We start from the raw sequence: 57,671 nt of genomic DNA on the forward strand, positions 1-57,671 counted from the left end.
TGTATCATTTGTGGCAAATACGCTTACTTAACCTCGCCTTTACAGATCTTTTCTGTCGTAATACTGTCATCGTTAACACTGTTCGTTTCGCCGTTAAAACTGTTTTTTTCCAGAAGCTCAGCGACGGTTCCGTCTTTTTTAAGTTTTTTCAACGCCTTATTGTATGCTTTCAGCAGTTCTTCATCATCCTCGTTAAATGCTGCCGCCCCATAACTTGGCACTCCCTCGACATCCGGCTGCTCGAAATCCTCGACAAATTCAAGTTTGTCATTATTAGCGGATTCCAGTGCCATTTTGATGGTCATCTCTGTCCCAGTCGTCACGTCCGCTCTGCCGGATTCCACAGCGGCGAAAGTTGCAGGAATATCCGGTGCACTTTGAATCTGCTTAGGGTCAACGCCTTCAGATTTCATGAAGCCATGCTCCGTGGCCCCTTCCATGATTGAAACCTTGATATCTTTATTTTTGGCTACATCCTGATAGCTTTTCAGATTTTTCGGGTTCCCTTTTTGGACGATGAACCCTTCTCCGTACTGCATTTCAGGCTCACCGAATGCGACGTTCTCGCAGCGTTCTGGTGTGATCGCCATCCCAGCGGTTATCACATCAAACTGGCCGGCATTCAGTCCGGAAACAAGCTGACTGAAATCAGACAGTTTGCCGTCAACTTTGTCGATGCCCAGCTCTTTGAATACTGCCGTGGCGATGTCAACTGCAGCTCCTTTAAGCTTGCCGTTTTCTTCATACGCGTACGGTTTTTCATTGGCGAAGCCTACAGTCACTTTCCCGTCATCTTTCAGTTTGTCCAACGTGCTTTCACTGGAACCACAGGCTGCTAGGCTTGCAAGGGCAATTCCTAATATTGTTGCGAGAAAAAATTTCTTCACTAATAAACCTCCCCTATATAATCAGGCATCCATGTATCTTTTTGGATGATTGATGCAGACATATTTCTATATTACCGATACAGGAAAATTCATTCAAACCGGATATTTCAGTTTTAACCAAAAATAAACGGCATTTGGACATGTGAGAGCAATCAATCTGACGAATGCGGATATATCCTAACGTATCATGCCATTTCCTAAAGAATCCCCAATATTTCTTCGGAAATTGCATCAGGAATAGATGACAGAGTGTGCTAATCTGGCATGTATGGATGAAAGTGCACAAAAACGAAGTTGCATTTCCAAAGATAGGCAAGAAGGAATAAATTCTTTCCAGGAGCGGGATATATTGAAGATTTCTCGGTGGACATTTCCATGCTCGATAGGTACGATGTACGTAATGACAATATTCAGCCAAGGGGGATTTCGTATGCATATCGCAGTGATTGGCGCTGGGGCATTAGGTGCGTATTACGGCGGCAGATTTCAGGAAGCCGGTGCGAAGGTGACTTTTCTGGTTAGAGAAAAGCGAGCAGCGCAAATCAAAGAAAAGGGATTGCAGTTAAAGAGCAAACTTGGGGATTATGAAATAAAAAATCCGGCAATCACTACGAGGGCAGAAGATATTGTTGATCCGGATGTCGTTTTGTTAAGCGTGAAAGGTTACCATTTGCCTGGTACCATGAAAAGCCTGCAAACGCTGGCGAATAATGGCGCGTATATTTTGCCTGTTCTCAATGGGTTGGAGCATATCGGCATGCTGCAGGAAGCTGTAGGAAAAGATAAGGTGCTAGGCGGTCTTTGCTTCATCATCGCAACACTTAATGAAAATGGGCATGTCGTTCACAGCAGCAAATTCCACCGTCTGCTATATGGTGCACTGGAGCCAACACAGACGAATATTTGCCAACGCCTGGATGAACTGACAAAGCATGCGAATATGGAAAGCCTGCATTGTGACGATATCATGCTGGAGCTTTGGAAAAAGTATATGTTTATTACTGCTTTTTCCGGTATTACAACTGCTGTTAACCTGCCAATTGGACCAATTCGCGAAAACAAGGAAACATTTCGTGTTGCAGAAATCATTTTGGACGAAATGAAACAGCTCGCCAATCAAAGCGGTTCAGAAGTAACGAAAAAGGATGTAGAGGATGCCAAGAATGGTCTGTTAGCATTGGATGCGGAAGCAACTTCTTCCATGCATCAAGACCGTCGAAAGGGGCTAACATTGGAGGTCGATCATCTGCAGGGAGGAGCGCTGCGGTTGGCCAAGGCAAGAGGAGTGGAAATCCCTTATACTGACGCTGTACATGGGATGATCAAGCCATTCGAGAATGCTTAGTAAATCATCGCTTCAGTGCTTAGCCAAAATGAAACCATCTGATTTCCGTAAATGATTGCTGTTTTTGTATGAAAAAACCTTGAATGCCTTGCTATTTTTACAAGTTTTAGTTTTAATAGGGTTATAGGTTTTATATGTAAGGGAGACTGTACACACATGGTGGCCTATATTATTGGCATGGTAGCAATTATGCTGGTGGTCTTGGCAATGACCTTATATGCTATTACAAAAGGGTATGCGTACAAGCACACAATTGACCCGAAGCCGGAAGATGCCGAAAACGGCACAAACCATCAGCAAACAGATAAACTTGATGCTTAATTTACAAGCCGATGATGTTTCGCGGCTTGTTTTTTTTGACAGGACAGTCAGTCAATGCGGCGGAAAAAAGTATTTATTGTGTGCCGGGATGATGGCAAGGCAGTATGGATGAAAAAATTATTGAAAGGGGCATGAATATATGAAGTTCTCAACTATCGGTACTAGCTGGATTACGGAAATGTTTATTGAAGCTGCAAAGCATATTCCAGGCATGGAGCTTGAATCGGTCTATTCTCGAAGGCAGGAGACGGCTACGGCATTTGCTGAAGTAAATGGCGCGAAAAAAGCTTATACTAATTTGAAGGATATGCTAAAAGATGATGCTGATTTAGTTTACATTGCATCCCCAAATGTGTTGCATGTCGATCATGTGCTGGCGTGCTTGGAGCATGGAAAGCATGTATTTTGCGAGAAGCCGCTTGCATTTACAAAGAAACAGATGGAGCAAATCATAGCAAAAGCAACAGAAAAACAAACGTTTGTTTTTGAAGGGTACAGACACTTGTTTTCTCCAAACTACCATATCTTGAAAGAAAATTTACAAAAAGTCGGTCAGGTTCGCAGTGTGTTGCTTCAATATGTTCAATATTCCTCCCGTTATGATGCTTTCAGAGCAGGTGATATTCCAAATGTATTTTCTAAGGAATTCGCAGGAGGGGCGTTAATGGACCTAGGGGTGTATCCATTGAGCATGGCAATCGACTTGTTCGGGGAACCTAAAGATATTGCTTATTTTCCGGTATTTCTCCATAACGGTATAGATGGAAGCGGGACTCTGACTTTAACATATCCAGACTTTGTGGTCACCATCTTGACCTCCAAAATAGCCCAAGCAACCATTCCATCAGAAATACATGGAGAAGATGGTACATTGACAATGGATCACATTGCGCCTATCGAAAAGCTGACCTTGAACAAAAAGGAAGCAAAAGAACCGGAAGAATTAGCAGTAGAGCAAAAAGAACTGGATATGATCTACGAAATCGAGAAATTTAAAGATATGATAGAAACAAGCGACATGACGCTTTGCCGGAAGTATCTGCAAAGAAGCTTGCATGTAGCTAAATGGACAGAAAAGGCCAGACTGGCAAATGGGATTGTTTTCCCGGATTAAGCATGATTCTTTACACGTGACGATACTTACTGTCCCAAAAATTAAATTCATATTTACAGGCAGGTGATGCTGATATGGTGCTTTTCATCCATATCATCATATGGATCTTGATTGTTGGTTTGTTTATAGGAAGTTTTGCGGGACTTGTTTTCCCGATTATCCCATCAAGTTTGCTTTTGTGGGTGGCCTTCCTGCTTTATCATTTTGGCATTGATCATCAGGCGCTCGGAATGTTTTTCTGGATTATCATGGGTATATTCACCCTCATTTTATTTGTCTCTGATATGATGGCTAACAGCTATTTCGTGGAAAAATCCGGCGGCGGAAAATGGGCGAAGCGGCTAGCTGCTATGGGCGTTATCGTAGGCTCGTTCGTAGTGCCGCCATTTGGTATCATCATCGTCCCGTTCGTGGCTGTTTTGGTTATTGAAATGCTTCAGCAGCAAACGTTTGGTACGGCAGCCAAAATAGCGACTGGCTCATTGATCGGTTTTCTTGGTGGAACGGTTGCAAAAGTGATTCTGCAATTTGTGATGATTGTAGTATTTTTAATCATGATATAGAGAAAGGGTGTTTCGAGTGCACTATCCAGCTAGAGCAATGACAATCGCCGGATCGGCTTCAGGGGGAAGTGCCGGGATCCAGGCAGATTTAAAGACCTTTCAGGAATTGGATGTGTACGGGATGAGTGTTGTGACGGCGATTGTCGGCCGCCATCCCGGGACAGGGAGAAATGTACATCCGATGACGATCGAGTCGATTGAGGCCCAGTTTGCGACTGCAATGCAGCAAGTTGGAGCGGATGCGTTGAAAACAGGGATGTTGTTTTCTGCGGAGGTGATCGAGACGACTGCGATGCTTCTTGGGCAGTCGGATATAGAACGAATTGTCGTTGACCCCGTCATGGTCGGGAAATTGGACTCTAAGTTATTGGCTGATGATGCTATCACAGCATTGCAGGAAAAATTAATTCCGATGGCGACGATCATCACTCCGAATATGCCGGAAGCTTCCGTTATGCTCCATGGAAGGAAAATAGAAACAGTGAATGATTTAAAACAGGCAGCATTCGATTTGCATGCACTTGGCAGTAAATATGTTCTTGTAAAAGGCGGCAGATTGTCAGGACCTGCGGTAGACGTGTTGTATGATGGAGAGATGTTCACATATCTGAAAGCACCGCGCATTGATACGGTCAATACAAGCGGAGCAGGCTGCAGCTATTCGGCAGCGATTGCAGCTTGTCTGGCAAAAGGAAAATCAGTCGAAAAAGCGGTACACTTAGCGAAAAGCTTTGTAACGACAGCAATCACCTACGGATTCTCTTATAATGACATGGTAGGTCCTACCTATCATGCGGCACAACGTAAATTTGGGGGAGCGCATGACATCAAAGTATGGCAGGAGAAATGATGCGTTTTGCAGGTCATCGGTTTTAAAGCAAGGAAGGAATAATAGACCTTGCCCTATACAAGACCAGACTCGGTATGCAGGAAATGGAATGAATACCGAGTCTAAAAAGTCTGGCTGAAGGAAAGAAGTGGATCAGGGAGGAATGGGGAATGGGGAAGCAGGCATTATTGAATATTGATTATACGTATGATTTTGTGGCGCCGGATGGCAAATTGACATGTGGAGAGCCGGGACAGGCATTAGAAGATCGTATAGCGGAATTGACAAAAGAATTTATTGACAGAGGTGCGTTTGTTGTGTTTGCCATAGACGCCCATCATGAAGGGGAAAGGTTGCACCCAGAGACAGAGTTGTTTCCCCCGCATAATATTGTTGGGACGCCGGGTCGTAAACTGTATGGTAAATTGGAAGCGGTTTATCGGGAGAACAAGGAGAAAGAAAATGTGTATTATTTCGATAAAACACGCTACAGCGCCTTTACAGGAACGAATTTGGAATTGAAATTACGGGAAAGAGGTATTGAGGAGCTCCATCTTGTCGGGGTGTGCACGGATATTTGCATTTTGCATACCGCGGTCGAAGCATATAATAAAGGGTTCAACATTGTCGTACATCAGGATGCTGTTGCTAGTTTTAACCAAGCTGGTCACGAATGGGCCTTAGGACATTTTAAACATATACTTGGGGCTGAAATGATATAAATGACAGATATGATAAACAAGCCGATTTCAGGCGGTGGATAATGCCATTTTTGTTATATTGATGTTGCAAAAAAAACGTACCTCTATTGCATTGTGTAAAAAAGCTTGGAATGCAGCTATCAGCTATCAATAGAATTCTTTAGTTTCTATTGATATGGTATATACTGTCTTGTTCCAAGCCTTTTTAAAATGCCGGGTATTAGGTTGTGACAATACTACTTAACCAGTGTTACAAAATGATGCAAAATCTTCGCTGTCAATCCCCAAATGGTCCGATCTTCATATTGGTAGAAGAGTTCTTCTATATGTCGAACCTGCCAGTTATAATCTTTCCCGCCAACGATTAAATCGTAGGGGAAATCCTCCTCTGGAAGCGCCTGCAGTTTGACAAGGTGCTTTAAAGGTTCATTGTTCAGGAAAAATTGCAATGGTACCGTAAAGGTTTCACCGACTTCAGATGGATTCGGTGCTATTCTTTCCGGATGCTTGATCACACCGGCAAAGGGATAGATAACCCGTCCGAAATCAGAAACGATATAGTCCAGTGGCTGGAGATTTTCGATATCCAGCCAACTGATACCAAGCTCCTCTGTGGTTTCTCGTATTGCACAATATTGAGCTGATTCATCGGTTTGATCCATTCGGCCGCCAGGCAAGCATATGTCTCCGGGCTGGCTTCTCAATGACATCGATCTAACTTCAAATAATATATGGGTCTCACCATCTATATCCAAAAGCGGTAAAAGAATAGCAGATTTCTTAAATGCATCATAGCCCATCATGGCAGGTTTGCGGTTACTGATCTTATCTAGTATTTGCGCGGCTTTCAAATAATCCCCTCCATATGATTCTATAATCTAGTATATCGGTTTTCAGGTGGAAAAGACCAAGGAAAACTTTTGTGATTTGTAGCGTATTGGTACATCATATAATATAAAAAAAGATGTGTATTGCTGCGAAGCAAAAGCAGCATGGAAAGCGGAAGGTTGTAATGGAAGTGACCATTGAAAAAACATGTTCTTTGATCTCATGAATATTTATAGGGTATAGGTAATATGTAAAAGTGATTTTTAGATAGTTAAAAAGTTCTGGAAAGATATTGCCAGGAATAGGTTAATAAATTGGGGGAAGGGTGTGACTGCCATGCTTATCAAACCTAAGAAACTGCTCCAAGGAGACCGTGTAGCGACAATAAGCCCTTCTTGGGGAGGGGCAGGGGAGCCGCAAATCAGATGGCGTTATGAACAGGGTGTAAAACGATTGGAAGAAATTTTTGGACTGGAAGTTGTTCCGATGCCAAACAGCTTAAAGGGTGAGGAGTATCTTTACCAGAATCCTAAAGCCCGGGCTGAAGACTTGATGATGGCCTTCAGGGATGAACGTATAAAAGGAATTATCGCCAATATTGGCGGGGAGGACAGCATCCGCTTGCTGCCGCATATTGATTTTGATGTGATCCGTGAAAATCCGAAAGTCTTCATGGGATATTCCGATGTGACTGTTTCCCACCTATTTTGTCACAAAGCAGGTATATCTTCGTTTTATGGTCCAGCTATTTTAACAGATTTTGCAGAGAATGTGGCGATGGATCCGTATACGATTGATATGGTAAAGCGGACACTTTTTTCCAACAAAGTGATTGGAGATATTCAGTCCGCAGCGAATTGGACAAGTGAACGTTTGGAGTGGTTGGAAGAAAACAGGTACAAACGGCGGACGATGCAGCCAAATGGCGGTTATGAAGTACTGCAGGGGTCAGGGGTTGTGAAGGGAAGCTTGATTGGTGGTTGTATGTCTGTGCTTGAATTTGTGAAAGGAACGGTACTGTGGCCCGATGAAAAGTATTGGGAAGGCTGCATTATTTTCTTTGAAACATCGGAAGAAAAGCCGCATCCCGATTCTATTAGGTATTGGCTGAGAAATTATGCTGCGCAAGGAATTTTACAAAAAGCGAGCGGCATGATTTTTGGTAAGCCACAGGATGAGGCTTATTATGATGAATATAAGCATGAAATACAGCAAGTGATGAAAGAATATGGAGTGGAGGATTTGCCAGTTCTTTACAACATGAATTTTGGCCATACCGAGCCGAAATTCATTTTGCCCTATGGTGCGTTGGCTGAAATTGATTGTGATAAGAAATCTTTTGCGATTTTGGAAAGCGGTACAGAATGAGGGAAAAATCAGGATTTTAGATGCTGTGACAAATAGCTTGTGATATGTGAAAGCCTACTTTCTATGTGTAAAAGAAACATAAAATAAGTTTAAATCCTCACACGCTTGACTTTTCATATACTTACGTCATATAGTTGAGTTAATAATTGAAACGATGAAAAGGATTAGTACCGTTCTGCAGTCTTTTACAGAGAGGAAAGGGTAGGTGCAACTTTCCAAAGACAGGGATGGGAACCTGCCTTCGAGTTCGCTTTTTGTTGATTTCTCCTTTTAGGCTGGATCAACAAAAAGCGCGGGTCTGTCCGTTATCAAATGAAGTGTGTCAACGCAGTTTTCGCATTGGCAAACAAGGGTGGTACCACCAATCCTCGGTCCCTTATACGGATGGAGGTTTTTTTGTGTTCGCGGATTGAAGGACAGAACCTGGTACTTGGAGGGAAATCCCTATCAAAATAAAAGAGGTGTTCAGATTGGGTAAGAAGAATAAGGATTTCGTGGAGAAAATCACAGCCATGGAGGATGATTTTGCGCAGTGGTATACAGATGTGGTGAAGCAGGCACAAATGGTTGATTATGGTGCTGTACGCGGAACCATGATCATCAAGCCGTATGGTTTTGCAATTTGGGAAAATATCAAGAATGAATTGGATAGACGTTTTAAAGAAACAGGCCATCAAAATGTATATTTCCCTTTGTTCATTCCAGAAAGCCTGCTGCAAAAAGAAAAAGATCATATTGAAGGATTTGCACCGGAAGTGGCTTGGGTGACCCACGGCGGAGATGAAGAGTTGGCAGAACGTCTAGTAGTACGTCCTACGTCAGAAGTGTTATTCGGCGAATACTACGCTAAAAATATCCATTCCTATCGTGATTTGCCCATGTTATACAATCAGTGGGCTAACGTGGTTCGCTGGGAAAAAACTACTCGTCCGTTCCTGCGCACATCAGAATTCCTTTGGCAAGAGGGACATACATGTCATGCAGACCAACAGGACGCCGAAGAAGAGACAAAACGCATGCTGGAAATCTATGCGGAAATATGTGAAAAGTACCTCGCTATCCCACTTATAAAGGGTCGCAAAACAGAGAAGGAAAAATTTGCGGGAGCAGATTATACGCTGACGATTGAAAGTTTGATGCATGACGGCAAAGCATTGCAGTCCGGAACGTCGCATTATCTGGGAACGGGATTTGCAGATGCCTTCAATATCAATTATTCCGATAAGGACGGCGAAACGAAATTGGTTCATACGACTTCCTGGGGAATGTCTACAAGAATCATTGGCGGGTTGATCATGATGCATGGAGATAATCGTGGATTGGTTGTACCGCCGAAAATCGCACCAATACAGGCAATGATCGTTCCGATTGCTCAGCATAAAGAAGGGGTTCTTGATAAGGCATACGAGTTGCGTGATCAATTGAAAGACTTGATACGTGTAGACATCGACGCCAGTGACAAGATGCCAGGCTGGAAATTCAATGAATATGAGATGAAAGGGATCCCTGTCCGTATTGAAATGGGTCCGAAAGATATGGAGAAAGAACAGGTAGTGCTTGCTCGTCGTGATACAGGTGAAAAGGAATTTGTAGCCCTGACAGATTTGCACACACGCCTGCCGAAACTGTTGGAAGAAATTCAACAGAACTTGTTTGATAAAGCGTTGGTTCACCGCGAGGAAATGACCACTGTAGCGAAAAATTTGGAAGAATTCCAGAAAGTGCTAGATGAAAAGGGTGGCTTTATCAAAGCAATGTGGTGTGGAGATCAAGCTTGTGAAGAAAAAATCAAGGAAGATTGCCAAGCAACTTCCAGATGTATTCCTTTTGAGCAAGAAGAAGTCAGCGACTCATGCGTCTGCTGTGGAAAAAAAGCGAAAGAACTTGTTTACTGGGCGAAAGCATATTAGGCTATGTCCGTATATCTTCATGTATCGAAAAAGTTTTCCAAATACATCAGTTTTCAGTAAGTTGAAATGCGGATATGTATACCATGTCCGCATTTCTTTTTTTATCTTTCGGGAGGAGAAACGTCATCATCGAAAAAAGCAAGGCAGAGGTGGATTCCCTGCATAGCGTGGTACTTTAGTCAAAAATAAGTATTGCAAATAGATATGGAATTGTGTTATAAATATACATAATAACTTATAAAAATACAAAACAGGTGATAATAATGAAGAAATTAATGAATAAAGAAATGCAACAAATAGAGCCGAAACTTTGGGAAATCGTAAATAAACTATATGAACATCCTGAACTTGGCGATCAAGAATACAGGTCTTCACAGCACTTGATTGATATTCTTATGGAACATGGTTTCCAGGTTGACAAAGGGATTGCCGGCAGAAAGACTGCTTTTAAAGCAACATATTCCAGTGGAAAACCGGGACCGACGATTGCATATCTCGCTGAATATGATGCCCTTCCAGGTGTGGGGCATGGGTGTGGCCATAACTTGATTGGCACAATGAGTACTGGAGCAGGAGTGCTTCTTAGCAAATGCATCCAACAAACCGGCGGCACAGTGGTCGTGCTTGGTACTCCGGCGGAAGAAACCAACGGCGCCAAAGTGCCAATGAGTGAAGAAGGGGTCTTTAATGGTATAGACGCTGCCATGATTGTTCACCCGAATGGTGATTCTTATCGAAGCGGAAAATCCCTGGCTATGGATGCCATTCAGTTTGCTTACACTGGCAAAAGCGCTCATGCTGCATCTGCCCCGGAGAAAGGGGTTAACGCCTTGGATAGTGTGATTCAGCTATTTAATGGCATTAATGCTCTGCGTCAACATGTACCGTCATCGGTGCGTATTCACGGAATCATTGCAGATGGCGGAAAAGCAGCCAACGTTGTCCCCGATTATGCAGTGGCCCAATTTTATGTCAGGGCGGAAGAACGCCTTCTATTGGATGACGTGGTGGAAAAAGTAAAGAATATAGCAGAAGGTGCGGCGCAAATGACGGGTGCAAAACTGGCAATCTCGAATTACGAGTTAAGCTACGACAATATGATTACAAATGAGGCAATGTCTGCTGCATTCACAGATAATCTGCAGAAAGTGAGCGATTTGCCGATTTTTCCAGCAAAAGAAGGCAGCGGATCTATCGATATGGGAAATGTCAGCCATGTCGTACCGGCGATTCATCCCTATATTGGCTTGAATGATTCCAGTCTTGTGGCGCATACGAAAGAGTTTGCAGATCAAACCATCAGTGAGGATGGACATCAGACATTGATATCTGGTGCCCTGGCCCTGGCAGGAACTGGATATGATTTGTTAACCGATTCTGCATTACTTGAGAATGTTAAAAATGAATTTGCTGAAAAAACGACAAAGCAATCATAGTTACCCCAAATATACACTAAAGGAGAAAACATCATGAAAAAATGGTCTATAGGAATTCTCATTATATTATTAACGGGCATGCTTGCTGCCTGTGGCAATAGTAAACAAGCAGAAGGAAAGGATAAGAAAATATTGGAGCTGGCAACTTCTGCTGATTTTCCGCCATTTGAATCCCATGATAAAAGTGGCGATATTGTTGGATTTGACATTGATTTGGCGAGCTATATCGCTAAACAACTTGGTTATGAGTTAAAAGTGAAAGATATGAAATTCGATGGCCTTATCGGCGCACTGCAAGCCAACCGTGTAGATATGGTGATGGCAGGGATGAGCGCGACAGAAAAACGCCGCAACAATGTTGATTTTTCCAAGGAATATAATCGCTCTGGGGAAATGTTCATTTTCAAGAAAGGAAAACAGTTCCGTGACCTGGAGGGTTTAAAAGGAAAAACCATCGGTGTTCAGCTTGGTACTATTCAAGCTGAAGGGGCTGATAAATTGGCGGAAAAATACGGTTTTACCGTGAAGAAACTGGATAGCGCTAATATTATCGCAGAGGAGCTTGCTTCCAACCGCATCGATGTAGGCTATTTGGATAAAACAGTAGCAAAAGGATTTGTGAAGAAACAAGATTTGAATGGATTTGACGACCCGACCACGAGTTCCCCGGGGATGGGGATTGCTTTTCCAAAAGGCAGTGGGTTAACGAAAAAGGTAGATAAAGTGATTGAGAAAATGGAAAGCAACGGGGAATTGGACAAATTAAAGAATAAATGGCTGGCTGACTATCAGGAGTAAGGATACAGGGCATATCCCTTCAGGCAAGCTTAAAATCTGTTGATAAAAATGTTTGGAAAGAGGTGGCGGCATGAATTTGGACTTTTCGCAAATCGTGCCATATATTCCTTATATGCTGAAAGGGATATGGGTAACATTAAAGTTTGTCATGATGGCAATCTGTATTGGTTTTGTACTGGGGACAATCTTATCTTTATTTAAAATTACTAAAATAAAAATTTTAAAAGTAATAGCAGATGTCTACACATCTATTTTCCGCGGAACCCCGCTTATTTTGCAGCTTATGTTGTTTTATTTTGCTGTACCGCAGTTGAGCGGCTATGATATCTCGCCATTTTTGTCAGCAATCATGGCATTTGGCTTGAATTCAGCTGCTTATGTATCAGAAATCATTCGTGCAGGAATCATGGCCGTTGATCGTGGCCAAACGGAAGCAGCGCAGGCACTAGGTGTTCCTTACAGACAAATGATGGTGAACATTATATTGCCGCAAGCGTTGAAGAATATTTTGCCCGCTTTGATGAATGAATTCATCACACTAACGAAAGAATCCGCAATTGTGTCTGTCATAGGTTACGTGGATTTAATGCGCCGAGCACAAATTGTCGGTGCGGATATTTACCGCAATTTCGAACCACTGCTATTTGCTGGTTTAATCTATTGGATAATGGTATTCATTCTGACTAAAATCGGCAAAATGGTTGAACGGAGGCTTCATTACAGTGATTAAGGTAGAAAACTTATGCAAGGATTTTGGCGAGAATAACGTGCTGCAAGGTATCACCACGACAATCCAGGATGGAGAAGTTGTTGCAGTTATCGGACCATCGGGGTCAGGGAAGTCAACTTTTCTGCGCTGTTTGAATTTGCTCGAAGAACCGACTTCCGGCGATGTATCAATTAATGATCAGAAGATTACCGCACCCAAAGTAAATAGAGCTTTGGTTCGTAAAAATATTGGCATGGTATTTCAGCATTTTCATTTGTTTGGTCATATGACGGTGCTGGAAAACATCACATATGCGCCGATGAAAGTGAAAAAGATGAACAAAAAAGAAGCAGGGCAGTTGGCTTTGGAGCTGCTAAGGAAGGTTGGGATGACAGACAAGGCAGACGCCTATCCGAATCGTTTATCAGGCGGACAAAAGCAACGTGTGGCCATTGCAAGGGCTTTGGCAATGGAGCCGGAAATCATGCTGTTTGATGAACCAACTTCTGCGCTTGACCCGGAGATGGTTAAAGAAGTATTGGATGTCATGAAGGATCTAGCCAATACCGGTATGACCATGGTTATTGTCACGCATGAAATGGGATTCGCCAGAGAAGTGGCAGATCGGATCTTGTTTATGGCAGAGGGGAAACTTGTAGAGGAAGGTGTCCCTGAAACGTTTTTTAAACAGCAGAAAACAGAACGCGCCCGGAACTTTCTGGCCAAAATCTTATAATATCAGAGTACAGTAAAATGAATTCAAAGCGGATTACTTTGACTTTGGGCAAGCTTTACACCGTGAATACCCATCTTGCTGGAAAAAAACTGAAAACAATTGGAAGCCCCTATTTTCCAAAATGCCAATTGATATAGAAGTGACTTTTCAAATAAAAGAAACCGACGTCGTGAAGAACAGCGAGGATCGTCCTCACTAATCTAAAGAAGAGTCATCACTCAGATGAATAGGCACATCTGAGTGATGTGTTCTTCCTACAATGCCTTTTCAATTTCTTCAGCGAGGCTTTCCGGTTTGGTTTGTGGTGCGAAACGCTGGAGTACTTCCCCGTCTCTGCCAACAAGGAATTTAGTGAAATTCCATTTGATTTGCTTGCCCATCATTCCCTTGGCCTCATTCGTCAAATAGTTATAAAGCGGATGCGCTTGCTTTCCTTTGACATCGATTTTAGCAAACATGGGGAAGGTAACACCGTAGTTTAGCTGGCAAAATGACTGTATTTCATCATTGGAGCCAGGATCCTGGCTTGCAAACTGGTTGCAGGGAAATCCAAGTATTTCCAGACCTTTATCATGATATTGCTCATAAAGTCCCTGTAAACCTTCTAACTGTGGAGTGAACCCGCATTTGCTTGCTGTGTTGACAATCAACAGCACATAGCCTTTATAGTCCGCCAGACGCTTTTTTTCTCCTTTGATTGTTTCTGCCTGAAAATCATATACGTTCATTTTTTGCCTCCTTTATCAAAGGATACATGCAGTTATACAAGGTGTCAAAAGGGTTGTCCCGTCGTGGATATACAAAACGCAAAGGAAACTGCTTTTATATGGAATCCACACGTTTTAGACAGCATTGCACACTTTTATTTATGGCCAAAGATGTATGATGCAAGGGCAGCGAAAAAAGAAATGATGCCAGCGACTAGCCCAAAATCTCTGATATATCTTCCGTTAGAAACGGCTGCCAATTGAAATAGATAACCACTGCAAGGTAAGTCAACAAAATTATGATACCTCAGTACTACTTACCAGACTGCATAGCTAGCGAGCCAAAAAATCTTTTGAATAAACGCGCAGGCTAAAGTTGAAATGGCAGCATGTAATCGGAAGCAGGATGTGCTGGAAACTAATGCCAGCATTACCGCAAAGCCATTTTTTTTGAGAAACAAGGATTTCAGTTGATGTGAAAGCAAACCGACAAAAGAAGCGGCATTGCAATTGCACTCACAAATTATATATGTGCCCAAAAACTGTCGCAGCAGCATGAAAGCGGACCAGGCAGTCATCACAACTGTCTGGTCCGCTTATGCGTTATATGGCTTCTTGCTTATTTTTTTCTTCTTCTGCAATAGCATCCAATCTGCGCTGCACTTCTTCATCTGACAGATTGTGCTCTTTCACGTACATATTTATTGGGCTAACTCTGCATTCATGTGAGCAGCCGCGCATATATTTATGCTCGTTTTCCTCCGAGCAAAGCATTTGTCTGTTACAATCCGGGTTGGCACAATTGACATAACGTTCACATGGCTTGCCGTCAAAATAATCGACCCCAACGACAACATGTTCCTTCCTGTTGATCGGTACGGAAAGGCGCTCATCAAACACATAGCATTGGCCGTCCCATAACTCACCTTGTACTTCGGGATCTTTTCCGTATGTCACAATACCGCCATGAAGCTGATTGACATCTTCTATGCCCTCATCCATCAGCCAGCCGGTGAATTTTTCACAGCGGATACCGCCAGTGCAATATGTCAGCACTTTTTTTCCTTTTAATTCATCTTTATGTTCCTTGATCCATTCTGGCAGGTCGCGGAAAGAGGCGATATCGGGGTTGATAGCTCCGCGAAAATGGCCCAGCTCATATTCATAATCATTTCGTGTATCAAGGATGACAGCATCTTCTTCCTGCATCGCCTTGAAGAATTCTGAAGGTGACAGGAATTTTCCAGTTTTTTCAATTGGGCTCACGGCATCATCCAAGCGAAGTGTTACAAGCTCAGGACGATGTCTGACATGCATTTTTTTAAATGCGTGTCCGTCATGCTGATCGATTTTAAATGGCATATCGGCAAAACGTGAATCGCAGTGCATTGCATCCATATACTTTTGTGTCTGTTCCATGGTACCTGAAACGGTTCCGTTGATTCCTTCATGTGCTACCAATATACGACCCTTCAAGCCTAGATTTTTACAGAATTTGAGATGTTCTGCTGCAAAGCCTTCGGGATCTTCAAGAGGTACGAATTTGTAATACAGCAGCACCTGATAATTATTTGTTTCTTCCATGTTGGTTCCCACCTATTCATTTATATTTGCAAGATACAAATGGATGTAGGTATATTCATTTTTTATCCTTGCAACAGTTCATTTTAGCATGTTTTACGGGTTTTCTCCACTCGATTTGAAAAAAGACGAAAAATATCCATTTGCATTATCTGATATAATCGAATCAAACCTTCAAGGGGATGAGCATACATAGTTGCGATAAAGATTGCGAGCGTACGAAATGCATCTTAGCGGATTCCAATCAACATTTTGGCGAAATAGCATGTTTTGCATTATATTTACTTCATATAGTGTGAACGACGCACTGATGATCAAGACGAAAAAAGGATGTGATGGGAAATGTCCGAAGTCATGCCAATCAAAGTGATCATTGCAGACGATAATTCATTTATACGCGAAGGGATGAATATCATCCTGTCCACTTATAAAGATTTCCAAGTGCTTGCCATCTTAAAAGACGGTCAGGAAGCCGTGGACTATTGCATGAAGCATGAGGTGGATATTGCTTTGCTGGATGTCCGTATGCCTCGGATGAACGGTGTTGAAGCGACCAAACTGATTACAGAAAAAACCAAAACGAAACCAGTCATTTTGACAACATTTGATGATGATGAATATATCCTTGGTGCCATCCAAAACGGTGCGAGAGGTTATTTGCTCAAAAATAACGATCCAGAGCGGATCCATGATGCTTTAAAAAGTGTTTATCATGGCACTGGCATCATTCAGGATGTGATGTTGGAAAAAATTAAATCCACTTTGGCAAACAGACAGAATACGAAAGAAGAGCCGATGCTGGATTCATCGAAATTCACCGAACGAGAATTGGAAATCATGTCCTATATCGCTAAAGGATACGCCAATAAAGAAATATCTGAGAAAATGTACATATCGGGCGGAACAGTAGCAAATTACATCACATCCATCTTAAACAAAACGGGATTGAAACATCGTACACAAATTGCTGTCTATTATCTGACAGGGAAAGTTTACGACTGATGGAACGCTGGTTGATTTTTTGCAAAATGACGCTTATTTTCTACATCATTTTGCAAAGTATCCCGAGTCATGTACAAGATATACCCTTGGTGGTTTTTCTGCTTTTATTGTATATATGTCTGAATCTGTGCACGTCTATTTTGAGAAAAGCCGTCTTCATTCGATTGTGCATCTTGCTCTCGGTATTGCTGGAAGTGGCGGGGTATGTTTATGCCAATCCATTATTCATTTTGTTTTTGCCATTATCAATGCTGGAGCTTTTGGAGCTTTACGTAAAACGTCATTGGGTGCGCTTACTATTGGTACTGGGTCCTGTGTTTTATCTCAGCAGAGAACTCCAAGCGTTATATCTTCTTATAGCAGTGTTTGTTTTCATGTTTCATACCATGGGGTCTCAGTTTGCACAAAAAATACGCACCGGCGAAGCTGCTATGGATGAATTACGGCTTACACAGCAACAATTGATACAGCGTATCCAGGAAAAGGATATCTATGCAAAGCAATCCGAATATATGCTTAAATTGGAGGAAAGAAACCGTATTTCACAGGAAATCCATGATGATATCGGGCATGCCATAACGGGAGCGCTTATACAAATGGAAGCCTCCAAAGCGATGCTGAAACTGGACCAGGATAAGGCGGAGGAGTTACTGCAAAATGCGATTGGCATCACAAAAGAAGGGATTGAGAGCATCCGGCTGACGTTAAAAAATATGAAACCTGCAACAGAGCATGTAGGCATCAACCGTCTCAAACTGTATATTGATGAATTCGCCGCAAAAAACAGTATAAAGACAGCAATAACATATCAAGGTAATCTCGATGTCATCCTTCCTATCCAATGGAAAGTTATAGCGGAAAATATGAATGAGGCATTGACAAATGCCATGAAATACAGTGATTGCAGCAAAATCGCTGTAGATATTACGGTGTTGAATAAGCTTATTAAAGCAGAAGTGAAAGACGACGGAAGCGGTGCGGGGAAAATAGAGAAAGGATTGGGGATCATCGGGATGGAGGAAAGGACGGCTTCTATCGACGGTAAAATAATTGTTGATGGAAAAAACGGATTTTCCGTCACTACCCTGCTCCCGATTTTGAAGGAGGTATAGCAATGGAAAATATCCGTGTAGGTATCGTCGGACTTGGTGGTATTGCACAAAAAGCATATTTGCCGATTTTAACCAAAGAAACAAACTGGACATTAGTAGGTGCATTCTCACCAAGTGTCCAGAAAAGGGATCGTATCTGCAGACAATATCGGATGAATAGCTTTGCCAGTCTGCAAGCGTTGGCAAGTGCATGTGATGCTGTTTTTGTACATAGTTCCACGGAATCGCATTTTGAAGTAACATCGACGCTTTTGAAAAACGGCATTGATGTGTATGTGGATAAGCCCTTGGCACAAACGACAGCTCAAGCCGAAAAATTAGTAGCATTAAGTGAGAAGACAGGCAGAAAAATAATGGTCGGTTTTAACCGCCGTTTTGCACCGTGTTACCTGGAAGCGAAGGTAAAAATACATGATGCAGGCTCCGTCCATATGGAAAAGCATCGATTAGCTGGAATTGGCAGGAATTTAGCTTTTACAATCATGGATGATTATATTCATTTGGTGGATACCATCCGGTGGCTGGCAGATGGTGATTTGAAAGTTGCATTTTCTTATATGAAAACAAATGAAAAAGCGCAGTTGATTCATGCCCATCATTTGTACAAGGCAGATACACAAACGTTGTATTCCACTGCCATGCACCGCAGCGCGGGTACTAACCTGGAGCGACTGGAAATAATTATGGATGGATCCGTAATCAGAGTGAAAAATATGACCTTGTTGGAAGAGGAGCGTGAAGGTACTGTGACAGCAACAGCAGCTGGCTCATGGGAACCTATCACGAAATTGCGCGGATTTGAAGGAGCTGTGAGTCATTTCATTGCCAGTATACAACAAGATACGCAACCAGTTTCCAATGCCCTGGAAGGTTGGAAAACACAGCTGTTAGCAGAATCGCTGCTGTCAGATAAGTCCTGATGTGAAGAAGTACCATAAAAAACAACTATACCAACATGAAAACATGAAATATTTCATATGGGATGATGAAAGAATGCACTTATATCGGTGTGTTCTTTTTTTTATAATAAAAATAGATTCAAATTGATGAAAAGGGTGAAGCGGATGAATATCCTGGAAATAAAAAATCTGGCAAAAAAATTTGGTGACTTTATTGCGGTAGACAACATGTCGTTATCCTTGGCGGAAGGAGAAATATTCGGATTCCTCGGATCAAATGGTGCAGGTAAAAGTACGACCATCAACATGATCACTGGATTGATTCGTAAAAATCAAGGAACGATAAAGTTTTTGGGAAAAGATAGTGCAAAACATGCAACATTTATGAAGCGAAATATTGGCATGGTACCACAAGAGATTGCGATATATGAGGATTTGACAGCGTACGAGAATGTCCATTTTTTTGCTGGATTATATGGATTTCGGGGAAAGGAATTGCATGAACGTACATTGGAGGCGCTGAAATTTGTCGGTTTGCTGGAGAAACAAAAAAACTTCCCGAAGAAATTTTCAGGAGGAATGAAAAGACGGCTCAATATTGCCTGTGCTTTGGCGCACCGTCCAAAACTCATCATCATGGATGAGCCAACAGTCGGTATCGATCCACAATCCAGGAATTATATATTAAACTCAGTCCGAAAACTGAATGATATGGGTTGTACAATTATTTATACCAGTCATTATATGGAAGAAGTCGAGGAAATTTGCAGTCGTATTGCTATCATTGATCATGGCAAGATTATCGCGGAAGGCACGAAAGAACAATTGAAATCACTAATTACGAATAAAAAATTGATTGAGATTGAAGTAAGAACGACAGAAGGCATCAACCTTGCTGACATCAAAGCTATCCAAGGCGTTGCTGACGTCCACTGTACCGACAATAAGATCCAGATTCACACGGATTTTGGGATGAACAATTTAAATCATATTATCGCCCACTTCATCCATCATGGTATCGACATACGGTCGCTGGATGAAAAAGAACCAAATCTGGAAACGGTGTTTTTAACACTGACAGGTCGAAACTTGCGTGATATCTAAATCGAAGGGAGGAGAAAAGGATGAAGATGTTACAAATTACCTGGAAGCAAATAAAGCATGACTTTCGGGACATCAAGACATTTGTGTTCATGGTGGCATTTCCCATAGTGTTGATGCTGGTGCTTGGATCTGCTTTAAGCGGCGCTTTTGACTCCGAAAAAACAATTGGCGACGTCCACGTCTTGTATACGAGCACAGCAGATGAACAAACAACCAATGCATTTAAAGACTTTGTGAAAGCAACAGGGAAGTCAGGCATCCACTTTAAGGAAGCGGATTCCAAATCTGCAGCTGAAAAGCAGATAGAAGACGGTAAAAAAGATGCTTTTCTGCAGGTGAGAACGGATGGCATGCAGCTGGAAATCAATAAGTCAGACAGTTTGGAAGCGAGCATATTGCAAGGTACGCTGGCTGCTTTTGTAAAACAATATAATCTTGGATCGGTTATTGCAAAGGAAGTCCCTGAAAAACAAGCATCTCTATTTGCAAACAAGGAAAAAGAAGATTTTATTAAAGAAAAAACAATCACAGGTGATAAACAGCCTGGTTCCATGGATTACTATGCCATTGTGATGACCACCATGATTGCATTATATGCAGCTATCTCAGCCAGCTTTTTAATCACAGCTGAACGCACACGTCATACAGCTGACAGACTGATGATTGCCCCTGTAAAGAAATCAAACATTTTTGCCGGGAAAGTATTGGGGAGTATTGTCATTAATGCAGTCTGTATTGCTGCTGTAGTCATTGTTAGTATCGTTGCATTACATGCGAATTGGGGGAGCCATCCGGGGCTTGTCTCCCTGTTGTTATTGTCCGAAATCATTTTTGCAATCAGTTTTGGACTGGGAATAAGCTATATGACAAAAACGCCGGCTGCGGCCAGGGTGATTATTATGACTGTTGTGCAAGTGGCTTCCTTTTTTGGCGGGGCATATTTCAAGATTGATAATCCAGAAGGTTTTATGAAAATCCTGACGAACTTATCGCCATTGACATGGGAAAACGACGCGGTGATCAAAATGGTTTATGCGAATGATTTGTCAGCATTATTTCCTGCTATAGGGTTCAATATCGGTGCGGCTTTGCTGTTCATGCTGATTGCATCTGTTATATTCCGCAAAAAGGAGGGAATGTAGATGAAGAATGTACTATGGCTAATGAAAAAGACCCTGACGGTAACGTTCAAAAGCAAGAAAAATATCCTATTGTACCTTTTTATGCCTATGATTGGTATCATCGTCGCGTTTGTAGCATACGGAGACCAAAATTCGCAATCTCTTTCCATTGGAATTATCGATCATGACAGACAGCCAATCACAGCTGAAACGATTGATTATTTAAAACAAATGGATCATGTAGATATGAAGGTATTAAAGGATAAAGAAATGCAGGATGCGCTCACCTCAGGGCATATTGATGGGGCCATCACTTTTGATCATGGGTACGCAGATAGTATCTTGGCACAGAAACCTGCTCATGTGACCATCACCTCCATTAAAGGGGAAAGTGTGACAGGGTTTGTCAAGTCGATGCTCTATCAATATATGGACCAATTGACTGTTCTTAGTGAGGCGGCGGATGGAGATACTCACAAATTCACTGCGTTATACAAGGATTATCAGCAAGCGGAATTTCAGTTGCAGACAACAGCAGTGGAAGATACTTCTGTCGATAAAGGAATGACATATACGGCAGTAGGCTTCTTGATCATGATCATGTTGCTCTCTGCAAGCAATCTTGCGGAAATCATATTGAAGGAAAAAGAAGAACGTACCTACTTTCGATTGCTGTCAACGCCGATTACAGCAAAACAATTCATGATAGCCAACACGCTGGTGAATCTCATGGTCATGATTGTTCAGGCAATGCTGACGCTATTGATTTTGACCAAGGGATTTGATATCAGTTTAGGTGTAGTTTTTTGGAAGGCAGCTGTCGTGATGATCTTGTTCGCATTGATTTCTGTAGGATTGTCATTGACCATTGTTGCTTTCTCCGGCAGCCGCAACGCAGTGTCTGCCCTGTCCAATTTGATTATAATGCCGACCGTTATGCTCTCTGGATGTTTTTGGCCGGTCGAAATAATGCCAAAAACAGCACAGAAGATATCTGAATTTCTGCCACAACGATGGGCCTTAGAAACATTGACACAACTGCAAGAAGGCAGCAAAATAGGTGATTTGTATTTGAACTTTCTGATTCTCATCGCATTCGCGCTGGTCTTTTTCCTAATCGCAACCTATAAATTCAGCAGAAACAATAACATAAACAGTTTCTCCTGAATACACCGGCAGCGGGGACAGTTTCCCACCACACTATTGCTTTTATGCTTTAGTGAGGCAGGGGAATGTCCCCTTATTCGACATAAAAAAATTCATCTCGAGGGTTTTCTTATTTTGGAAAAGTGATATAATAGGCAGGAAGTACTGCAATTCACTACTAATCTATTAGAATTGGGGTAGAATCATGGAACAAAAGAGAGCAAGGCGCAGACAGCGCAAACCGAAACGTATGTGGAAAAGATTTGTGATGTTGATTGTTCTGCTGGCGGTTGTCGGGGGATCGCTATATGCGTTTTCGATATATAGCAATGCAAAAGGTACTGTCAATGGAAAAATGCATAAAGATGTGTCTGCCATCGATACGTCTGTGGCGAAGCAAAAACTGAAGGCCGGCAAGCCGCTCAATATACTTTTGCTGGGAGTTGATAAGCGCCCTGGTGACAGCGGACGTTCCGACGCACTAATGGTGTTGTCGCTCAATCCGAAGAAGGATGAAATGAAATTAATCAGCATTCCGCGTGATACACGGACTGAAATCGCCGGAAAAGGGACAATGGATAAAATCAACCATGCTTATGCTTTTGGCGGAACGGATATGTCTGTTGCCACTGTAGAAAATATGTTTGACATGGATTTGGATTACTACGTTGAAGTAAATATGCAAGGGCTATCGAAACTGGTAGATACAATTGGCGGTATCACTGTCGATAATCAGATTGATTGGTATGACGAAGGCTATTATAAAAAAGGTTTCCACTGGACCAAAGGTAAGCTTCATTTGGATGGCGAACAGGCACTAGGCTATGTCAGAATGCGCCACCTGGATCCTGAAGGAGACTTTGGCCGGACGAAGCGCCAGCGTATGGTTATCCAAGCCATTGTTGATAAAGGGGCCAGCATTGCTTCAGTGGGGAAAATCAATAGCTTGATTGACGTGCTTGGCAGTAACATGACTACCAACATGGACTTTGCAGATATGAAAACACTTCTGCTTGGTTATAAGAATACCCGCAAGCATTCAGAAAGCTATATGCTGCAAGGTACGGGACAAAAAATCAACGGTATTTATTATTATGTCGTTCCAGAGACTGAACTGCAGAAAGTAAATGGCATGATAAACGGAAGCAAATCTGATTCTTAATAAAAAACCTGCATACTGCTTTTTTATCGAGCAGTATACAGGTTTTTTTCATGCTTTCAAGCGAATATCTTCACCGCGTTTTTCGTACCAATCCATTAACGCCTTGGCGACAGTTTGCGTCACATCATGTAATGTTTCTTCGTGAATCGGCGCGGCTCGATTCACAGTATGGACGGTCACGAGTCCAAATATTTTTTGATATAATGACTGAGTAATTTCCATTTCAACCAGGTTTTTGCGTGATGTCATGAATTGTTCACGCCATAACCCCTTCTGTTCCACAAGTATCATAGATGCATCAAAACTATAGCGGGTATTTCGATAATTAAAATACCGATAGGCATACTGCAGTATAAACAAAATTGGCGAGATATACCAAAACGATTTGAAAAACAAGAAGATAGCTGCAGTAACTACGAGCCAGAACCAAGGCAAACGAAGCATACGAACCTTCAGCGCTTTTGGGGGCAGACGGTGTGATGATTCAGGCATGGTAAATTGCGGCAGCAGTTCTTGGATGATTGCCATTGCTTTGTCACTTGGCAAATATGGATAAAGGGAATTGATTTCTTTGTCGTCATCTGCATCTTCATCGCTTCCAGCGATAACTAACTTAACCTCCAACAATTGAAAGATTCTTTTCCAAGGAGGCTGCAGGATACGGACAGCCTGGACCCTGCTTTTGCGGATAGAAAAAGAACGCTCATTCAAAACCCCTTTGCGAATATAAATGTACGCTTCGTCTGATGCAATTTCATAATTGCCATATGTTAAATGTGTCTTGATCATTCCAAAAGCGACTGCAGCAATGATCAGCACAACAATGAGAAGGGCCATCCACCAATAGGAAGCGGATATACTTTCCCATATGCCTTCTGCTTTTTCGTCAACATGGAAAACCTCATCAGCCTGTTTGAAAATTGTCAGCAAAACCGGGATGAGCGCGAGAAAACTAAAAGATAAAAACGATGCTTTTCGCAGATCCTTTTTTGTCGGCCAGTAGTGAACTGTCCGGGACATATTTTCCTTATTAGCAGGAGTATCTGTTCTTTCTGCCAGATCTTGTGGTGCGGCAGGTTCACTGATACGTCTTTCAATTTGCGCCGCCTCGGATTTGCCAACCGCCTCAAGTTTTACGGTAGCATGATCCCCGCTGGCATTCGTTTCCAATGCGAGAAAAACCACACCAAAAGGCTTGTAATAAAATGGGATCTTTCTTTGTATGTTCTGTATATTGGTAATTGGTACCTTGCTCGTTTCCTTTTTGAACAGCCCCCGTTGTATGTGTACGGTATCCTCTGACAAGCTGTAAGTTGTTTTTCTCCACGCAATATAGACAGAGAATATTCGCCAAATCAGATAGGCAATCATCAGCCATCTGGCACCTCTGTAAAAAATAGATGTATCATTCATATGGATGATAAAAAGAAAAAAAAGGGGGAACAGCGAATTACGCAGCGTCAAGATGTAAGAAAAAACCATCTTCATCGGATGCATTCGTTTAGCTTCCATATCGCTCAGTCCTCCTCTTCAACCTTTGCATATGCGGCGATTTCATCTCTTAATTGGCCGGCATCCCATGATTTGATGGCCGGAATGGCATGCGCAGAGCGGATGGTCTGTATGGATATCGTATTTAAATCATGCCTGCGAAAAAGGGGGCCTTGTTTCAGCTCTACAAATTGGACCTTGGTCATCGGTATAACTGTTTCTTTTTTTACCCAGATTCCTTTGTGTATCCGCACAAATTCTTCACTAATGGAAAATCGCCAGCTTTTTTGCAGATAAATGGGTTGAAATCCAATTTCCCAAACAGAATTCAGGACGACTAGAGCAAGCAGGACACAGAATGTAACGCCAATCCATGTATACCAATTGAAATAATAACTTGCTCCAATAAGTGCCGACAAAATAACTATCGAAATAACACTTTCAATGATATTGGTCAGTCGCCATACACGAATGGCGTCTTTGGAAATGTTTTGATATGACGTATTTATCGAAGCCATGCAAAAACCTCTTTCTCTGGAATCTATCTTTACATACGATGAAAACGGAGAAAAGTTTCAGACTTATATCGATGAAAGAATGCGGATGAACATGGAGTCTCTTTAACAAGATAGTCAACGAAACTGACAAGATAAACCTTGGGATATACAAGATAACAACTCGATCACAAGATAATGTTTCAAATCAATCAGATAACCCCGATGAAACAGTTCCTCCTAATTTCCAGCAATCCCCTATCACCATACTCACAATTATCAAATTTTCTTACAGCAGGGAAAGCGTGATATAATGAGGACAGTATACAGAATATTTTAATGTTAAGGGAGTGGGATTCATTGACTGAAAAACCGATTATAGGATTCGTTGGAGCGGGAGTTATGGGAAAAGGAATGGTTTTAAATTTGATAAAGGCGGGCTACCCTCTGCATCTCTTTACGAGAACGAAAGCAAAAGCTGATCCGCTCATTGAGGCGGGGGCAGTCTGGTATGACTCTGTCGCTTCCTTAGCTCAATCGTCCGATGTCATCATTACGATTGTCGGCTATCCAAAAGATGTCGAAGAAGTCTATTTTGGGGAGGCAGGCATCATAGAAAATGCGGGAATAGGCACTTATATCATTGATATGACTACCTCCAAGCCTGCTCTTGCGGAAAAGATATTCACCGAAGCACAGGGAAAAGGGATACATGCAATGGATGCCCCTGTATCCGGCGGAGATGTTGGTGCTAAAAATGGACAGCTGACAATTATGGTTGGTGGGGAAGAGGTAGACTTCCAAGCTGTCCTGCCAGTTTTTCAGGCAATGGGAAGTAACATCGTTTTGCAAGGTCCTGCAGGTGCGGGGCAGCATACGAAACTCAGCAATCAGATTACAATTGCTTCCAATATGGTCGGGGTTTGTGAAGCGATCATATATGCCAAAAAGGCCGGACTGAATCCAGACAGTGTCCTGGACAGTATCACAGCAGGAGCAGCCGGAAGCTGGTCATTGTCCAACTTGGCTCCGAGGATGATCAAAGGCGACTACGCCCCTGGTTTCTACATCAAGCATTTCATCAAAGATATGGTGATTGCTTTGGAGTCTGCTGAAGAAATGGGACTTGATCTGCCGGGTCTTTCGCTTTCTTTGAAGCTTTATAAGGAATTGGCCGAAAAAGGTGAAGCGGATAGTGGAACCCAGGCCTTGATCAAGTATTTTCAGTAAACTGGATTGGCAAAACAATATGGCAAAAGGAAAAAATATTGCCAAAGTAATACGGATGGCCGCTGTCGTCTCATACAGCTTTATCGTTGCTGCTGTTCATATGCTGCTATAGCTTCGGTGATGACAAAAGCAAGGTCATCGTTGCCGAACAGTTGGAGTACGTCCAATAGAAGCTGGTCGGGTATCGGATCAGCTTCTATTTTTTCAACTGTTTGTTCGATTGCTTCAGATAAGGCATCGTTCTTCCCTTGGCCGGGATATGCTTGTGAATAAAGTGTTACTGGATTTAAATCATGATTGATACACCATTGTGCAAACAGCAGGATCATTGTTTTTTCATCATTTTGATAGTTTTGGATCACTAGTTTTTCGATCTCATTTTCATACATTTGTTTCACCTGACTTTCTTAGACAGAATACCCACATAAACGAGAGGGCCTGTTTTAAAGGCACGGGCAAAGAAGTGTAGTGCTGTTGTGTCACTTCTTTCTTATACACCCCGAACTCATCGATAGTCACCATCCCGAGTTCCTCTGCCATTTTAGCAAATTCCCACGGTATCATCGTATGACATAAAGCGTCTTTGCCTTGTAAGCGTGGGTAACTGTTCGAACGTGGACCAGCTGTGGGACCGAGCAGCCCGACAAAAAGCAAACCACCTGCTTTTAATATCCGTATCCATTCCTGCAAAACTTCCAATGGATTCTCCGTCCATTCCAACATATTGATTGCCTGAACGTTGCGAATGCCCCCTCGCCAAAAGGAAGGCTGCGTGCGTCAGCTTCTTCAAAACGTACATTGTGATGGGAAATACGCTGCTTGGCCAACAAAATCATTTCATTGGAAAGGTCGACACCTGCAACTTGAAAACCAGCTTCCGCCAATTTAAGCGTCCCATAACCATCACCGCAGCCGATATCCAGCAATGGTTCTGATTTGTCAGCGTACTGTTTGATAAAAGGGATGATTTTTTTGCGGCTGCCGTGATCCCACATATTGCAGCTCCGCTCATTCCAAAAGTTTGCGCTTTGATTCCATTGGGTTTTAACCGCTTCATCAAATGCCGCCAAATTATTTCCCCCATTTTTAAATTGAATGTTGTATACGTACGAATGAACTGCGGGATAAACAGCCCCATATAAAGCAAGTATACCATGGTTGAAGCTAGGATTGCTCGTTCTGGAAAGCCGTTATCGCAGCATCAGGCCTAGCTAGCTCCCGGAGAATAAGGAGCCTTGTTGAATCATTCTCTCTTGTATACAAAAAAAGGACTATCCCGTAAGAGATAGGCCTTTTTTAAAAATCATATCAATTATGCTTTAACAACGTTAGCTGCTTGTGGTCCACGGTTACCTTCAACGATTTCAAATTCAACATCTTGACCTTCTTCAAGAGTTTTGAAACCTTCAGATTGGATAGCGGAGAAATGTACGAATACATCGTCGCCATCTTCGCGCTCGATGAAACCAAAGCCTTTTTCAGCGTTGAACCATTTTACTTTACCAGTCATTTAAATGACCTCCTTATTCAAATCTGCAAAGTAATTGAATCCCGAATACTTTTACACCACTTTGAATAAAAGAGATCGTAAAGTATTGCTTAATCAATTTCCTTTTGCTTATTATACTTTACCACGTTTTCATGAATGAATGCAAGTATATATTGGTTTTTCTTTAAGAAATTTTGCCTTTTCTGTCTGCATACCACTGATTATTTTGATGCGAAAAGCGTGAATGATACCTTGAATATAAAAAATATGGTACAATTTCAAAAAAATGTTGGGGGATTTAGAGATGAAATGGTATTTTAAGCACTTCAATGAACTCACTAATGAAGAGCTATATGACTTGTTGAAAGCAAGACAAGACATTTTTATATTAGAACAGCAATGTATTTATCCCGAATTGGATGATGATGACCAAAAAGCAATACATATATTTTTAAAAGTGAATGAAGAGATAGCCGCGAATGTCAGGGTTTTTCCGAGTGGCATTCGTTTTGCAGAAGCGTCGATCGGGCGAGTACTGGTCGTTGAAAAGTTTCGTGGACATGGTATGGCCGTGAAATTATGGATGTTGCGATCAATTATTTGGAAGAGAATTTTGCAGAGAGAAAAATCAAGATCCAGGCTCAGGAGTATTTGCATCGTTTTTACGGTTCATTGGGGTTCAAGCAGGTTTCCGAACCTTATTTAGACGATGGTATTTTACATATTGACATGCTCAGAGAAAAATGAATATATGCAAATAGGGTGCAGTTGAACCGGAACATGTATTGTTCCGGCTTTTTGATTTTCCGATGAGAGAGATGAGCAAACCTTCACAGGAGTCTGAACTCTCTCTTGCAAGATGGATCAAACAGAATGCATTGCAGTTTATTTTCCTGCAAACAACATATTGGATGTTTTTGAATGATAATGAATGAAATTGGTTGATTTTGATAAAAAATTGTTTTACAATAAAAATAATAAAAAAGCAGGGGTGTGTGTTCACTATGCTTACAGAAGAACGGTATAACTTGATTTTACATACGTTGAAAGAAAAAGAAACAATCAGTATACAACATATTATCTCCAAAACTGGAGCATCTGAATCGACAATACGCCGCGATCTGAATGACCTGGAGGTCCAGGGGAAGCTGAAAAGGATTCATGGCGGTGCGAGAAAAATTGAATCGATGTATGACGAATCAAGCATCATTGAGAAAACAACCAAAAACCTTCATGAAAAACAGCGCATTGCTGCATATGCTGCCTCACTTATTCATGAAGGAGAATGTATTTTTTTGGATGCAGGTACTACGGTATTGCAAATGATTCCATTTTTGGAAAACAAAAATGTATACGTTGTAACAAATGGGCTGACCCATATTGATTTGCTCGATCAGCATGGAATCAAGACATATTTGACCGGAGGGATGATGAAAACGCGTACAAGCGCCTTGATAGGTACGCAGACGATTGAATCGCTGGAGAATTACCGATTTGATAAATGCTTCCTGGGAACAAATGGTTTTGACCCTACCTCGGGCTATACGACTCCGGATCCCGAGGAAGCAGCTGTAAAAAAGAAAGCACTGCAATTGGCGAAAGGGAGATACGTTGTCGCAGATCACGAAAAATATAAACGCGCGACATTTTCGAAAATAGCTGCTCTTTCAGAGGCTGTGCTAATTACCAGCCAAATGAAGGAGGAAGATCTTGCGGTTCTGGAACAACACACTGAAGTAAGGAGTTGCTAGTATGATTTTTACTTGTACCATGACACCATCTGTTGACTACACGACTTATTTGACCGATTTCACTGCTGGAACGATCAATCGCAGCAATGAAGTTTATTATTACCCGGGAGGCAAGGGAATCAATGTTTCACGTGTGTTAAAGCGGTTAGGCATTGCGAACACGGCTTATGGATTTATCGGAGGCTTCACCGGGGATTTTATTCAAGGATATTTACAGAAAGAAGGCATTCAAACGGACTTTATAAAAATCCCGGATACTACTCGTATCAACGTAAAAGTGAAAGCAGACACAGAAACGGAGTTGAACGGTCCTGGTCCGGAGCTTTCGGAGAAAAACCTGGAGGCGTTAAAAGAAAAAGTGGACTGCCTGCAAAAAGGTGACTGGTTCGTCTTAGCTGGTCGTTTGCCTGAAACAGCAGACAGCTATTTCTATGAAAAAATTGCTGCCATTTGCCGTAAAAACAGTGTACCACTGGTACTAGATACTTCCGGACCGATGTTAAAACGCCTTATTAACGAAAAGCCTTTTCTTATTAAACCGAATCTGGAAGAGCTTGGTGAGTTATTTGATGTGTCAATTACTGACAAACAGCAAGCGATTGGTTATGCGAAAAAGCTCCTCGATACAGGTGTTTCTCATGTTGTTGTTTCCATGGGGGGAGATGGAGCGATACTCATTTGTAGGGAAGGTGTGTTTTTCGCACAGGCCCCGAAAGGAAAAGCTGTGAATACTGTAGGAGCAGGAGACTCTCTGTTGGCCGGCTTCCTGGCGGCCTATGTAAAAAGCAGCGACATACGGAGCGCCTTACAATATGGCGTTGCCAGTGGCAGTGCAACTGCTTTCGCAATCGATCTTTGTGAAAAAAAGCATGCAGATATATTAGCGGAAGAAGTGATCGTGATGAAACAAAATGAAGGATGTGAAGCGTAATGAAAATCACCGAACTTCTTAAACAAGATACAATTATTTTAGATGTACAAGCTGATTCTAAGGAAGCAGTATTGGAAGAACTGATTGATAAATTGGATCAGGCAGACAAACTTCGTGATAAAAAAGCCTATGCCCAAGGTATCTGGGCACGTGAAAAAGAGAGCACCACAGGTATCGGAGAAGGGATTGCCATCCCACATGCGAAATCAGAGGCTGTTAAAACACCGGCGATAGCCTTTGGACGTGCTCAAGAAGGAATAGATTTCTATTCGCTGGATGGCCGGCCAGCTTGCTTGTTTTTTATGATAGCGGCTTCAGAAGGTGCGAATAATGAACACTTGGAAGCACTATCCCGGCTTTCGACCTTTTTGATGGATAACACTTTTCGTGAGAAATTATATGCAGCTGGCACTGTAGAGGAAATTCTGCATGCTGTAAATGAAAAAGAAGCGGCAGTGGAAGCTGCTGAAAAGCCGCAGCAGAATAGTGAGGGCAAACCCGCTGTTGCCCCGACTGATGTTCCGTCATATCAGATTCTTGCCGTAACAGCATGTCCAACTGGGATTGCGCACACATATATGGCAGCGGAGAAATTGCATGAAGTGGCGAACGAAAAAGGAATCACCATCAAAGTGGAAACAAATGGCTCCAGTGGTGTGAAAAACCGATTAAGTGACAAAGAAATTGATGAGGCAGATGCGATAATTGTTGCTGCGGACACCAAAGTTGAAATGGCGCGTTTTCAGGGAAAACCACTTATTGAGGTTCCTGTTGGCAAAGCGATCCGCGATGCGTCCGAACTGTTGGACAAAGCTGTGAGCAAGGATGCACCAATTTACCAGCAAAATGGAGAAAAAAATGAAAACACTGCTCAATCCGAACGTTCCGGATTTTATAAGCATCTGATGAACGGCGTTTCCAATATGCTTCCATTCGTTGTCGGCGGCGGTATTTTGATTGCGATTTCTTTTTTTTGGGGAATCAAATCAGCTGATCCGAATAGTTCACAATATAACGCATTTGCCGCGATGCTGAATGAAATTGGCGGTGGAAAAGCATTTTTCCTGATGGTACCTGTGCTTGCCGGATTTATCGCCTCTAGTATTGCGGACCGTCCGGGCTTTGCCCCTGGTATGGTCGGTGGTTTAATTGCCATTACCGTTACCGGTGTAGAAGGTGCTGATGGTGGTTCAGGTTTCCTTGGCGGTCTGATTGCGGGATTCCTTGCTGGTTATCTGACATTGTTTGTGAAGAAATCATTTGAAAAATTACCAGATGCTTTAGAAGGCCTGAAGCCAGTATTGTTCTATCCGCTGTTTTCCATAGCATTGACTGGGATCATCATGATGATGATCAATCCGCCTTTGACGAAAATATATACCGGCTTGACGAGCTTTTTGCAGGGGATGGGTGATACGAACCAGCTGCTTGTAGGTATTGTCATAGGCGCAATGATGGCAGTTGATATGGGGGGGCCGATTAACAAAGCAGCCTATACATTCGGGATTGCCATGCTGGATGCGGGTAATTACACATTCATCGCCGCTGTCATGGCTGCTGGCATGGTACCGCCGCTCGGACTTGCATTGGCAACCACACTTTTTAAAAAACGTTTTACCAAACAGGAAAGAGAAGCGGGAAAAACAGCATACGTTCTCGGGGCCTGTTTTATTACCGAAGGTGTCATACCATTTGCAGCAGCTGACCCATTGAGAATCATTCCTGCAACAGTTGCGGGAGCTGCGGTGACTGGTGGCCTTTCGATGCTGTTCGATATTGGCTTGCGAGCACCACATGGCGGCATTTTTGTAATTGGTTTATTAGAAGGTGGTGTCAGCCGCATACTGTTGTATTTGCTGGCAATTGCAGTCGGTGCGGTTGTCACCGCCATAGTCGCCGGGGTGCTCAAAAAAAGTAAATAGAAATTCCTTTAAGTGCAAGCAAAAACCAATGCTTGCGCTTTTTTTTATAGCGGACCAATCTCCCCATAAATTGTCAAGAATCAGGTTTACCGTTTGAAGCATAGTATGATTAGCACCTATTTTTTTATTCTCTTGTTAATGGAAGGAGCTGATATAGATGCTGAAGGCGCAACAGCTAGCACAATTGAAAAAAAATCTGATTCAGCGGCAAAATGAATTAATCAGTCATGTCCAAGATCATTTTGGGCTGAAATACGAATTTGCTCAGGAATCGATTGGAGAGCTTTCCAATTATGATAATCATCCTGCAGATCATGGTACTGAACTATTTGAACGAGGCAAGGACGTTGCTTTGAATGAGCATGCAGAGAAAGAATTGAAAGAAATCAATGAAGCACTGACTGCTATTGACCAAAAAACATATGGTGTTTGCAGTAAATGCGGCAGAGATATCGCATTTGAAAGGTTGGAGGCTGTACCGACCACAGACCGCTGCCGGGAACACGCAGAAGTGGATGCGTTCAAACATGCCCGCCCTGTAGAGGAGCAAGTATTCAGTCCAAATATCAATCCAGACGAAAAAACGGAAGAAACGCAGGTAGGATATGATGCCGAAGATGCTTGGCAGGATGTCAGCCGATATGGTTCAAGTGACACGCCATCTGATTTTTATGGGGATCGGGAAAATTATGAAGAGACTTATCCAAACAGCGATGAACAAGTCGGTAGTGTGATGGATGTAGAAGCGTTTTTAGCTGCAGATCAATATGGGAATTTTACTGGAGTGACACCAAATCATAAACGGTATGAGGCAACGTTGGATGAGGAATACGATTGATTAGGGAACGCAGGTAATAGCATATACATGTGCCTGCGCATTGCAAATTGACAAAGGGATAATTTTCCATTTATACTTTTTTTAATTGTAACAAAGAGGAGATGGGATCATGGAGGAAACGAAAGGTTGCATCAAATGTGGGAGCAAGGATGCAGACACAAAAGAAGTTGCCATGACAGGGACGGGGCTTTCCAAAATGTTCGATGTCCAGCACAACCAATTTGTCGTTGTGTATTGTAAAAACTGTGGTTACTCGGAGTTTTATAATAAGAGAAGTTCGACGGCTGGAAACATATTAGATTTATTTTTTGGTTAAAAAAGAGACCTTCACCAAAGTGAAGGCCCTTTTTTAACGTATCAGAATCCTCCCATTAAATCGCCCATCATATTGCTTAGCATCGATGCCGCAATGCTTTGCATGAGAAAACCACTGACAAGGGTTGCAACAATATAGACGCCTATCAGCACATAAATGCGGTCCATGCCATTTTCCGGCTTTTCAAATAAAGCGAAGGTAGGAATGAAGTAAACAATTCCCAAAATGCTTAGCATCAATAGTGCACCACCAACAATCCCCGAAACGAAGCTGAAAAGTACACCGATGACAAGTAAGACCAAAAATGGTACAGTGTAAGCTCCAAATTTGCCAATCACTTCCTGGAAATCCGTTGTTTGTCCGGTGAGCTTCATCCCGCCAAAAGTCAAGGCAACCATGATGACCACAAGAACAAGAAAGTAAAGAAGCGGTTTGAGGAAAAGATCGACAAACGGGCTTTCGATAAAGTATGACGCCATACCCTTACTGGTAAGATAAACACTTAAGGCGATAACGAGGGAATAAATGGCTAATGTGATGATTCCTGAAATAAAATCTTTCTTCGTCGCCTTTTTAGCGCTGCCAGGTTTTTTCAGCAATGTGACAAAAAAGTGGCTGAAGTTACCGCCGATATCTTTCAGCTTTTCGACAGTGTCGTTTTGTTGTTGCGTATTTTGATTTGATGCTGGTTGTTGAACAGGCTGTTCAGTCGGAGCCGCACCTTGAATGGTCGGATCGGCAGCGGCTGCAGTGTCCTTGGCTGCGCCCAAGTCTGCTCCACAATGCGTACAGAATTTTCCTGTTTCTGTCTGCTGTCCGCAATTAGGACAAGTTATCATATGTACTCTCTCCCCTTATGTTATAGTTACCCATATTATAAGATTCGACATGAATTAGCAAATTTCCTTGTTTTTTCTGAAATAATTTTTTGACATTTTTGCAAAGCTTTGGTTGAGGTGGACAGATACGATGCATATACGTGGTATCTTTGCCGGTTACAGGTGCTATTGCTAATCCCATAGTTATACTTATGCGCACAACGGAATGTTTATCACGGATGGAAGTGCTGTCCTTTTTCCATAAAAAACCCCAGGGATCAGAATTTTACCCTGATTCCCTGGGGGTTGCAGCTTAGAAATTTTATCGTTTTGCGAAACATAGATGCAGGGAGCTGTGGAAATTCACTTCGTTTTTAAAATTACATGTTTTGCTGGTCTTGCTTTGCCAATTTTAATGAAACGGTATGCTTTTTGCCATTTCGGTATACATCCAGTTTCACTGTGTCCCCGACAGAAGCTTTATAGAGCGTTTGGCGTAATTCCAGCACAGAAGTAACTTTTTTTCCATCAATTGCAGTGATGACATCGAATTGTTTCAGATCTGCTTCACCTGCGGGAGAACCTTGCTCAACATTGGCGATCACCATGCCGCCTTCTATATTTTTAGGTAATTGTATACGATCCTGGTACTGCGGCGGAACTTGGTTTAAAGATGCAGTACTGATTCCGATGAATGGGCGTTCCACTTCACCCTTGGACTCCAGTTGTTTCATGATTGGCAGCGCATCATCCATCGGAATAGCAAACCCGATGCCTTCTACTTTGTCCTGGGCGATTTTCATGGAATTAATGCCGATAACCTGTCCCTTCTGGTTGACAAGTGCCCCGCCGCTGTTACCTGGATTGATCGCAGCATCTGTCTGAATGACTTCTGTCACCCAGTCTGGCTGGTTATCATCATTTGTATCTACCTCTACGGAACGATGCATACCGCTGATGATACCCTTAGTCAATGAATTTGCGAAATTCATGCCAAGTGGATTTCCAATAGCAAATACAGTTTCTCCAACCTTGGCATCGCTGGAATCTCCCAAGTTAGCGACTGTATCTACTTTTTTACCGTCAATTTCCAAGATTGCCAGGTCGGAAAGTTTATCTGTGCCAAGTACTTTGGCATCTGTTGTATCGTTCTCATCATGAAATGCGACTTTAACCTGTTCGGCGCCATCTACAACGTGTGCGTTGGTCACTACATATGCTTTACCGTTGTTTTTCTTGTAAATGATGCCCGACCCGGAACCTGCTTCCTGGCTTTGTTCCCAAACATTTCCCTGTTGCATGTTCAGCACGCCGACAACTGCTTTCGAAGCATCAGATAAATCAACCGCTTTATCAGCGTTGTCAGAAGCCATTGTGGTGACGGCTTGTTCAGAATTGCTGGAACTCGTTGGAGAAGAAGCGTTTCCGTCGCTGTGATCCTGGTTTACAATCGGAATGACATTGTACACTGCAAGCAGGACAACTAAAAATGCTGCGATAAATCCGCCGGCAAGCCCGCTCCAGAATGAACCCCAATGTCTTTTTTTTCTTGGTTGCTTCGCCGATTTGTTTTCATGCTTCGGCTTATTCAGCCCCTGTTCTGATTCTTCATGGAGTGTTTCATGATTCGATGCGGAATGATTCATGTTTGCATCGTGCTCCTCATCATTATATGAAGCGGATGCATCGTTTTCTCCCTGGTAATGCTGATTGCCGTTTATATTATCTTTGTCTTCATACATCCTGCTCATCCTTTCATTGAAATTCTATATTTATATCATACCCAAAATGATTGGTAATCAATTGGAAAGAATGTGGAATAAGTATGTAAATCATGTACATTAGTATACGATTGTGATAAAAATAAGAAAAAAGAGGCATTCGAGGAGGTCGTTGTGCCATGAATGAACATATTGCAGTGGTGGAAGATGATCCGAATATTCGCAACATCGTCTCCGCATTTTTGAAAAAAGAAGGATATGAAGTCACGTTGCTTTCATCGGCTGAAGAAGGAATGAAATTATGGAAAGACACCCCTCCCGATATGTGGGTGCTGGACATCATGCTTCCGGGGATGAACGGCTATGATTTTTGCAAAGAGATTCGGGATTACAGCGATGTGCCGATAATCATCATTTCCGCAAAGGATGAAGAAATAGATAAAATTCTTGGTCTGGAGCTGGGAGGGGATGATTATCTGACAAAACCCTTTAGTCCGAGAGAATTAGTTGCCAGAGTCAAAAGGTTATTCAAACGGGCGCAGAACAACATTAGTACAAAAGATAAACAAGATGTTGTGCAGGTGGATGAGCTGCACATTCATAAAAATGACCGCAGGATACTTTGGAACGGCAAGGAACAAGATGTCACCACAAAGGAATTCACCATGCTGCTGCTGTTTGCTGAAAATGCCAACCGTGCTTTTTCACGGGAAGAGCTGCTTGTCAAAGTGTGGGGTGAAGACTATTTTGGAAGTGATCGCGCAGTTGATGATTTGGTCAAACGTATTCGTAAAAAATTTCCTGAATTACAATTGGAAACGGTTTGGGGATATGGGTACAGGCTGAGAAATGAAGAGGATAGCAAATGAAACTTCATTATCAGCTCAACGCCGCTTTTACAACATTGCTGCTGATTATAATGGCTGTCACAGGATATGTCATTTATTCTTTGCTGCTTAATTTGCTTGTACAAAATGAACAGCAGCAATTGGAGCAAAAAGGGGAAATCCTCGTCAGCGTAATGAATGAGCAGTACCAGAGTTTAGGTGATGTGGATAAAATTAGCGCCTTCTTGCAGGAACAGGATCTACAATTGTTTTTATACAATCGTCAAAATAATAGTGTACTGTATTCCACCATGCCAGAAGAAGTTGTCAAAGGCTTTTATAAAAATAATTATTTTTCCAATGCTGAAAGTAATTTATGGGAATATCATTCGGATAAATATGTCATCTCCCGTATCCTGGTGCTTCCAAGAGGCGCCAATCTGGAATTGATTTTATTGACACCGATGAAGGATTTGCAAGCTGTTCAACATAAATTCATTGAACGATTGCTGATCGTATTCATCATTGGAGCGGCGGTCGCTGTACTGCTAAGCTATTTTTTGACGAATAAACTTGTTACACCGCTGACACGACTGAAATACCAGTTGAAAAAAATTGAAAAAAGAAAGTTCGATGAAATAGAACCGATTCAGGCCACTGGTGAGATTAGAGAAGTAGCAAAAAGCGTGTATGATATGGCGAATGAATTGAGCAGATATATCAGTTCCCAACAATCCTTTTTTCAAAATGCCAGTCACGAATTGAAGACACCGCTGATGACCATTCAAGGTTACGCAGAAGGAATAAAAGAGAATGTATTCGAGGAAGCCGAAAAGGAAACCGGGCTGGAAGTGATGGTTACAGAAGTGAAGCGCCTAAAAAAAATCATCAATGAAATGATCCTCCTTGCGAAGCTTGACAGTGAACAAGCTGCATATGACCCTGAACAAATAGATGCAAGCGAATTAGTGCAGCAAGTGGCCGATAGAATGCTGCCTTTCGCTTCTGAAAACAACGTAAAGCTGAAAGTTGACATTGCGGAAGGAATGACGATTTATGCCGACGGTGAAAAAATGCTCCGTGCATTGCTGAATTTGGTGGTCAATGGCATACGCCATGCGGCTTCTGTTGTGGAAATTTCTTTTGTGACCCGCGGCAGACAAAAGTTATTGATTGTTGAAGACGATGGCGATGGGATACCGCCTGATTTGATGGATAATATTTTTCATCGGTTTGTCAAAGGTAAACAGGGGGATACCGGACTTGGCCTTGCCATAGTCAGGGCGATTGTCGAACAATCAGGAGGTAAAATCACGGTGGAAAATGCTGAAACTGGCGGCGCGCGTTTCATCATATTATTTGAGGGTAATGGATAAAGTAAGCAAGACTAGACTAAAACTTTACTTGAGATAATGATTGTGATATAATTACAAAGTTTGAAGGACTGTTAGGAAAAGTACGGAGTTTAAGGGGCGTGGCTATCTGCAGAACAGTAAGATAGCAGCTGCAACTTAAACATTTTTACTCTCGAAAAAGAGGAGCGAACCTTTATGCAACAAAGAAATGATCTTCGAAATATCGCTATTATCGCCCACGTAGACCATGGGAAAACAACGCTTGTCGATCAGTTGTTGAAATACTCAGGTACATTCCGTGATAACGAGTATGTAGATGAACGTGCCATGGACTCTGGTGATATTGAGCGCGAACGTGGCATAACTATTTTGGCTAAAAACACAGCCATTCACTATAACGATGCAACAATTAATATCCTTGATACACCTGGTCACGCCGATTTTGGCGGCGAGGTAGAGCGGATTATGAAAATGGTGGACGGTGTCATCCTTGTCGTGGATGCATACGAAGGGACCATGCCGCAAACTCGTTTTGTGTTAAAAAAAGCACTGGATCAAAAATTGACACCAATCGTTGTCTTAAATAAAATCGATCGTCCAAATGCAAGACCGGCCAATGTTATTGACGAAGTGTTAGATCTTTTCATCGATTTGGGAGCTGACGATGATCAACTGGACTTCCCTGTCGTGTATGCATCAGCTTTGAATGGGACATCTGGTACTGAACCTGATAACCAGTCGGAAACGATGGAACCGATTTTTGAAATGATCATGAACCATATTCCGGCACCGGTGGATAACAGCGAAGAACCATTGCAATTTCAGGTGACATTGCTTGATTATAATGACTATGTCGGCAGAATTGGTATTGGACGTGTGTTCCGTGGTAAGATTCATGTCGGCCAGTCGGTCGTTGTCATGAAAAAGGATGGCTCCACCAAATCTTTCCGGGTCACCAAATTGTTTGGTTTCATCGGTTTGAAGCGGGTTGAGATCCAGGAAGCCAAAGCGGGCGATATCGTGGCTGTTTCCGGAATGGAGGATATTAACGTAGGAGAAACTATTTGCCCTCCAGATAACCAAGAAGCGCTGCCGGTTTTACGGATTGATGAACCTACCCTGCAAATGACGTTTGTTGTCAACAATAGCCCGTTTGCTGGGAAAGAAGGTAAATTCATCACCGCCAGAAAAATTGAAGAACGTTTGATGAAACAACTGGAAACAGATGTAAGTCTGCGTGTGCAGCCAACAGAAACACCAGATGCCTGGGTTGTATCTGGCCGGGGAGAATTGCATCTCAGTATCCTGGTTGAAAATATGCGCCGTGAAGGTTATGAGATTCAGTTATCCAAGCCAAAAGTCATTATCAAAGAAATAAATGGTGTGAAGTGTGAACCAGTCGAACGGGTACAGGTTGATGTTCCAGAGGAATTTACAGGTGCTGTCATGGAGGCTCTTGGTTCCCGGAAAGGTGAAATGATGGACATGGTCAATCATGGCAACGGGCAAGTACGCCTTGAATTCAAGGTTCCATCACGCGGATTGATCGGCTATCCTACGGAATTTATGACCCAGACTCATGGTTATGGTATATTGAATCATACGTTTGATTCATATGCACCATTGATCAAAGGACAGGTCGGCGGACGTCGCCAAGGAGTCTTAGTTGCCTTGGAAAATGGCAAAGCGACGACATATGGTATCATGCAGCTGGAAGATCGCGGTGTCATTTTCGTGGAGCCGGGTACAGAAGTATATGCTGGTATGATTGTTGGTGAGCATAACCGCGAGAACGATTTGACCGTTAATTTGACAAAAGAGAAGCATCTGACAAATACAAGATCTTCTACCAAAGACCAAACAGCGACAATTCGAAAAACACGCAGTATGTCTTTAGAAGAAGCCATCGAGTATTTGAACGATGATGAGTACTGTGAAGTGACGCCAGAGTCGATTCGATTGCGTAAAAAAATCCTTCATAAGGGTGAAAGAGAAAAAGCATCGAAAAGAAGTAAATAATGGCAAATGATGTATTGCTTATGTATAGTGTCAAGCCATCTCCCAGTATATCCTAATTTCAGATGGCATCTAACAAAAACGCAGACCTGAACCATTCCGTTCGGATCTGCGTTTTTATATTTATTTCAGAAAGGTTTTACCGTCCCGTTGCTCAATTTTTTCGGCTTTCATCAGACTGCCAAGTGCACGTTTAAAAGCGGATTTACTAATGTCAAACACAGACCGGATATCATCGGGATCACTTTTATCAGAAAATAGCATCATACCATCTTGTTCTTTTAGATATTCCAGGATTGCTGCGGCATCATCCGTTATGCTTTCCTGCTTCAATGGCAGCAAAGTGATATTTAGTGTTCCATCTTCTTTGACGGCAATCACTCTTCCTGTCACTTCTTCCCCGATTCGAGGTTCCTGTTTGCGTTCACTATGGTGAATGAAACCACGGAAATCTTCATCAGTCCAAAGAGCTGAACCTTCTCTATTTGTTCGATAAATCCTGCCAGTCACATATTTGTTCAGATAATCTTCATCAGCCCATTCCCGATAATGGTTGATAATTCCTTCCGTCGCTGGAATGGCGAGTAGTCTGCCGCGCCGGTCTTTACCGAGCGTTACAAAAAGCTTATCCCCGACAGCGGGCCAGACATGCTCGTAAAGCGGGAGATCATCTTTTGATACTAACATTTCTTTCGTTGTTCCGATATTTACGAACACTCCCAAGTTCGTTTTTACTTCCACGACTTCAGCCCAGTCATAGGAATCAATGGTCACAGCGGGCAACTGCATCGAAGCAGAGATGTTTCCTTTTTTATCCATGTAAAGAAATGTTTTTATTGTATCACCAACAGAAATATCACCTGTAGTCTCGTTATGGTGCAGCAATGCTTCCTTTCCTTCGGACATCAGAACATATCCATGATCTGTTGTTCGGTTGACGGTCATTACTTGTACGGTACCGATTGGTAATGTCTCCATTATCTCGTCTCCTTGTAGAAAGCTTATGTATTGGAAAAGGGGTATCCTTGTTGTAAGGATACCCCTTATTGTAAAGTAACACACTCACATTTATTTAATAATTAATTTTCGTTGTTTTAATCAACATCAAATTTGTTTGGTAACGCCCCAAACAGTTCCGCGGTATGTGTTCCACTGTCGTTTTCTAGCCTAAGCAACGCAAGCCCTACCTGCTCTTGCGTCCTTGCGACCCCTTAGTCGCGCCAGTGTGAATAAGCATCCTTAAAAACAATGCAGAATGCCAGCTGTTTCGGTGCTACTTTAACAGCACTTTTAAATATAACATTAAAATAGATGGATGTCAAGATTTGAAGAAGATAAGTAATGTCCAGGTAAAGCACGTTGACTGCATTTTATTGGCTTCTCTGAACGCAGGGTTCTCTTCCTATTGAAAGGTTGCTTTGATACTTTTAGTCTATTGAAAACAACTCAGTTGTGTTGACTCTTGCTTGATCATTGAAATAAAAATCATTTGTTTTGGAATCATACCGGTAATCTTTTTTCCAATCATCACCGTTTTCGCTAATTTGTTTTATGGCAGAAATGAATTGATACATTTCTTGGTTTGTCATGGTGGGGTGAATAGAAAAACGGACCAAGCCGGGCTTTGTTGAAAAATCACCAGTATCAATCAGATCTGTAATTTCTTTGGATGCCTTTTGGCTAATGGATAGTAGATAGTGTCCATAGATACCGGCGCAGAAACAGCCGCCTCTGAGCTGGAAACCAAATCTGTCGTTAAGCAGTTTAACGACAAGGTTATAGTGAAGGTCTTCCACATGGAAAGAAATGATTCCCAAGCGTTTTGTTTTGTCCGCTTCCGCCACATGTACTTTTGGTATCCCGCTTAAGTTGTCTAGCACTAACGTTACAAGCTCTTTTTCCCGCTTAAGTATTTTTTCTGTGCCCATTTGTTCTTTTAACCTGATGCATAAAGCTGCCCGAATGGCTTGCAGGATGCCTGGGGTGCCTCCGTCTTCTCGTTTTTCGATGTCATTGAAATAATGGGCGCCGCCCCAAGGATTAGTCCAGGTGACTGTTCCCCCGCCGGGATGATCAGGCGTTTTATTGGCATATAATTTGGAATGAAAAATCAGTACACCACTTGCTCCGGGGCCTCCCAGGAATTTATGCGGGGAAAAGAAAATCGCATCCAATTCCTCTTTACCGTTTTCAGGGTGCATATCGATTTTGGAATAAGGTGCTGAAGCGGCAAAGTCAATAAAGCAGTAGCCATCGTGTTCATGCATAATCTTGGCTAGTTCGTGATATGGTGTTTCGATCCCTGTCACATTAGAGCAAGCAGAGAATGACCCAATTTTCAGCGTTCGATTTTGATATTTATCAAGAAGACTGTTCAATGTAGAGGGGCATACATTTCCGTTTGAATCAGGTTCAATCAGACAGACATCACCAATAGTTTCCAACCAGGAGATATGGTTGGAATGGTGCTCCATATGGGTGATAAAAATAATGGGTTTATCTCGTTCGCTTAATTGCACCTTGTCTTTATACCTGTCTGGAACTCTTAATCCTAGCAGTCTTTGCAGTTTATTCACAGCAGCTGTCATGCCTGCACCCGTAAATACAATGTGGTCTTGACTATTTGCATGTACATGATCCTTTATTATTCTTTTTGCCTGTTCATAGGCTTCTGACATCAAAGCTCCAGTCATATTGGATTCAGTGTGTGTATTTGCCATAAATGGCCCGAATGTTTTAGCGACTTTATCTTCAATTGGTTTATATAGGCGGCCGCTTGCCATCCAATCCGCGTAGATGATTTTTTTCTTGCCAATAGGAGAGATGAATTCCTGGTCTATTCCGATGATGTTATCTCTAAACTGCTGGAAGTAGGACTCCAAATGTCCGAGTAGTTCATAGTGGCTATCTCCGATTCTGGCTTTAATCAATTTTTAACCACCTTTCATGGATGCTGTCTTGTATGCTGTAATATATGCTTCTTCCTGCAGAATGTTTTCCTGCAGAGGCATTGAATATTGTGCTTGCAGCATGGATGAAGCAATTGGTTTACGGATACGTTTGTTAACAATCAACCGGTATGAGCTAAGATTGAAATTTTCATCATAAACATGGCATGAGGAAAACTTTCCGGGCTTTCGGGAAAAAGAAAACGCTTGCCTAAACATGTATATACAAGTTACAATATATACTAACTTGTATATACAAATTCTGAAGGAGGGATTTTGATGGGGAATGTGAGGCAAACGATGGAAGCGGTTTATGCACCGCTTAGCGGCCGCGTATTATCCTTGGCTGAAGTGCCGGATCCGACATTTTCTAAGAAAATGATGGGAGACGGGGTCGCTATTGAGCCAACGGCAGGCGAAGTAGTTGCACCGTTTGATGGTAAGGTCATGCATGTGTTTCCAACGAAACATGCTATTGGCATACAGAGCAAGAATGGGACAGAAATGTTAATCCACATCGGTTTGGAAACGGTGCATTTAGAGGGGGAAGGTTTTCAAACGCATGTACAGCAGGGGGATAATGTAAAAAAAGGTGATTTACTTCTGACGGTTGACTTAGCATTCGTCAAAGAAAAAGCAGCAAGTATCATTTCACCAATCATTGTCACAAATAGTGAAAAAGCAGCTTTATTTCAGAAAAACGCAGGGCAGGAGACGATTGCTGGGGAGTCAATCATCATGGAGATTGAATCGGTCGGAACGACGCATGCGACTGAAGCGAAGCCAACAGCATCCCATAACAGTATGCCTTATAGCGAGGAAGCAAATGGTATCGTGGCTGCATTAGGCGGCGAGGATAATATACGCGCGGCCACACATTGTGTGACAAGACTGCGATTTGCGTTAGCAGATGAAAGCAAGATCAATCAAGATGCGTTGGATAACATGCATTTAGTCAAAGGTTCTTTCTCAGCAAATGGCCAGTTTCAAGTAGTTATCGGCCAAGGGACAGTAGATAAGGTTTATGCAGCGATGATTGCAGAAACAGGTATCAGCGAAGCTACAAAAGATGATGTGAAAGCTGTGACTGCCAAGAAACAGAATCCATTACAGCGTGGTATCAAAGTGCTGGCAGATATTTTCATTCCGATATTGCCGGCTATTGTAACTGCAGGTCTGCTCATGGGAATCAATAATGTACTTGCCAACCCGGGGATTTTTTATGAAAAGCAATCATTTATCGATGTGCACCAAAACTGGGCCGGGCTGGCAGATATGATCAATATTATCGCAAATACCGCTTTCACTTTCCTGCCGGCATTAATTGGCTGGTCGGCGGTGAAAAGGTTTGGCGGCAATCCGCTTTTGGGTGTCGTATTGGGCTTGATTCTCGTTCACCCAGATTTATTGAACGCATGGGCCTATGGGGATGCCTTGGAAAAAGGTGAGATACCGACATGGAATCTATTTGGACTGGAAATAGATAAAATAGGTTATCAGGGACAAGTGCTTCCAGTATTATTTGCTTCCTGGATTTTAGCAAAATTGGAGATTTTCTTGAAGAAACATGTCATGGATGCATTGCAATTATTGATTGTTGCGCCAGTCGCTTTACTTGTGACGGGGTTTTTAACTTTTATTATTATCGGTCCGCTGACGTTTACAATTGGAAACTGGATAACTGATGGGCTCGTAGCGGTCTTTGATCACTATGCAGTGCTTGGTGGACTGATTTACGGTGCTATCTATGGCCCGTTAGTCATCACAGGTATGCATCATACTTTCCTGGCAGTGGATTTACAATTGATTGGTTCAACCGGTTCGACATTTTTATGGCCGATTTTGGCTTTGTCCAATATCGCACAAGGATCGGCTGCTGTTGCAATTATGTTTGCAACCAGGAATGAAAAACTGAAAGGGCTATCCCTCACTTCTTGGATTTCTGCCTGGCTTGGCATTACGGAACCGGCAATGTTTGGTGTGAATTTGCGGTTCAAATATCCGTTTGTCGCTGCAATCATCGGATCAGCCATTGCTGGAGCGTGGATTACCATGCAGCATGTTAAAGCCTCTTCTGTAGGCGTGGGGGGCGTTCCAGGGATCCTATCGATCGTACCGGGCGGCTGGACAGCATTTTTGACAGGCATGGCAATTGTCATCATCGTGCCGTTTGCTATTACATTGCTGCTCAGCCTGCGGAGAAAACAAGATCTATAAAAGATTAGGGGGACAGTTCCCGCCTATGACAAAGTGTGAAAACGGAGCTGTCCCATTTTAGCAGTATAGGAAAGAATAAGGTGCTTTCTTCCCTACATGAATAGAAAGCATTCGTTGCGTACATAGTGAGGTCAAGTTTTTTAAAAGAGGTGCCATGAAAATGAAAGAGTTTTGTTGGAAGAAATCGACTGTTTACCAAATTTATCCTAAAAGTTTCAATGATACAACGGGTAATGGCCATGGTGATATTCAAGGCATTATTGCCAAGCTGGATTACTTACAGGAGCTCGAGGTCGAAGTGATTTGGCTGACTCCGGTATATCCATCCCCACAACGTGATAACGGCTATGACATCAGTGATTATTGTGCGATTGATGAGCGGTATGGAACAATGGCTGATTTTGAGGATTTATTAAAAGCGGCGCATGCAAGGGAAATGAAAGTGATTATGGATCTGGTCGTCAATCATACATCGACTGATCATGAATGGTTTCAGCAGGCTGCATCTTCCAGGGACAACCCATACCGTGATTTTTATATCTGGCGTAATGGCAAGGGAAATATGCCGCCGAATAATTGGCAGTCGAAATTTGGTGGATCTGCTTGGAAATATGATTCCAAAACAAAGCAGTATTACCTGCATTTGTTCGATGAAACACAAGCAGACTTAAATTGGGAGAACCCTGTACTTCGTGAAAAAATTTACGACATGATGCGGTTCTGGGCGGAAAAAGGTATTGATGGGTTTCGCCTGGATGTTATTAACCTGATTTCAAAGAACCAGGACTTTCCAGATGACCAGACTGGCGATGGCCGTAAATTTTACACGGATGGTCCCAAAATACATGACTACTTGAAGGAAATGAATCAAGCCATCCTAGCCCCATACAATCTGATAACGGTGGGAGAAATGTCTTCCACTACAATCGATAACTGCATCAAATATACAAACCCATCAAGTCAAGAGTTGAATATGACCTTCCAGTTTCACCATCTCAAGGTAGACTACCCAAATGGCGAGAAATGGACGAAGGCGCCATTTGATTTTCTGAAACTGAAGAAAATCTTGTCAGACTGGCAAGAGGGCATGCATGCGGGGCAGGGATGGAATGCATTATTTTGGTGTAATCATGATCAACCTAGAATCGTTTCCAGGCTTGGTGATGACAAGAAGTATCACGAGCAATCGGCAAAAATGCTTGCTACGGTGTTGCACATGCAACAAGGAACACCTTATATTTATCAAGGAGAAGAAATCGGCATGACCAATCCCGATTTCAAAAAAATAGCGGACTTTCGTGATGTGGAATCTAAAAATGCTTATAAGATGCTGTTGGAAAAAGGAATGACTGCACAGCGGGCGATAGAGATTTTACAGCAAAAATCCCGCGATAACAGCAGAACACCAATGCAATGGAGTGACGCCGCTCATGCCGGATTCACAACCGGTACACCATGGATCGGCCTGGCTGAAAATTACCTGGAAATCAATGCCAAGAAACAAATGCGGTCAGTTGATTCAATCTTGTATTATTACCGGAGACTGATTCAGCTCCGGAAAAAATATGATATTATTACTTATGGAGATTACCAATTGCTTTTGGCCGATCATTCGCAAATTTATGCCTTCAAGCGCCAGTGGCATGAGGAAGAGCTGCTTGTCGTCAGTAATTTTTATGAGGAAACAGTCGAAATCGACATAGATATACCGGCAGGGGCTGAGATCTTGATTTCTAATTACCCCGTGAATGCAAATGACGAAGGAAAAAGGGTATTGCGGCCATATGAGGCGATTGTCTATTACGCAAAATAATGAGGTTTTGATGCATGCAAAAGAAATACTTGACGATCTATGATGACATCCGAAAAAAAATGAAGGAAAATGATTGGCGGGAAACAGATATGCTGCCATCGGAGAATGAGCTGTCCATCATGTATGGAACATCGCGGGAAACAATCAGAAAAGCATTGAATTTGCTTTCTCAAAATGGGTATATACAAAAAGTTCGCGGAAAAGGCTCCATCATTCTTGCTATGGATAAATTCAGTTTCCCAGTTTCAGGTATTGCCAGCTTTAAGGAATTGACAAAAATGTTGGATATGCAATCACGCACATACGTTCAAGAACTATCACTTGCAAAAGCGGATGAAGCTATGCGTAAAATATTGGATCCAGCTGAAGAAGAGCTGGTGTGGAAAGTTGTGCGCGTCCGTGAATTAGACGGCGAAAAAGTCATTCTGGACAAGGATTATTTCAAGCAGGGTATTGTAAACAGCTTGACGAAAGATATTTGTGAGGATTCCATATATGCATATCTGGAACAAGAGCTCCATTTGGATATTAGCTATGCGAATAAAGAAATAACCGTGGAATCACCAACTGAAGAAGACATGGAACTTATGGATATGACTGGTTTTTCCAACGTGGTCGTTATTAAGAGTATTGTTCACTTGAACAATACTGAAGTGTTTCAGTACACAGAATCGCGACATAGACCGGATAAATTCCGATTTGTGGATTTTGCACGAAGACATGGCTAGTTAAAATCGGCCCGAAAATACAAGTACAGAATGAAATACCCTAGTGTATAAAACAGGAAGCCGTAAAGATGATGTTGATGCATCTGTACGGCTTCCTGTGGTAATATTTTCAAAATTAGAATCCGGCTACATCCCGTTTGTTGAAAATAATCCAGGACAAAGCCATGAATATGATATAGTAGACAATCAATACGACAATTGAAAATGGAAGTGTCATCCCCTCTATGAAAGGGGTTCCTGACGCATACTGCTGTAGATCCGTATTTGCGAATAAAATATATTTCGCCCAAGCACGGTCGCTGAAAAAGCCAACGATTGAATTTCCACTCATCATCAGGAAAATCGCTACTCCAATTGCTAATGCGCCGTTACGAAAAATGACTGATATCATAAACGCGAAAGTCGTCATCATGACAAGATTGACAATTTGATATCCATAGGATGAAAGGGCTTCTTTAACAAGGGATATCTGCTTAAAATCGCCATGCGATGAAATGACTGTTTGCAGATTGTCTTCAAATCCGAAGAATAATCCACCGCCAATCAACGAGAGAATGAATACGGCTACCATGGTCACCAGGGCAAAAATCAGTACTGAAACATATTTGGACAGCAAAATGGTGGATCTTGAAATTGGCCGGATTAGCAATAATTTGATTGTTCCCCACCGGAATTCATTGGCCACTATCCCAGCCGCAATGATAATGGTAAATAGACTGACTAGCATCAGTAAAGCTGCATTATCGACTGTGAATTGCCAAGCCCCATACTTTTGCGGCTGAATATCATGCTCCAGATAGTAATTATTTTTGGTGATTTCCTCCTGATTGAAATCGATCATGTAGTTATCATCTGCATTTTTTTCTTTCATATATTTCTCATTTTCTTTCTGCAGACTTTTATTTTCCTTCTGCAATTCTGTTTTCCAGTTATCCGAAGTATAATTGTTTTGTTCATCAAATGTATTAGTTAAAGCCGCCATTCCGATGACAATAGCTGCGAGCAGAATATACATGATCCAGGTGGATTTGCGGATGTAAATCTTGATTTCTTCATTGTAAATCAATTTGAAAAATTTACTCAATCGTATTCTCTCCAATCAAATCAAAGAATTTGTCTTCCAAGGTCTTTTTAGCAATACCAGCTTGATAGACTGCAATGTCATGTGCCACCATTGTTTTGATCAATTCAGGCACATTTTCTTTTTTTGTTTGGAAAACAAGTAAATTACCTTCACGGACGGCTTTGATACCATGACTTGATTGCAGTAAATTAATTGCCTTGTCAAGCGGCTCTGCTTCCATTTGCAACGCCTGCAACTGGCCGCTTTCCTCTTTCTCATCTGATGAACGCACAGACTCTGTTGTAATCAATTCGCCGTTTTTAATAATTCCTATCCTGTCGCACATCATTTCAATCTCTGACAATAAATGGCTGGAAATAATGACAGCTACCTGTTCTTCTTTGGCAATGCGCCGTATGTATTGACGAATTTCCCGGATGCCTGCAGGATCCAACCCATTAGTCGGTTCATCTAAGATTAAGATAGATGGACGGCTGAGCAGTGCCTGTGCGATGCCGAGCCGCTGTCTCATGCCGAGTGAATAGCGCCCGACCTTTTGTTTGATCGTTTTATCCAAGCCGACAAGCGAGACAACTTCTTGGATACGTTCCGTCGTAACGCCTTCACTCATGCGGGCATAATGCATTAAATTTTGCCAGCCTGACATGAATGGATACATTTCCGGATTTTCAACGATAGCTCCGACCTCCTTGACTGCCTCCTTATGTTTCGTTTTAATGCTGTTTCCTTGAATAAGAATGTCACCAGAGGTGATACCCATCAGTCCGACCATCATACGGATGGTAGTCGTTTTCCCGGCGCCATTCGGGCCAATAAACCCGAATACTTCCCCTTTATGAATTTGGAAAGATAATCCTTTGATGATTTCTTTTTGACCAATACGTTTTTTGGTGTTAATCAATTCCATTGCAAATTCAGCCAATATTTATTCCTCCTAAAAGAATGCAATACCTATTGTACGAAGAAAAAGCCTTCACAGTTTCACCATATATATCGATAAATTCAAAGAATGTCAAATTTTATCTGGATAATGATGAATAATCTGCTATACTTGCAACTGTGTGACAGGGTAACTGCAGATAGTTGGAAGGAAGCGTGAACAGTGGGCATGTCATTGAAAAGAGTCAAAACGAAGATGTTTCACCAGAGTAATCTTGATAAAAAAGAAAAAAGAAAGATGATAAATAAACACATGATGATGCTCATGTGTCTGCTGGTTATGGCGGCTGTTGGATTAGGTGCCTGTGGATCGCCGAAAAACGAAGTGAAGGATCACGAATCATCCTCTTTGAAGGCACAATTGAAAAAAAACGAACAATCCATCACATTGGCAGCGATTGGGGATATTTTGATTCACGATCGGGTCTATCTTGATATGAAAAAGGGTCAAGGATATGATTTTAAACCATTGCTTACGCAGGTGAAACCATATTTGCAAAAGGCTGATATCACATTTGCCAACCAGGAAACGATGATTGGCGGGGCGGAGATGGGCCTGTCCTCATATCCGGCTTTCAACAGTCCATATGAAGTCGGTGACGCACTAAAGGATGCGGGTGTCGACATTGTGTCCATCGCGAATAATCATACATTGGATCGCGGTGAAAAAGCGATATACAATGCGATCGGCCACTGGAAGGAAATTGATATGCCCTATGTCGGAGCATATGAAAACGACCATGACCGTAAGCAGTTGCGGGTGCTGCAAACAGATGCTGGCATTTCAGTTGCATTTTTAGCTTATACATATGGAACCAATGGTGTGCCAATACCAGATGACAAAGAATTTCTTGTCAATCTGATTGATAAACAGGTGATGGGGCAAGATATCGCCGCAGCTAAGAAAAAAGCCGACGCTGTTGTGCTGAGTTTGCATTTTGGCACGGAATATGAGCGTATGCCCAATGATATGCAAAAGGACTTGGTACAATTTACTGCCAAACAGGGAGTTGACATTGTATTGGGACATCATCCGCATGTTCTGCAGCCTGTCGCTTGGGTAGATGGTAAGGATGGTCATAGAACGCTTGCCATCTATTCCTTGGGAAATTTCCTTTCTGGACAAGATGGTATACACAAGCAGACCGGCGGTATATTTTCATGCCGGATCACCAAAAAATATAAAAATGGGGGTTCCGATGTGAAAATAGCAAAACCAGCTTTTATACCAACCTATGTCAATTATGGTGAGTGGATACCGACTCCTCTGAAAGGCTTGCGAGAAAAGGACTTGCCAAGAGATCACTATAAGAAAATCAATAAGCATATGTCTCGATGGGTCCCGGAACTGGGAAAAACATTTTGATTAAACTTATAACGTGATCTGACAACATATGCGATAGATTTTTTTCGACAATACATTTCCCGGGAAATATATTGTCGAACGATACACAGCATAGTCGGCTTTTGTAATAAAAAAATGAATTCATACAAGTCTGTACGCTAGAATTTTTTGTCCGGATTTCTGTATATTTATTGACGAATTTGCTGTAAACTTATTCCCAAGCACCGTAAATGGGTATATGTTGCATTAGCAATTGAAGGCAAGGATTTGACCAATCTTCAAGTTAAGCAAAGAAACAGACAAGCATTCTGAAAATGAGTACAATGAAATTGGAAAGGGGAGTATGCCAAATGGAACATATTTCAACAGAAGAAAAATTGAATGAAGTGATTCAAAGCGATAAGCCTGCCATCATTAAGTTTTTTGCAGACTGGTGTCCGGACTGCAAACGAATGGACATGTTCATTGGTGATATCATGGCAGAGTTCAGCAATTACAAATGGTACGAAATCAACATTGATGAAGTCCAGGGTATCGCAGAAAAGTATGAAGTGATGGGAATACCGAGCATACTGATTTTTCAAAATGGCGAAAAGCTGGCCCATCAGCATAGCGCTTTTACGAAAACACCAGAATCTGTCAGTGAATTTTTGCATCAGCAATTAGGATAAGCAAGGAAGTGTGTAAGCAACCCGCCTGTTTGGACGGGTTGCTTTTTTTGCAGGTATTAACTGGTTGCATGTTCAACTGAAAGGTGCCTTTGGAATTAATCACTTATCGTCCATCCCAAGGAATGGACGTTTAACAATTGTTCATTGTACAAACCCGTAGTCGTTGAAACTTGCGATAACTGCTTTTCATGAACCGACTAGGCCATTTCATCATTTTTCAATCTTGGATTGCGGTTCCGCTAAAATCATGCTAAAGTTAATTCATAGTAAATTTATATGAAATGAGGGGATTGGGTTGGGGAGAGAATTCAATGACCTTTTTGATGAGTGGTCCCAAACCTATGATCATACTGTTTCGGGCATTGATCCGGAATATGCCGATGTTTTTGACCATTACGATGATATTTTGAATGATGTCGCAAGCCGTGCCTCAGGGAATGTGGTGGAATTCGGAGTTGGAACAGGTAATTTGACACAAAAGCTGGCCCAACACGGGTTGCGGGTTTTTGGCTTTGAACCGTCTGAAGGCATGCGAAAAATAGCAAAGAAAAAGTTACCGTCGGTCCATGTAATGGATGGAGATTTTCTGGTATTTGACAAGCCGTCCGTACAGATTGATACAGTCGTCAGCACATATGCTTTTCATCACTTGACAGATATTGAAAAAGCGCGCGCCTTTGAAACATACAGTGACGTATTGGAAAAAGGCGGAAGGATTGTTTTTGGAGATACGGTCTTCGTAACAGAAGAAGCAAAGGCAGCAATGATAAGAGATGCCAAACAGAAACAATATTATCGCCTGGCGGAGGACTTGGAACGGGAATATTATACAACTATTCCATTTTTGGAGGATCTATCTCATAAACATGGATTTTCCACCACCTTTACCAATTGGAACCCCTTTGTCTGGGTGATGGATGCCAAAAAAAGAATCTAAAACAAGTAATCAGAATTGCGAGGTCTGGACATGAGATATGCCACACATGTAAGTGAATTAATCGGGCACACACCATTAATGGAAGTAACCTCTTTCCCGTTGCCGAAGGATGTGCGCTTATTTGCAAAGCTGGAGTATTTTAATCCGGGAGGCAGTGTGAAGGACCGCCTTGGAAAATATTTGATTGAGCGGGCAATGAAAGAAGGGAAATTACAAAAAGGCGGGACCATCATTGAACCAACGGCAGGTAATACAGGTGTCGGGCTGGCATTGGCAGCGATCGCATTTCAAATAAAGACCATTTTTGTCACCCCAGAGAAATTCAGTTTAGAAAAACAATCCCTGATGAGAGCGCTTGGCTCCACAGTCGTTAATACACCTACAGAGCAGGGGATGGAAGGTGCGATTGCTAAAACGAAGGAGTTGCTAAAAACATTTCCTGATGCATATTACCCCGGGCAATTTCAAAATCCGGCTAACCCGGATACCTATTATGAAGGACTGGGCCCGGAAATCTATGAGGCCATGGATGGAAAAATTGATATTTTTGTAGCGGGTGCAGGATCGGGCGGCACGTTTATGGGAACATCCCGTTATTTGAAAGAAAAGAACCCACAGATTAAAACGGTCATTGTAGAGCCAGAAGGTTCCATACTGCAAGGGGGAGAACCACGCTCGCATCGGACAGAAGGAATCGGCATGGAATTCATGCCGCCATTCCTGGATACCGGTTATTTTGATGCTATTCATACGATCTCTGATGAGATAGCTTTCAAACGATTGGCAGAAGCTGCTGTAAAAGAAGGTCTGCTGGTAGGCAGCTCCTCAGGAGCTGCCTTGGAAGCAAGTCTGCTGGAAGCTGAAAAGGCCCAGCCAGGAACTCATATCGTTACCGTTTTTCCTGACAGCAGTGAAAGGTATATCAGCAGCGGCATTTATCAAGAAGCGGGAGGACATTTCAAATGAACAAAAAAACGAAATTCATTCATGGCGGCGTCAGCCTCGACCTTTATACCGGGGCTGTGTCTACGCCGATTTATCAGGTAAGCACATATAAGCAGGATGGCGTAGGTAATTTTAAATATGAATATTCAAGAACAGGCAACCCGACGCGCGAGTCTCTTGAAAAGCTGATTGCTGACATTGAAAATGGCACACATGGATTCGCATTTGGTTCCGGTATGGCCGCCATCACAGCCATCGTACATTTATTCTCGGCTGGTGATCATATTATTGCTACAGATGATGTATACGGCGGCACATTCCGTGTATTGACAAAGGTATTCAATCGTTTTGAAATTGAAGTGACATTTGTGGATACAGGTGATACAAACGCCGTACAAGATGCCATTCAACCTAATACAAAAGCTGTATATGTGGAAAGCCCAACTAATCCACTTCTAAAAATTACCGATATCCGGGCGTTGAGCAGGATTGTACAAAAAAATCAATTACGCTTGATTGTAGATAATACGTTCAGCACACCTTACTGGCAAAATCCGCTTGATCTAGGGGCGGACATTGTGCTTCACAGTGCGACCAAATACATTGGCGGACATAGTGATGTAGTTGCCGGACTAATTGCGGTCAAAGACAAAACTCTCGCTGAAGACATTCATTTCGTGCAAAATTCAACAGGGGGAGTTCTGGGGCCGCAAGACAGCTGGCTGCTCATTCGCGGCATCAAAACCTTGGCGCTGCGTATGGAGGAGATTGAGAAAAACGCTAATGCGATTGCACAGTTTTTACAAAAACATCAAGCGGTGGAGAAAGTGTATTATCCGGGTCTTGAAAGCCATCCGGGCCATGATGTCCATACCAATCAGGCGGAAGGCTTCGGAGGAATGATTTCGTTCGTCGTAGCTGATCAGGAAAAAGCATTGTCCTTATTGCAAAACGTAAACTATTTTACATTAGCTGAGAGCTTGGGGGCAGTAGAAAGCCTGATTTCTATCCCATCCTTGATGACTCACGCCTCTATCCCAAGAGAACGCCGGCTGGCGTTAGGTATTGCTGATGGATTGATTCGGATTTCTGTCGGTATTGAAGACCAGCGGGACCTCATTACGGATTTAAGCAACGCTTTGGAAGTCTGATAGGGAAACGATGAAGTCTAAAACAATGAAGGGAAAGCTATACTTTACAGCCATGGATGTGCCGTGGCTGTTTTCCTATTATAAGTTATTTGTTATTTCTCTAAATTTCTGTATAATAGATATAATTTTATGATGGATCAAGGCCATGAAGTTTTTCGCATAGAGAGCTGCTTCCTGTATTTAGAATCGAAAGAAAAGCACCTGGCCACAAGTTCTCGATAAATGTAACAAGCATCACACCTTTTGAATGAAGCTTCACATGAAAGAAACGGAGGGGACCATATGAAAAAGCCGATTCTATTAGATTTTCCCAGCGAATTCCAGACTGAGCGTTTACTTCTCAGATTGCCGTTGCCGGGAGATGGCAAAGTGGTCCATCAGGCAATCACGGCCAGTAAGAATGAACTGAAACCATGGCTGCCCTTTGCGCAAAAGGAACAGACTCCGGATGAAACGGAGATCAGTGTCAGAGATGCGCATATAGCATTCCAGCAGCGTACAGATTTGCGCTTGCATATTTTTGAGAAAGCAACAGGGGATTTCATCGGCTGTACAGGTCTGCATCGCATTAACTGGAATGTACCTAAGTTTGAAATTGGCTATTGGGTTGATTCACGCAAAAGCGGAAACTATTTCATGACTGAAGCTGTTAAGGGTGTCACAGAATTCGCCTTTCGTGAATTGCATGCCAACCGTGTGGAAATCCGGTGCGACTCTGAAAATGATAGAAGTCGCGCCATTCCAGAAAGACTGCAATTCACATTGGAAGGCATCCTGCATCATGATGACATCGCTCCTGATGAGAGTGGGCTCCGGGATACGTGTATTTACGCTAAAACTAAAGAAAAGCGTATAAAGTAAATAGAAAATAGGAAAGGAGCCGGAACAGTCCGGCTCCTTTATTCTACAGAAAAGGACAGCTTTTTTTGCTGTGGGTTATCAGAAAAATATATTTTAGTGTTTTGCAGCCGCAAGTAATTTTTATATATTCTTCTGGGCTTCAGTCGGTAAATATTTGCAAAACGTTCTTTGGTCAGACCGCTCAGTTCAATCTTTGTAATAGCCTGAGGGTTGCTTAGGCTGGAAATCATATTCGGTGTTTCCCATTCAATCAGAAACGGCAGCGTCTCTTTTTGATAATCAAATAAGGGAAAAAGCATGCGCCATTTCAATGTAGAACCGTCCGGGCGCTGCCGTTGACCGGGAACAGGGCCGTAGAATCGAATGTCCTTTTCCTGAAAATGTCTGATGTATTCGTTCATTTCAGTTGTCCTAAGGGCGAACTGAAAGGCTGTAGGCTGTTCAGTCTCTTCCAATATTTTGGAAAGATGCTGGATTAACGGGTTATCGGCTGTCTTCATTTTCTCTGGATCATTTACACCAAGCCATTCAATATAGGATTCATTGGAAAAGTATGCTAAGTAATTATAGGTGCCCCAATTCGCATGGTCCCCACCTTTTATGGCTTTGATGGAAAATTTTCTGCCATAGTTGGAACTGGCCGACTCGGCGTTTTTTCCGGATATGACGATGTGATCCAATGCCAGCATGTAACCACTCCTCGTATAGTATATTTAGGCATTGATTTTCAGCCTATCCATTCTGATATATACAAGCTGTTGTAACTCCGTTACTTTACTACAGATGGAAGCTTTCCGTGGGTACGGCTTGAGCCTCCTCGCTTTTTTATTCATTCATCTGATTCATTCCATTATCCAATGGATAGGGTATTGTTGCAAAATTTTTGTCTGCCACGACAGCGGATATTGTACAAGGCCAGCAAAATTTAAAATTTGTCGGAATGATAGCGAGATATGTCAAGCTGTATTAAGATAGGAATAGGAAACGAAAGAAGGTGAGTGGGTGGATAAACCAGCCATTTTAATTGTGGAAGATGAACAGAAGCTTAGCCGTGTACTGCAGCTGGAGCTGGATTATGAAAATTATCAAACGGAAATTGCTGATAATGGCAAAGAAGCCTTGCGTCTTATCCAGGAAAAAGACTGGGATTTGGTTTTGTTGGATATCATGCTCCCAGGTCTGAGCGGTTTGGAAATATTACGCAGAACACGCCGTAAGGATCAGGAGACACCAATTATACTGCTTACTGCCCGTGACCAGGTGTATGACAAAGTGAGCGGATTGGATCAGGGAGCAAATGATTATGTGACCAAGCCATTTCAAATTGAAGAGCTGCTGGCACGTATTCGTGTACATTTGCGGCAGGGAAAGGCAAACCATCAAAATGGGGGTAGCCAACTTGTTGTCGGGAAGCTGTTTGTTGATTTGCAAAGCCGCGAAGTCAGACGGGAGGA

56 protein-coding genes, 1 pseudogene and 1 other annotated feature (1 of these 58 only partly in view) are annotated in these 57,671 nt (G+C 42.3%); of the genes and pseudogenes, 40 read left to right on the forward strand and 17 right to left on the reverse strand.

Features of this window, described 5'->3' with window-relative positions; all coding sequences use genetic code 11:
• Positions 1-23 precede the first annotated feature (23 nt).
• Positions 24-887, reverse strand: coding sequence for an ectoine/hydroxyectoine ABC transporter substrate-binding protein EhuB (gene ehuB / locus ACFSMW_RS12845; protein ID WP_390356207.1), 864 nt, complete (start codon positions 885-887; stop codon positions 24-26).
• A 430-nt stretch (positions 888-1,317) separates the two neighbouring features.
• On the opposite strand from ehuB, the gene ACFSMW_RS12850 reads away from it, so the two are divergent.
• The 6 genes from ACFSMW_RS12850 (at position 1,318) to ACFSMW_RS12875 (ending at position 5,781) form a co-directional block, all read left to right on the forward strand.
• Positions 1,318-2,232: a ketopantoate reductase family protein gene (locus tag ACFSMW_RS12850; RefSeq protein ID WP_390356209.1), complete on the forward strand. Its 915-nt coding sequence runs from the start codon at positions 1,318-1,320 to the stop codon at positions 2,230-2,232.
• Positions 2,233-2,388: 156 nt separating this feature from the next.
• Positions 2,389-2,553 (forward strand): YtzI protein, encoded by a 165-nt coding sequence (gene ytzI / locus ACFSMW_RS12855; protein WP_390356211.1) that lies wholly within the window; start codon positions 2,389-2,391, stop codon positions 2,551-2,553.
• Between the two features lie 139 nt (positions 2,554-2,692).
• On the forward strand, positions 2,693-3,667 hold the full coding sequence (locus ACFSMW_RS12860; RefSeq protein ID WP_390356213.1) for a Gfo/Idh/MocA family protein: 975 nt from the start codon (positions 2,693-2,695) through the stop codon (positions 3,665-3,667).
• A 74-nt stretch (positions 3,668-3,741) separates the two neighbouring features.
• Positions 3,742-4,230 (forward strand): DUF456 domain-containing protein, encoded by a 489-nt coding sequence (locus tag ACFSMW_RS12865; protein WP_390356215.1) that lies wholly within the window; start codon positions 3,742-3,744, stop codon positions 4,228-4,230.
• Positions 4,231-4,246: 16 nt separating this feature from the next.
• Positions 4,247-5,080, forward strand: coding sequence for a bifunctional hydroxymethylpyrimidine kinase/phosphomethylpyrimidine kinase (gene thiD, locus ACFSMW_RS12870; protein WP_390356216.1), 834 nt, complete (start codon positions 4,247-4,249; stop codon positions 5,078-5,080).
• A gap of 149 nt (positions 5,081-5,229) precedes the next feature.
• Positions 5,230-5,781, forward strand: coding sequence for a cysteine hydrolase family protein (locus ACFSMW_RS12875; RefSeq protein ID WP_390356218.1), 552 nt, complete (start codon positions 5,230-5,232; stop codon positions 5,779-5,781).
• Positions 5,782-5,996: 215 nt separating this feature from the next.
• Here ACFSMW_RS12875 and ACFSMW_RS12880 read toward each other — a convergent pair whose 3' ends face one another.
• Positions 5,997-6,611 (reverse strand): NUDIX hydrolase, encoded by a 615-nt coding sequence (locus ACFSMW_RS12880; RefSeq protein WP_390356220.1) that lies wholly within the window; start codon positions 6,609-6,611, stop codon positions 5,997-5,999.
• Positions 6,612-6,924: 313 nt separating this feature from the next.
• On the opposite strand from ACFSMW_RS12880, the gene ACFSMW_RS12885 reads away from it, so the two are divergent.
• The 7 genes and pseudogenes from ACFSMW_RS12885 to ACFSMW_RS12915 form a co-directional block, all read left to right on the forward strand.
• On the forward strand, positions 6,925-7,956 hold the full coding sequence (locus ACFSMW_RS12885) for a S66 family peptidase (RefSeq protein ID WP_390356442.1): 1,032 nt from the start codon (positions 6,925-6,927) through the stop codon (positions 7,954-7,956).
• 145 nt (positions 7,957-8,101) lie between these two features.
• Positions 8,102-8,336 (forward strand) — a binding site (T-box leader).
• A 90-nt stretch (positions 8,337-8,426) separates the two neighbouring features.
• Positions 8,427-9,866 (forward strand): proline--tRNA ligase, encoded by a 1,440-nt coding sequence (gene proS / locus ACFSMW_RS12890; RefSeq protein WP_390356222.1) that lies wholly within the window; start codon positions 8,427-8,429, stop codon positions 9,864-9,866.
• 263 nt (positions 9,867-10,129) lie between these two features.
• Positions 10,130-11,302, forward strand: coding sequence for a M20 family metallopeptidase (locus ACFSMW_RS12895; protein WP_390356224.1), 1,173 nt, complete (start codon positions 10,130-10,132; stop codon positions 11,300-11,302).
• Between the two features lie 33 nt (positions 11,303-11,335).
• Complete coding sequence (locus tag ACFSMW_RS12900) at positions 11,336-12,100, forward strand: transporter substrate-binding domain-containing protein (protein ID WP_390356226.1); 765 nt, start codon at positions 11,336-11,338, stop codon at positions 12,098-12,100.
• Positions 12,101-12,170: 70 nt separating this feature from the next.
• Positions 12,171-12,830, forward strand: coding sequence for an amino acid ABC transporter permease (locus ACFSMW_RS12905; RefSeq protein ID WP_390356227.1), 660 nt, complete (start codon positions 12,171-12,173; stop codon positions 12,828-12,830).
• Entirely contained in the window at positions 12,823-13,545 is a 723-nt protein-coding gene (locus tag ACFSMW_RS12910; protein WP_390356228.1) for an amino acid ABC transporter ATP-binding protein, read from the forward strand. Before ACFSMW_RS12905 ends, ACFSMW_RS12910 begins: the two co-directional genes overlap by 8 nt.
• A gap of 31 nt (positions 13,546-13,576) precedes the next feature.
• Positions 13,577-13,744 (forward strand): annotated as a pseudogene (locus tag ACFSMW_RS12915) (Ger(x)C family spore germination C-terminal domain-containing protein); the annotation flags it as partial.
• 55 nt (positions 13,745-13,799) lie between these two features.
• On the opposite strand, the gene ACFSMW_RS12920 reads toward ACFSMW_RS12915, so the two are convergent.
• Together ACFSMW_RS12920 and trhO are read right to left on the reverse strand one after the other, a co-directional pair.
• Positions 13,800-14,273 (reverse strand): glutathione peroxidase, encoded by a 474-nt coding sequence (locus ACFSMW_RS12920; protein ID WP_390356230.1) that lies wholly within the window; start codon positions 14,271-14,273, stop codon positions 13,800-13,802.
• 582 nt (positions 14,274-14,855) lie between these two features.
• Complete coding sequence (trhO, locus tag ACFSMW_RS12925; protein ID WP_390356231.1) at positions 14,856-15,836, reverse strand: oxygen-dependent tRNA uridine(34) hydroxylase TrhO; 981 nt, start codon at positions 15,834-15,836, stop codon at positions 14,856-14,858.
• 351 nt (positions 15,837-16,187) lie between these two features.
• On the opposite strand from trhO, the gene ACFSMW_RS12930 reads away from it, so the two are divergent.
• The 7 genes from ACFSMW_RS12930 to ACFSMW_RS12960 all read left to right on the forward strand — a co-directional run bounded on the left by ACFSMW_RS12930 (position 16,188) and on the right by ACFSMW_RS12960 (position 23,379).
• A complete protein-coding gene (locus ACFSMW_RS12930) occupies positions 16,188-16,835 on the forward strand; it encodes a response regulator transcription factor (RefSeq protein ID WP_390356444.1) in 648 nt (215 codons plus the stop codon).
• Positions 16,835-17,947: a sensor histidine kinase gene (locus tag ACFSMW_RS12935; protein WP_390356232.1), complete on the forward strand. Its 1,113-nt coding sequence runs from the start codon at positions 16,835-16,837 to the stop codon at positions 17,945-17,947. The genes ACFSMW_RS12930 and ACFSMW_RS12935 overlap by 1 nt, the downstream gene beginning before the upstream one ends.
• Positions 17,948-17,949: 2 nt before the next feature.
• Positions 17,950-18,867, forward strand: a complete 918-nt coding sequence (locus tag ACFSMW_RS12940) for a Gfo/Idh/MocA family protein (RefSeq protein ID WP_390356234.1) — start codon at positions 17,950-17,952, stop codon at positions 18,865-18,867.
• A 144-nt stretch (positions 18,868-19,011) separates the two neighbouring features.
• The gene (locus tag ACFSMW_RS12945; RefSeq protein ID WP_390356236.1) at positions 19,012-19,950 is read left to right on the forward strand and encodes an ABC transporter ATP-binding protein; all 939 of its coding nucleotides are present in this window, start codon (positions 19,012-19,014) and stop codon (positions 19,948-19,950) included.
• 20 nt (positions 19,951-19,970) lie between these two features.
• Positions 19,971-21,092: an ABC transporter permease gene (locus ACFSMW_RS12950; RefSeq protein WP_390356238.1), complete on the forward strand. Its 1,122-nt coding sequence runs from the start codon at positions 19,971-19,973 to the stop codon at positions 21,090-21,092.
• A complete protein-coding gene (locus ACFSMW_RS12955) occupies positions 21,093-22,238 on the forward strand; it encodes an ABC transporter permease (protein WP_390356240.1) in 1,146 nt (381 codons plus the stop codon).
• Positions 22,239-22,422: 184 nt separating this feature from the next.
• Complete coding sequence (locus ACFSMW_RS12960; protein ID WP_390356242.1) at positions 22,423-23,379, forward strand: LCP family glycopolymer transferase; 957 nt, start codon at positions 22,423-22,425, stop codon at positions 23,377-23,379.
• 48 nt (positions 23,380-23,427) lie between these two features.
• Here ACFSMW_RS12960 and ACFSMW_RS12965 read toward each other — a convergent pair whose 3' ends face one another.
• Entirely contained in the window at positions 23,428-24,891 is a 1,464-nt protein-coding gene (locus tag ACFSMW_RS12965) for a PH domain-containing protein (protein ID WP_390356244.1), read from the reverse strand.
• A 5-nt stretch (positions 24,892-24,896) separates the two neighbouring features.
• Positions 24,897-25,388 carry a PH domain-containing protein gene (locus ACFSMW_RS12970; protein ID WP_390356246.1) on the reverse strand — a complete coding sequence of 164 codons (492 nt, stop codon included), beginning with the start codon at positions 25,386-25,388 and terminating at the stop codon, positions 24,897-24,899.
• Positions 25,389-25,703: 315 nt separating this feature from the next.
• On the opposite strand from ACFSMW_RS12970, the gene ACFSMW_RS12975 reads away from it, so the two are divergent.
• On the forward strand, positions 25,704-26,594 hold the full coding sequence (locus ACFSMW_RS12975) for an NAD(P)-dependent oxidoreductase (protein WP_390356248.1): 891 nt from the start codon (positions 25,704-25,706) through the stop codon (positions 26,592-26,594).
• 80 nt (positions 26,595-26,674) lie between these two features.
• Here ACFSMW_RS12975 and ACFSMW_RS12980 read toward each other — a convergent pair whose 3' ends face one another.
• From ACFSMW_RS12980 to cspD, 4 genes are all read right to left on the reverse strand, one after another.
• A complete protein-coding gene (locus ACFSMW_RS12980; protein ID WP_390356250.1) occupies positions 26,675-26,983 on the reverse strand; it encodes a hypothetical protein in 309 nt (102 codons plus the stop codon).
• Positions 26,976-27,293, reverse strand: coding sequence for a hypothetical protein (locus tag ACFSMW_RS12985; RefSeq protein ID WP_390356252.1), 318 nt, complete (start codon positions 27,291-27,293; stop codon positions 26,976-26,978). Before ACFSMW_RS12985 ends, ACFSMW_RS12980 begins: the two co-directional genes overlap by 8 nt.
• Positions 27,260-27,664, reverse strand: a complete 405-nt coding sequence (locus ACFSMW_RS12990; RefSeq protein WP_390356254.1) for a class I SAM-dependent methyltransferase — start codon at positions 27,662-27,664, stop codon at positions 27,260-27,262. The genes ACFSMW_RS12985 and ACFSMW_RS12990 overlap by 34 nt, the downstream gene beginning before the upstream one ends.
• A gap of 242 nt (positions 27,665-27,906) precedes the next feature.
• Positions 27,907-28,104: a cold-shock protein CspD gene (cspD, locus tag ACFSMW_RS12995; protein WP_390356256.1), complete on the reverse strand. Its 198-nt coding sequence runs from the start codon at positions 28,102-28,104 to the stop codon at positions 27,907-27,909.
• A gap of 558 nt (positions 28,105-28,662) precedes the next feature.
• On the opposite strand from cspD, the gene ACFSMW_RS13000 reads away from it, so the two are divergent.
• The 6 genes from ACFSMW_RS13000 to ACFSMW_RS13025 all read left to right on the forward strand — a co-directional run bounded on the left by ACFSMW_RS13000 (position 28,663) and on the right by ACFSMW_RS13025 (position 33,841).
• Positions 28,663-28,830 carry a GNAT family N-acetyltransferase gene (locus tag ACFSMW_RS13000; protein WP_390356257.1) on the forward strand — a complete coding sequence of 56 codons (168 nt, stop codon included), beginning with the start codon at positions 28,663-28,665 and terminating at the stop codon, positions 28,828-28,830.
• 257 nt (positions 28,831-29,087) lie between these two features.
• Positions 29,088-29,834 carry a DeoR/GlpR family DNA-binding transcription regulator gene (locus ACFSMW_RS13005; protein ID WP_390356258.1) on the forward strand — a complete coding sequence of 249 codons (747 nt, stop codon included), beginning with the start codon at positions 29,088-29,090 and terminating at the stop codon, positions 29,832-29,834.
• A 1-nt stretch (position 29,835) separates the two neighbouring features.
• Entirely contained in the window at positions 29,836-30,765 is a 930-nt protein-coding gene (gene pfkB / locus ACFSMW_RS13010; RefSeq protein WP_390356259.1) for a 1-phosphofructokinase, read from the forward strand.
• Entirely contained in the window at positions 30,765-32,687 is a 1,923-nt protein-coding gene (locus tag ACFSMW_RS13015; protein ID WP_390356261.1) for a PTS fructose transporter subunit IIABC, read from the forward strand. Before pfkB ends, ACFSMW_RS13015 begins: the two co-directional genes overlap by 1 nt.
• 157 nt (positions 32,688-32,844) lie before the next feature.
• Positions 32,845-33,525: a TraR/DksA C4-type zinc finger protein gene (locus ACFSMW_RS13020; protein WP_390356263.1), complete on the forward strand. Its 681-nt coding sequence runs from the start codon at positions 32,845-32,847 to the stop codon at positions 33,523-33,525.
• A 109-nt stretch (positions 33,526-33,634) separates the two neighbouring features.
• Positions 33,635-33,841 carry a zinc ribbon domain-containing protein gene (locus ACFSMW_RS13025; protein ID WP_390356265.1) on the forward strand — a complete coding sequence of 69 codons (207 nt, stop codon included), beginning with the start codon at positions 33,635-33,637 and terminating at the stop codon, positions 33,839-33,841.
• Between the two features lie 41 nt (positions 33,842-33,882).
• Here ACFSMW_RS13025 and ACFSMW_RS13030 read toward each other — a convergent pair whose 3' ends face one another.
• Together ACFSMW_RS13030 and ACFSMW_RS13035 are read right to left on the reverse strand one after the other, a co-directional pair.
• Positions 33,883-34,680 (reverse strand): hypothetical protein, encoded by a 798-nt coding sequence (locus ACFSMW_RS13030; protein ID WP_390356266.1) that lies wholly within the window; start codon positions 34,678-34,680, stop codon positions 33,883-33,885.
• Between the two features lie 359 nt (positions 34,681-35,039).
• Positions 35,040-36,401 (reverse strand): S1C family serine protease, encoded by a 1,362-nt coding sequence (locus ACFSMW_RS13035; protein ID WP_390356268.1) that lies wholly within the window; start codon positions 36,399-36,401, stop codon positions 35,040-35,042.
• 158 nt (positions 36,402-36,559) lie between these two features.
• On the opposite strand from ACFSMW_RS13035, the gene ACFSMW_RS13040 reads away from it, so the two are divergent.
• The 3 genes from ACFSMW_RS13040 (at position 36,560) to typA (ending at position 40,581) form a co-directional block, all read left to right on the forward strand.
• Positions 36,560-37,249, forward strand: a complete 690-nt coding sequence (locus ACFSMW_RS13040) for a response regulator transcription factor (RefSeq protein WP_390356270.1) — start codon at positions 36,560-36,562, stop codon at positions 37,247-37,249.
• A complete protein-coding gene (locus tag ACFSMW_RS13045) occupies positions 37,246-38,583 on the forward strand; it encodes a sensor histidine kinase (RefSeq protein WP_390356272.1) in 1,338 nt (445 codons plus the stop codon). The genes ACFSMW_RS13040 and ACFSMW_RS13045 overlap by 4 nt, the downstream gene beginning before the upstream one ends.
• A 174-nt stretch (positions 38,584-38,757) precedes the next feature.
• Positions 38,758-40,581: a translational GTPase TypA gene (typA, locus tag ACFSMW_RS13050; RefSeq protein ID WP_390356274.1), complete on the forward strand. Its 1,824-nt coding sequence runs from the start codon at positions 38,758-38,760 to the stop codon at positions 40,579-40,581.
• Positions 40,582-40,701: 120 nt separating this feature from the next.
• Here the strand turns inward: typA and ACFSMW_RS13055 are convergent, their stop codons facing one another.
• Together ACFSMW_RS13055 and ACFSMW_RS13060 are read right to left on the reverse strand one after the other, a co-directional pair.
• Entirely contained in the window at positions 40,702-41,556 is an 855-nt protein-coding gene (locus tag ACFSMW_RS13055; RefSeq protein WP_390356276.1) for a CvfB family protein, read from the reverse strand.
• A 449-nt stretch (positions 41,557-42,005) separates the two neighbouring features.
• Positions 42,006-43,508 carry an aminotransferase class V-fold PLP-dependent enzyme gene (locus ACFSMW_RS13060; RefSeq protein WP_390356278.1) on the reverse strand — a complete coding sequence of 501 codons (1,503 nt, stop codon included), beginning with the start codon at positions 43,506-43,508 and terminating at the stop codon, positions 42,006-42,008.
• A gap of 297 nt (positions 43,509-43,805) precedes the next feature.
• Here ACFSMW_RS13060 and treP point away from each other — a divergent pair, with 297 nt between their 5' ends.
• The 3 genes from treP (at position 43,806) to treR (ending at position 48,284) form a co-directional block, all read left to right on the forward strand.
• The gene (gene treP / locus ACFSMW_RS13065; protein ID WP_390356279.1) at positions 43,806-45,743 is read left to right on the forward strand and encodes a PTS system trehalose-specific EIIBC component; all 1,938 of its coding nucleotides are present in this window, start codon (positions 43,806-43,808) and stop codon (positions 45,741-45,743) included.
• Between the two features lie 160 nt (positions 45,744-45,903).
• Positions 45,904-47,556: an alpha,alpha-phosphotrehalase gene (gene treC, locus ACFSMW_RS13070; RefSeq protein ID WP_390356281.1), complete on the forward strand. Its 1,653-nt coding sequence runs from the start codon at positions 45,904-45,906 to the stop codon at positions 47,554-47,556.
• A gap of 14 nt (positions 47,557-47,570) precedes the next feature.
• Positions 47,571-48,284: a trehalose operon repressor gene (gene treR, locus ACFSMW_RS13075; protein ID WP_390356283.1), complete on the forward strand. Its 714-nt coding sequence runs from the start codon at positions 47,571-47,573 to the stop codon at positions 48,282-48,284.
• Between the two features lie 115 nt (positions 48,285-48,399).
• On the opposite strand, the gene ACFSMW_RS13080 is transcribed toward treR, so the two are convergent.
• Positions 48,400-49,368: an ABC transporter permease gene (locus tag ACFSMW_RS13080; RefSeq protein ID WP_390356285.1), complete on the reverse strand. Its 969-nt coding sequence runs from the start codon at positions 49,366-49,368 to the stop codon at positions 48,400-48,402.
• Complete coding sequence (locus tag ACFSMW_RS13085; RefSeq protein WP_390356287.1) at positions 49,361-50,290, reverse strand: ABC transporter ATP-binding protein; 930 nt, start codon at positions 50,288-50,290, stop codon at positions 49,361-49,363. Before ACFSMW_RS13085 ends, ACFSMW_RS13080 begins: the two co-directional genes overlap by 8 nt.
• A gap of 186 nt (positions 50,291-50,476) precedes the next feature.
• Here ACFSMW_RS13085 and ACFSMW_RS13090 point away from each other — a divergent pair, with 186 nt between their 5' ends.
• From ACFSMW_RS13090 to ACFSMW_RS13115, 6 genes are all read left to right on the forward strand, one after another.
• Positions 50,477-51,673, forward strand: a complete 1,197-nt coding sequence (locus ACFSMW_RS13090) for a CapA family protein (protein ID WP_390356446.1) — start codon at positions 50,477-50,479, stop codon at positions 51,671-51,673.
• 329 nt (positions 51,674-52,002) lie between these two features.
• Positions 52,003-52,323 carry a thioredoxin family protein gene (locus tag ACFSMW_RS13095; protein ID WP_390356289.1) on the forward strand — a complete coding sequence of 107 codons (321 nt, stop codon included), beginning with the start codon at positions 52,003-52,005 and terminating at the stop codon, positions 52,321-52,323.
• Positions 52,324-52,618: 295 nt separating this feature from the next.
• Positions 52,619-53,260, forward strand: a complete 642-nt coding sequence (locus ACFSMW_RS13100; RefSeq protein ID WP_390356291.1) for a class I SAM-dependent methyltransferase — start codon at positions 52,619-52,621, stop codon at positions 53,258-53,260.
• Between the two features lie 30 nt (positions 53,261-53,290).
• On the forward strand, positions 53,291-54,226 hold the full coding sequence (locus tag ACFSMW_RS13105) for a PLP-dependent cysteine synthase family protein (protein WP_390356293.1): 936 nt from the start codon (positions 53,291-53,293) through the stop codon (positions 54,224-54,226).
• Entirely contained in the window at positions 54,223-55,356 is a 1,134-nt protein-coding gene (locus ACFSMW_RS13110; RefSeq protein ID WP_390356295.1) for a bifunctional cystathionine gamma-lyase/homocysteine desulfhydrase, read from the forward strand. The genes ACFSMW_RS13105 and ACFSMW_RS13110 overlap by 4 nt, the downstream gene beginning before the upstream one ends.
• A gap of 282 nt (positions 55,357-55,638) precedes the next feature.
• Entirely contained in the window at positions 55,639-56,217 is a 579-nt protein-coding gene (locus ACFSMW_RS13115) for a GNAT family N-acetyltransferase (RefSeq protein WP_390356297.1), read from the forward strand.
• Positions 56,218-56,255: 38 nt separating this feature from the next.
• On the opposite strand, the gene ACFSMW_RS13120 is transcribed toward ACFSMW_RS13115, so the two are convergent.
• Positions 56,256-56,906 (reverse strand): VOC family protein, encoded by a 651-nt coding sequence (locus tag ACFSMW_RS13120; protein WP_390356298.1) that lies wholly within the window; start codon positions 56,904-56,906, stop codon positions 56,256-56,258.
• A gap of 313 nt (positions 56,907-57,219) precedes the next feature.
• Here ACFSMW_RS13120 and ACFSMW_RS13125 point away from each other — a divergent pair, with 313 nt between their 5' ends.
• A protein-coding gene (locus tag ACFSMW_RS13125) for a response regulator transcription factor (RefSeq protein ID WP_390356299.1) crosses the window boundary here: on the forward strand, positions 57,220-57,671 show its 5' portion. 235 nt of this gene lie beyond the right edge of the window; the window shows 452 of its 687 coding nt (coding positions 1-452); the start codon lies at positions 57,220-57,222; the stop codon falls past the right edge of the window.

This window comes from Tigheibacillus halophilus, from assembly GCF_042683165.1.
Lineage (GTDB): Bacteria > Bacillota > Bacilli > Bacillales > Amphibacillaceae > Tigheibacillus > Tigheibacillus halophilus.

What these genes read in the sequence shown, in the direction of transcription:
- ACFSMW_RS12930 (WP_390356444.1), top strand. Translation starts at nt 16,188, where the DNA reads ATGCCAATCAAAGTGATCATTGCAGACGATAATTCATTTATACGCGAA.
- ACFSMW_RS13040 (WP_390356270.1), top strand. Translation starts at nt 36,560, where the DNA reads ATGAATGAACATATTGCAGTGGTGGAAGATGATCCGAATATTCGCAAC.
- ACFSMW_RS13020 (WP_390356263.1), top strand. Translation starts at nt 32,845, where the DNA reads ATGCTGAAGGCGCAACAGCTAGCACAATTGAAAAAAAATCTGATTCAG.
- treC (WP_390356281.1), top strand. Translation starts at nt 45,904, where the DNA reads ATGAAAGAGTTTTGTTGGAAGAAATCGACTGTTTACCAAATTTATCCT.
- ACFSMW_RS13015 (WP_390356261.1), top strand. Translation starts at nt 30,765, where the DNA reads ATGAAAATCACCGAACTTCTTAAACAAGATACAATTATTTTAGATGTA.
- treR (WP_390356283.1), top strand. Translation starts at nt 47,571, where the DNA reads ATGCAAAAGAAATACTTGACGATCTATGATGACATCCGAAAAAAAATG.
- cspD (WP_390356256.1), bottom strand. Translation starts at nt 28,104, where the DNA reads ATGACTGGTAAAGTAAAATGGTTCAACGCTGAAAAAGGCTTTGGTTTC.
- ACFSMW_RS13105 (WP_390356293.1), top strand. Translation starts at nt 53,291, where the DNA reads ATGAGATATGCCACACATGTAAGTGAATTAATCGGGCACACACCATTA.
- ACFSMW_RS12850 (WP_390356209.1), top strand. Translation starts at nt 1,318, where the DNA reads ATGCATATCGCAGTGATTGGCGCTGGGGCATTAGGTGCGTATTACGGC.
- ACFSMW_RS12935 (WP_390356232.1), top strand. Translation starts at nt 16,835, where the DNA reads ATGGAACGCTGGTTGATTTTTTGCAAAATGACGCTTATTTTCTACATC.
- treP (WP_390356279.1), top strand. Translation starts at nt 43,806, where the DNA reads ATGGGGAATGTGAGGCAAACGATGGAAGCGGTTTATGCACCGCTTAGC.
- ACFSMW_RS13035 (WP_390356268.1), bottom strand. Translation starts at nt 36,401, where the DNA reads ATGTATGAAGACAAAGATAATATAAACGGCAATCAGCATTACCAGGGA.
- ACFSMW_RS12905 (WP_390356227.1), top strand. Translation starts at nt 12,171, where the DNA reads ATGAATTTGGACTTTTCGCAAATCGTGCCATATATTCCTTATATGCTG.
- ACFSMW_RS13110 (WP_390356295.1), top strand. Translation starts at nt 54,223, where the DNA reads ATGAACAAAAAAACGAAATTCATTCATGGCGGCGTCAGCCTCGACCTT.
- ACFSMW_RS12970 (WP_390356246.1), bottom strand. Translation starts at nt 25,388, where the DNA reads ATGGCTTCGATAAATACGTCATATCAAAACATTTCCAAAGACGCCATT.
- ACFSMW_RS12960 (WP_390356242.1), top strand. Translation starts at nt 22,423, where the DNA reads ATGGAACAAAAGAGAGCAAGGCGCAGACAGCGCAAACCGAAACGTATG.
- pfkB (WP_390356259.1), top strand. Translation starts at nt 29,836, where the DNA reads ATGATTTTTACTTGTACCATGACACCATCTGTTGACTACACGACTTAT.
- typA (WP_390356274.1), top strand. Translation starts at nt 38,758, where the DNA reads ATGCAACAAAGAAATGATCTTCGAAATATCGCTATTATCGCCCACGTA.
- ACFSMW_RS13095 (WP_390356289.1), top strand. Translation starts at nt 52,003, where the DNA reads ATGGAACATATTTCAACAGAAGAAAAATTGAATGAAGTGATTCAAAGC.
- ACFSMW_RS12950 (WP_390356238.1), top strand. Translation starts at nt 19,971, where the DNA reads ATGAAGATGTTACAAATTACCTGGAAGCAAATAAAGCATGACTTTCGG.
- ACFSMW_RS12865 (WP_390356215.1), top strand. Translation starts at nt 3,742, where the DNA reads ATGGTGCTTTTCATCCATATCATCATATGGATCTTGATTGTTGGTTTG.
- ACFSMW_RS13005 (WP_390356258.1), top strand. Translation starts at nt 29,088, where the DNA reads ATGCTTACAGAAGAACGGTATAACTTGATTTTACATACGTTGAAAGAA.
- ACFSMW_RS13000 (WP_390356257.1), top strand. Translation starts at nt 28,663, where the DNA reads ATGGATGTTGCGATCAATTATTTGGAAGAGAATTTTGCAGAGAGAAAA.
- ACFSMW_RS12940 (WP_390356234.1), top strand. Translation starts at nt 17,950, where the DNA reads ATGGAAAATATCCGTGTAGGTATCGTCGGACTTGGTGGTATTGCACAA.
- ACFSMW_RS12885 (WP_390356442.1), top strand. Translation starts at nt 6,925, where the DNA reads ATGCTTATCAAACCTAAGAAACTGCTCCAAGGAGACCGTGTAGCGACA.
- ACFSMW_RS12895 (WP_390356224.1), top strand. Translation starts at nt 10,130, where the DNA reads ATGAAGAAATTAATGAATAAAGAAATGCAACAAATAGAGCCGAAACTT.
- ACFSMW_RS12860 (WP_390356213.1), top strand. Translation starts at nt 2,693, where the DNA reads ATGAAGTTCTCAACTATCGGTACTAGCTGGATTACGGAAATGTTTATT.
- ACFSMW_RS13090 (WP_390356446.1), top strand. Translation starts at nt 50,477, where the DNA reads ATGTCATTGAAAAGAGTCAAAACGAAGATGTTTCACCAGAGTAATCTT.
- ACFSMW_RS13055 (WP_390356276.1), bottom strand. Translation starts at nt 41,556, where the DNA reads ATGGAGACATTACCAATCGGTACCGTACAAGTAATGACCGTCAACCGA.
- ACFSMW_RS12875 (WP_390356218.1), top strand. Translation starts at nt 5,230, where the DNA reads ATGGGGAAGCAGGCATTATTGAATATTGATTATACGTATGATTTTGTG.
- ACFSMW_RS13045 (WP_390356272.1), top strand. Translation starts at nt 37,246, where the DNA reads ATGAAACTTCATTATCAGCTCAACGCCGCTTTTACAACATTGCTGCTG.
- ytzI (WP_390356211.1), top strand. Translation starts at nt 2,389, where the DNA reads ATGGTGGCCTATATTATTGGCATGGTAGCAATTATGCTGGTGGTCTTG.
- ACFSMW_RS12945 (WP_390356236.1), top strand. Translation starts at nt 19,012, where the DNA reads ATGAATATCCTGGAAATAAAAAATCTGGCAAAAAAATTTGGTGACTTT.
- ACFSMW_RS12900 (WP_390356226.1), top strand. Translation starts at nt 11,336, where the DNA reads ATGAAAAAATGGTCTATAGGAATTCTCATTATATTATTAACGGGCATG.
- ACFSMW_RS13115 (WP_390356297.1), top strand. Translation starts at nt 55,639, where the DNA reads ATGAAAAAGCCGATTCTATTAGATTTTCCCAGCGAATTCCAGACTGAG.
- ACFSMW_RS12980 (WP_390356250.1), bottom strand. Translation starts at nt 26,983, where the DNA reads ATGTATGAAAATGAGATCGAAAAACTAGTGATCCAAAACTATCAAAAT.
- ACFSMW_RS12975 (WP_390356248.1), top strand. Translation starts at nt 25,704, where the DNA reads ATGTTAAGGGAGTGGGATTCATTGACTGAAAAACCGATTATAGGATTC.
- ACFSMW_RS13120 (WP_390356298.1), bottom strand. Translation starts at nt 56,906, where the DNA reads ATGCTGGCATTGGATCACATCGTCATATCCGGAAAAAACGCCGAGTCG.
- ACFSMW_RS13025 (WP_390356265.1), top strand. Translation starts at nt 33,635, where the DNA reads ATGGAGGAAACGAAAGGTTGCATCAAATGTGGGAGCAAGGATGCAGAC.
- ACFSMW_RS13030 (WP_390356266.1), bottom strand. Translation starts at nt 34,680, where the DNA reads ATGATAACTTGTCCTAATTGCGGACAGCAGACAGAAACAGGAAAATTC.
- ACFSMW_RS12965 (WP_390356244.1), bottom strand. Translation starts at nt 24,891, where the DNA reads ATGGAAGCTAAACGAATGCATCCGATGAAGATGGTTTTTTCTTACATC.
- ACFSMW_RS12955 (WP_390356240.1), top strand. Translation starts at nt 21,093, where the DNA reads ATGAAGAATGTACTATGGCTAATGAAAAAGACCCTGACGGTAACGTTC.
- trhO (WP_390356231.1), bottom strand. Translation starts at nt 15,836, where the DNA reads ATGGAAGAAACAAATAATTATCAGGTGCTGCTGTATTACAAATTCGTA.
- ACFSMW_RS12920 (WP_390356230.1), bottom strand. Translation starts at nt 14,273, where the DNA reads ATGAACGTATATGATTTTCAGGCAGAAACAATCAAAGGAGAAAAAAAG.